This window comes from Paracoccus yeei ATCC BAA-599 (genome assembly GCF_000622145.1).
Lineage (GTDB): Bacteria > Pseudomonadota > Alphaproteobacteria > Rhodobacterales > Rhodobacteraceae > Paracoccus > Paracoccus yeei.
Genome location: NZ_JHWH01000007.1, coordinates 113956 through 167832 on the forward strand (window position 1 = coordinate 113956; position 53877 = coordinate 167832).

The 53877-nt window shown below is 66.4% G+C and carries 64 protein-coding genes and 1 tRNA gene (2 of these 65 cut by a window edge); 9 read left to right on the forward strand and 56 right to left on the reverse strand.

The features are described 5' to 3' along the window. From BU28_RS0104620 to leuB, 50 genes are all read right to left on the reverse strand, one after another. Positions 1-68: the 5' end (the start) of a replication-associated recombination protein A gene (locus BU28_RS0104620; protein WP_028718426.1), read on the reverse strand. The gene continues 1264 nt to the left of window position 1, outside the view; only the first 68 of its 1332 coding nucleotides appear in the window; the start codon lies at positions 66-68; its stop codon lies off the left edge, out of view. 56 nt (positions 69-124) lie between these two features. Beyond that, positions 125-715, reverse strand: coding sequence for an acyl-homoserine-lactone synthase (locus BU28_RS0104625; protein WP_028718427.1), 591 nt, complete (start codon positions 713-715; stop codon positions 125-127). 66 nt (positions 716-781) lie between these two features. Next, entirely contained in the window at positions 782-1393 is a 612-nt protein-coding gene (locus tag BU28_RS0104630) for an autoinducer binding domain-containing protein (RefSeq protein WP_028718428.1), read from the reverse strand. A 347-nt stretch (positions 1394-1740) separates the two neighbouring features. Further along, complete coding sequence (gene rplQ / locus BU28_RS0104635; protein WP_028718429.1) at positions 1741-2163, reverse strand: 50S ribosomal protein L17; 423 nt, start codon at positions 2161-2163, stop codon at positions 1741-1743. Between the two features lie 168 nt (positions 2164-2331). Further along, positions 2332-3348, reverse strand: coding sequence for a DNA-directed RNA polymerase subunit alpha (locus BU28_RS0104640; protein WP_028718430.1), 1017 nt, complete (start codon positions 3346-3348; stop codon positions 2332-2334). Positions 3349-3468: 120 nt separating this feature from the next. Then, the gene (gene rpsK, locus BU28_RS0104645; protein ID WP_028718431.1) at positions 3469-3858 is read right to left on the reverse strand and encodes a 30S ribosomal protein S11; all 390 of its coding nucleotides are present in this window, start codon (positions 3856-3858) and stop codon (positions 3469-3471) included. Positions 3859-3870: 12 nt separating this feature from the next. Next, positions 3871-4239, reverse strand: coding sequence for a 30S ribosomal protein S13 (gene rpsM / locus BU28_RS0104650; RefSeq protein ID WP_028718432.1), 369 nt, complete (start codon positions 4237-4239; stop codon positions 3871-3873). Between the two features lie 154 nt (positions 4240-4393). Continuing rightward, positions 4394-5056, reverse strand: a complete 663-nt coding sequence (locus BU28_RS0104655; RefSeq protein WP_028718433.1) for an adenylate kinase — start codon at positions 5054-5056, stop codon at positions 4394-4396. Between the two features lie 26 nt (positions 5057-5082). Beyond that, complete coding sequence (secY, locus tag BU28_RS0104660; RefSeq protein WP_028718434.1) at positions 5083-6456, reverse strand: preprotein translocase subunit SecY; 1374 nt, start codon at positions 6454-6456, stop codon at positions 5083-5085. Between the two features lie 103 nt (positions 6457-6559). Continuing rightward, on the reverse strand, positions 6560-7057 hold the full coding sequence (gene rplO, locus BU28_RS0104665) for a 50S ribosomal protein L15 (RefSeq protein ID WP_028718435.1): 498 nt from the start codon (positions 7055-7057) through the stop codon (positions 6560-6562). Between the two features lie 136 nt (positions 7058-7193). Continuing rightward, the gene (locus BU28_RS0104670; protein ID WP_051577733.1) at positions 7194-7937 is read right to left on the reverse strand and encodes a hypothetical protein; all 744 of its coding nucleotides are present in this window, start codon (positions 7935-7937) and stop codon (positions 7194-7196) included. A 161-nt stretch (positions 7938-8098) separates the two neighbouring features. After that, entirely contained in the window at positions 8099-8287 is a 189-nt protein-coding gene (rpmD, locus tag BU28_RS0104675) for a 50S ribosomal protein L30 (RefSeq protein ID WP_011747117.1), read from the reverse strand. Between the two features lie 12 nt (positions 8288-8299). Then, a complete protein-coding gene (gene rpsE, locus BU28_RS0104680) occupies positions 8300-8866 on the reverse strand; it encodes a 30S ribosomal protein S5 (RefSeq protein WP_028718437.1) in 567 nt (188 codons plus the stop codon). Between the two features lie 115 nt (positions 8867-8981). Further along, complete coding sequence (rplR, locus tag BU28_RS0104685) at positions 8982-9341, reverse strand: 50S ribosomal protein L18 (protein ID WP_036761961.1); 360 nt, start codon at positions 9339-9341, stop codon at positions 8982-8984. Positions 9342-9353: 12 nt separating this feature from the next. After that, positions 9354-9887, reverse strand: a complete 534-nt coding sequence (gene rplF, locus BU28_RS0104690) for a 50S ribosomal protein L6 (protein ID WP_028718439.1) — start codon at positions 9885-9887, stop codon at positions 9354-9356. An 11-nt stretch (positions 9888-9898) separates the two neighbouring features. Next, the gene (gene rpsH, locus BU28_RS0104695; protein ID WP_028718440.1) at positions 9899-10297 is read right to left on the reverse strand and encodes a 30S ribosomal protein S8; all 399 of its coding nucleotides are present in this window, start codon (positions 10295-10297) and stop codon (positions 9899-9901) included. Between the two features lie 9 nt (positions 10298-10306). Next, positions 10307-10612, reverse strand: coding sequence for a 30S ribosomal protein S14 (gene rpsN / locus BU28_RS0104700; RefSeq protein ID WP_028718441.1), 306 nt, complete (start codon positions 10610-10612; stop codon positions 10307-10309). An 18-nt stretch (positions 10613-10630) separates the two neighbouring features. Beyond that, positions 10631-11191 (reverse strand): 50S ribosomal protein L5, encoded by a 561-nt coding sequence (gene rplE, locus BU28_RS0104705; protein WP_036761963.1) that lies wholly within the window; start codon positions 11189-11191, stop codon positions 10631-10633. Continuing rightward, positions 11191-11496, reverse strand: coding sequence for a 50S ribosomal protein L24 (gene rplX, locus BU28_RS0104710; protein WP_028718443.1), 306 nt, complete (start codon positions 11494-11496; stop codon positions 11191-11193). The genes rplE and rplX overlap by 1 nt, the downstream gene beginning before the upstream one ends. After that, on the reverse strand, positions 11496-11864 hold the full coding sequence (rplN, locus tag BU28_RS0104715; protein WP_010400243.1) for a 50S ribosomal protein L14: 369 nt from the start codon (positions 11862-11864) through the stop codon (positions 11496-11498). Before rplN ends, rplX begins: the two co-directional genes overlap by 1 nt. Before the next feature lie 65 nt (positions 11865-11929). Next, on the reverse strand, positions 11930-12181 hold the full coding sequence (gene rpsQ / locus BU28_RS0104720; RefSeq protein ID WP_028718444.1) for a 30S ribosomal protein S17: 252 nt from the start codon (positions 12179-12181) through the stop codon (positions 11930-11932). Between the two features lie 11 nt (positions 12182-12192). Next, positions 12193-12399 carry a 50S ribosomal protein L29 gene (gene rpmC, locus BU28_RS0104725; RefSeq protein WP_028718445.1) on the reverse strand — a complete coding sequence of 69 codons (207 nt, stop codon included), beginning with the start codon at positions 12397-12399 and terminating at the stop codon, positions 12193-12195. A gap of 191 nt (positions 12400-12590) precedes the next feature. Continuing rightward, positions 12591-13004 (reverse strand): 50S ribosomal protein L16, encoded by a 414-nt coding sequence (gene rplP / locus BU28_RS0104730; protein WP_028718446.1) that lies wholly within the window; start codon positions 13002-13004, stop codon positions 12591-12593. A gap of 12 nt (positions 13005-13016) precedes the next feature. After that, the gene (gene rpsC / locus BU28_RS0104735; RefSeq protein ID WP_028718447.1) at positions 13017-13733 is read right to left on the reverse strand and encodes a 30S ribosomal protein S3; all 717 of its coding nucleotides are present in this window, start codon (positions 13731-13733) and stop codon (positions 13017-13019) included. Beyond that, positions 13733-14128 carry a 50S ribosomal protein L22 gene (rplV, locus tag BU28_RS0104740; RefSeq protein ID WP_036761965.1) on the reverse strand — a complete coding sequence of 132 codons (396 nt, stop codon included), beginning with the start codon at positions 14126-14128 and terminating at the stop codon, positions 13733-13735. Before rplV ends, rpsC begins: the two co-directional genes overlap by 1 nt. Positions 14129-14133: 5 nt before the next feature. Next, positions 14134-14412, reverse strand: coding sequence for a 30S ribosomal protein S19 (gene rpsS / locus BU28_RS0104745; RefSeq protein WP_028713570.1), 279 nt, complete (start codon positions 14410-14412; stop codon positions 14134-14136). A 3-nt stretch (positions 14413-14415) separates the two neighbouring features. Beyond that, positions 14416-15252: a 50S ribosomal protein L2 gene (rplB, locus tag BU28_RS0104750; RefSeq protein WP_028718449.1), complete on the reverse strand. Its 837-nt coding sequence runs from the start codon at positions 15250-15252 to the stop codon at positions 14416-14418. Positions 15253-15347: 95 nt separating this feature from the next. Beyond that, positions 15348-15644, reverse strand: coding sequence for a 50S ribosomal protein L23 (locus BU28_RS0104755; protein ID WP_028718450.1), 297 nt, complete (start codon positions 15642-15644; stop codon positions 15348-15350). Further along, positions 15641-16261 (reverse strand): 50S ribosomal protein L4, encoded by a 621-nt coding sequence (gene rplD, locus BU28_RS0104760; RefSeq protein WP_028718451.1) that lies wholly within the window; start codon positions 16259-16261, stop codon positions 15641-15643. The genes BU28_RS0104755 and rplD overlap by 4 nt, the downstream gene beginning before the upstream one ends. Then, entirely contained in the window at positions 16258-17127 is an 870-nt protein-coding gene (rplC, locus tag BU28_RS0104765; protein WP_036761967.1) for a 50S ribosomal protein L3, read from the reverse strand. The genes rplD and rplC overlap by 4 nt, the downstream gene beginning before the upstream one ends. 10 nt (positions 17128-17137) lie before the next feature. Beyond that, a complete protein-coding gene (rpsJ, locus tag BU28_RS0104770) occupies positions 17138-17446 on the reverse strand; it encodes a 30S ribosomal protein S10 (RefSeq protein WP_010400227.1) in 309 nt (102 codons plus the stop codon). 209 nt (positions 17447-17655) lie between these two features. Beyond that, positions 17656-18507 carry a hypothetical protein gene (locus BU28_RS0104775; RefSeq protein WP_028718453.1) on the reverse strand — a complete coding sequence of 284 codons (852 nt, stop codon included), beginning with the start codon at positions 18505-18507 and terminating at the stop codon, positions 17656-17658. A 189-nt stretch (positions 18508-18696) separates the two neighbouring features. Then, positions 18697-19872, reverse strand: coding sequence for an elongation factor Tu (gene tuf / locus BU28_RS0104780; RefSeq protein WP_028718454.1), 1176 nt, complete (start codon positions 19870-19872; stop codon positions 18697-18699). Between the two features lie 68 nt (positions 19873-19940). Continuing rightward, positions 19941-22064, reverse strand: coding sequence for an elongation factor G (gene fusA, locus BU28_RS0104785; protein ID WP_028718455.1), 2124 nt, complete (start codon positions 22062-22064; stop codon positions 19941-19943). Positions 22065-22081: 17 nt separating this feature from the next. Continuing rightward, positions 22082-22552, reverse strand: a complete 471-nt coding sequence (gene rpsG, locus BU28_RS0104790; protein WP_028718456.1) for a 30S ribosomal protein S7 — start codon at positions 22550-22552, stop codon at positions 22082-22084. 12 nt (positions 22553-22564) lie between these two features. Beyond that, a complete protein-coding gene (gene rpsL, locus BU28_RS0104795) occupies positions 22565-22936 on the reverse strand; it encodes a 30S ribosomal protein S12 (protein WP_022705687.1) in 372 nt (123 codons plus the stop codon). A gap of 246 nt (positions 22937-23182) precedes the next feature. Beyond that, positions 23183-24034 (reverse strand): putative rhamnosyl transferase, encoded by an 852-nt coding sequence (locus tag BU28_RS0104800; RefSeq protein ID WP_036761970.1) that lies wholly within the window; start codon positions 24032-24034, stop codon positions 23183-23185. After that, entirely contained in the window at positions 24031-24975 is a 945-nt protein-coding gene (locus BU28_RS0104805; protein ID WP_028718458.1) for a DMT family transporter, read from the reverse strand. The genes BU28_RS0104800 and BU28_RS0104805 overlap by 4 nt, the downstream gene beginning before the upstream one ends. Positions 24976-25189: 214 nt before the next feature. Beyond that, complete coding sequence (gene rpoC / locus BU28_RS0104810) at positions 25190-29395, reverse strand: DNA-directed RNA polymerase subunit beta' (protein WP_028718459.1); 4206 nt, start codon at positions 29393-29395, stop codon at positions 25190-25192. A gap of 54 nt (positions 29396-29449) precedes the next feature. Further along, positions 29450-33598 (reverse strand): DNA-directed RNA polymerase subunit beta, encoded by a 4149-nt coding sequence (rpoB, locus tag BU28_RS0104815; protein ID WP_028718460.1) that lies wholly within the window; start codon positions 33596-33598, stop codon positions 29450-29452. A 254-nt stretch (positions 33599-33852) separates the two neighbouring features. Continuing rightward, the gene (rplL, locus tag BU28_RS0104820; protein WP_028718461.1) at positions 33853-34230 is read right to left on the reverse strand and encodes a 50S ribosomal protein L7/L12; all 378 of its coding nucleotides are present in this window, start codon (positions 34228-34230) and stop codon (positions 33853-33855) included. A 67-nt stretch (positions 34231-34297) separates the two neighbouring features. Next, on the reverse strand, positions 34298-34813 hold the full coding sequence (gene rplJ / locus BU28_RS0104825) for a 50S ribosomal protein L10 (protein ID WP_028718462.1): 516 nt from the start codon (positions 34811-34813) through the stop codon (positions 34298-34300). Between the two features lie 248 nt (positions 34814-35061). Further along, positions 35062-35760 carry a 50S ribosomal protein L1 gene (gene rplA, locus BU28_RS0104830; RefSeq protein ID WP_028718463.1) on the reverse strand — a complete coding sequence of 233 codons (699 nt, stop codon included), beginning with the start codon at positions 35758-35760 and terminating at the stop codon, positions 35062-35064. Positions 35761-35763: 3 nt separating this feature from the next. Continuing rightward, complete coding sequence (gene rplK / locus BU28_RS0104835) at positions 35764-36216, reverse strand: 50S ribosomal protein L11 (RefSeq protein ID WP_028718464.1); 453 nt, start codon at positions 36214-36216, stop codon at positions 35764-35766. A gap of 89 nt (positions 36217-36305) precedes the next feature. Beyond that, positions 36306-36845 (reverse strand): transcription termination/antitermination protein NusG, encoded by a 540-nt coding sequence (nusG, locus tag BU28_RS0104840; RefSeq protein ID WP_028718465.1) that lies wholly within the window; start codon positions 36843-36845, stop codon positions 36306-36308. Between the two features lie 194 nt (positions 36846-37039). After that, on the reverse strand, positions 37040-37261 hold the full coding sequence (gene secE, locus BU28_RS0104845; RefSeq protein WP_223252385.1) for a preprotein translocase subunit SecE: 222 nt from the start codon (positions 37259-37261) through the stop codon (positions 37040-37042). Positions 37262-37283: 22 nt separating this feature from the next. Beyond that, positions 37284-38189 carry a hypothetical protein gene (locus tag BU28_RS0104850; protein WP_028718467.1) on the reverse strand — a complete coding sequence of 302 codons (906 nt, stop codon included), beginning with the start codon at positions 38187-38189 and terminating at the stop codon, positions 37284-37286. A gap of 59 nt (positions 38190-38248) precedes the next feature. Then, positions 38249-38324, reverse strand: a tRNA-Trp gene (locus tag BU28_RS0104855). Between the two features lie 62 nt (positions 38325-38386). Beyond that, positions 38387-39634: a glycerate kinase type-2 family protein gene (locus tag BU28_RS0104860; protein WP_028718468.1), complete on the reverse strand. Its 1248-nt coding sequence runs from the start codon at positions 39632-39634 to the stop codon at positions 38387-38389. Positions 39635-39722: 88 nt separating this feature from the next. Beyond that, complete coding sequence (gene leuB / locus BU28_RS0104865; RefSeq protein ID WP_028718469.1) at positions 39723-40844, reverse strand: 3-isopropylmalate dehydrogenase; 1122 nt, start codon at positions 40842-40844, stop codon at positions 39723-39725. A gap of 146 nt (positions 40845-40990) precedes the next feature. On the opposite strand from leuB, the gene BU28_RS0104870 reads away from it, so the two are divergent. Beyond that, a complete protein-coding gene (locus tag BU28_RS0104870) occupies positions 40991-41794 on the forward strand; it encodes a uracil-DNA glycosylase (protein ID WP_028718470.1) in 804 nt (267 codons plus the stop codon). Here BU28_RS0104870 and BU28_RS0104875 read toward each other — a convergent pair. Further along, the gene (locus BU28_RS0104875; RefSeq protein ID WP_051577736.1) at positions 41791-42570 is read right to left on the reverse strand and encodes a protein-disulfide reductase DsbD domain-containing protein; all 780 of its coding nucleotides are present in this window, start codon (positions 42568-42570) and stop codon (positions 41791-41793) included. The genes BU28_RS0104870 and BU28_RS0104875 overlap by 4 nt on opposite strands. Before the next feature lie 110 nt (positions 42571-42680). Between BU28_RS0104875 and BU28_RS0104880 the strand changes: the two genes are divergently transcribed. Then, positions 42681-43253 (forward strand): YqgE/AlgH family protein, encoded by a 573-nt coding sequence (locus BU28_RS0104880; protein WP_028718472.1) that lies wholly within the window; start codon positions 42681-42683, stop codon positions 43251-43253. 7 nt (positions 43254-43260) lie between these two features. Here BU28_RS0104880 and BU28_RS0104885 read toward each other — a convergent pair whose 3' ends face one another. Further along, complete coding sequence (locus BU28_RS0104885) at positions 43261-44211, reverse strand: L-threonylcarbamoyladenylate synthase (protein ID WP_028718473.1); 951 nt, start codon at positions 44209-44211, stop codon at positions 43261-43263. A 113-nt stretch (positions 44212-44324) separates the two neighbouring features. Here BU28_RS0104885 and BU28_RS0104890 point away from each other — a divergent pair, with 113 nt between their 5' ends. The 4 genes from BU28_RS0104890 (at position 44325) to BU28_RS0104905 (ending at position 47916) form a co-directional block, all read left to right on the forward strand. Next, positions 44325-46016 (forward strand): acyl-CoA dehydrogenase, encoded by a 1692-nt coding sequence (locus BU28_RS0104890; RefSeq protein WP_028718474.1) that lies wholly within the window; start codon positions 44325-44327, stop codon positions 46014-46016. Further along, the gene (locus BU28_RS0104895; RefSeq protein ID WP_028718475.1) at positions 46013-47038 is read left to right on the forward strand and encodes an MBL fold metallo-hydrolase; all 1026 of its coding nucleotides are present in this window, start codon (positions 46013-46015) and stop codon (positions 47036-47038) included. The genes BU28_RS0104890 and BU28_RS0104895 overlap by 4 nt, the downstream gene beginning before the upstream one ends. A 61-nt stretch (positions 47039-47099) precedes the next feature. Then, positions 47100-47252: an aa3-type cytochrome c oxidase subunit IV gene (locus BU28_RS0104900; RefSeq protein WP_028718476.1), complete on the forward strand. Its 153-nt coding sequence runs from the start codon at positions 47100-47102 to the stop codon at positions 47250-47252. A 16-nt stretch (positions 47253-47268) separates the two neighbouring features. After that, entirely contained in the window at positions 47269-47916 is a 648-nt protein-coding gene (locus tag BU28_RS0104905) for a hypothetical protein (protein WP_028718477.1), read from the forward strand. Between the two features lie 3 nt (positions 47917-47919). Here BU28_RS0104905 and BU28_RS0104910 read toward each other — a convergent pair whose 3' ends face one another. Continuing rightward, positions 47920-48246: an AzlD domain-containing protein gene (locus BU28_RS0104910; protein ID WP_028718478.1), complete on the reverse strand. Its 327-nt coding sequence runs from the start codon at positions 48244-48246 to the stop codon at positions 47920-47922. After that, positions 48243-49022: an AzlC family ABC transporter permease gene (locus BU28_RS0104915; protein ID WP_081791273.1), complete on the reverse strand. Its 780-nt coding sequence runs from the start codon at positions 49020-49022 to the stop codon at positions 48243-48245. Before BU28_RS0104915 ends, BU28_RS0104910 begins: the two co-directional genes overlap by 4 nt. A gap of 78 nt (positions 49023-49100) precedes the next feature. Here BU28_RS0104915 and BU28_RS0104920 point away from each other — a divergent pair, with 78 nt between their 5' ends. Further along, the gene (locus BU28_RS0104920; RefSeq protein WP_028718480.1) at positions 49101-49700 is read left to right on the forward strand and encodes a GNAT family N-acetyltransferase; all 600 of its coding nucleotides are present in this window, start codon (positions 49101-49103) and stop codon (positions 49698-49700) included. Here BU28_RS0104920 and BU28_RS0104925 read toward each other — a convergent pair. Together BU28_RS0104925 and greA are read right to left on the reverse strand one after the other, a co-directional pair. Next, the gene (locus BU28_RS0104925) at positions 49682-50686 is read right to left on the reverse strand and encodes a hypothetical protein (protein ID WP_028718481.1); all 1005 of its coding nucleotides are present in this window, start codon (positions 50684-50686) and stop codon (positions 49682-49684) included. The two genes, BU28_RS0104920 and BU28_RS0104925, sit on opposite strands and share 19 nt — an antisense overlap. Before the next feature lie 24 nt (positions 50687-50710). Then, on the reverse strand, positions 50711-51181 hold the full coding sequence (greA, locus tag BU28_RS0104930; protein ID WP_028718482.1) for a transcription elongation factor GreA: 471 nt from the start codon (positions 51179-51181) through the stop codon (positions 50711-50713). A 272-nt stretch (positions 51182-51453) separates the two neighbouring features. Here greA and BU28_RS0104935 point away from each other — a divergent pair, with 272 nt between their 5' ends. Next, positions 51454-53100, forward strand: coding sequence for an electron transfer flavoprotein-ubiquinone oxidoreductase (locus BU28_RS0104935; RefSeq protein ID WP_028718483.1), 1647 nt, complete (start codon positions 51454-51456; stop codon positions 53098-53100). 92 nt (positions 53101-53192) lie between these two features. Further along, positions 53193-53877, forward strand: partial view of a tetratricopeptide repeat protein gene (locus BU28_RS0104940; protein WP_233145068.1) — the beginning only. It continues 1169 nt past the right edge of the window; only the first 685 of its 1854 coding nucleotides appear in the window; it begins with the start codon at positions 53193-53195; the stop codon falls past the right edge of the window.

The following is a 53877-nucleotide window of genomic DNA, read 5'->3' on the forward strand; positions in this document are numbered from 1 at the left end:
AGCGGGCGGTTCGCCTCGCGCGGGGCGGGGGCGCCCTCGTCGGGCGCGGTGTCGAACAGGTCAGCCATGCGGCCGGCAGTCTACGCCGCCCGCATGACCGGCGAAAGCCCCCCGCATTCGCGACCTAGTGCATCTTGGTCGCAAGATTGATCGACACGCACTGGAAGTAACCGTCGTCGATCCAGACCACCGGGCCCATCGCCTGCGCATCAAGGCCGCAGGGCGAGAGCCAGCGCGGCCAGGTCGAGGCGACCAGGCAGACCAGCCGGGTCGCCCCCAGCGCACGCGCGGAATTGGTCATCTCATGGACCAGGTTCAGGTGGACGCGGCGGCGTTCGCGCTGCGCGATGCTGTGATCGACGAACAGACGGCTGGCTTCCCAGGTGCCGGGATCGACCGGGGCCGGTCCGTCCAGCAGGTTCTGGGGAATCGAGCCGCCCAGCAGGTCAAGCTGCGCGTCGCGGATCATGTAGGAATACATGCCGCATTTCGCCGTGGTGGGCGTCAGACGGACTCCGGCAAGGACCTGGCCGTTCTGGTGGATGGCGACCCACCGGCTCATCGGGGTGTCGTATTGGTCGAACTCCATGTCGTCCGTCTGGGGCAGGTCCCAGCGCTTCTGGACGATGAAGCTTTGTTTCCGCGCGCGGAAGATATTTGCAAAAAGCTCGCCGTGGTTATGCAGGTTGGCGAAGGAAAGCGTGGTGGTCTGCATGGTAGTCTCCTGGGGTTGTGGTGGGTGGTGGCCCCCAGGTGGTACCGCAGTCAGGGCGGACCGTTTTTATAGCAAGCGGTAATCCTTGGCCCTTTGCAGCGCCTCGGCAGTCGTACGCGCCATGAGACGTTCGCGCGCCGATATGAGACGTGCCTTGAATGCGCTTTCCGTGATACCAAGTTTGGCAGCCGCCGCTGCGTGACGATCACCCTCTGCGATGCACCGAAGGGCCTCTTGTTGAGCCTTGGTCAGGCTCTCCGGCGGCTCTGTGATGTCGTGGAGCCGTCGTATCGTTGCCGAGATCACCTCGATCTCGTCATCCGTGAATTCCCGCTTGTCATGCGCAAAGGCCGCGATCGTGCGCGACTTGATCGGACCGTAGGCGACGGCCAGCCCGTATTTCAGGCCGTGGTCGGCGGCGTCCTGCAGGATCGAGAACGGGTCCGGGATCGGCAGCACGCTCCAGCGACAGGCGCCGGTCGTCGAGAAACCCCAGGCGATGGTGGGGTCGCGCAGGGCATAGGCCCGCTCGGCGTACCGATTCGACCATTCCTTGTTGTAGGTCTGGAACTGCATCAGAGGTGCAGCAAAACGGATGTGCAGGCCGACAAAATAGCCGGCCGGCGCCAGCTTCTTGAGCTTGGCTAGGGCTGCATTGATTTCCGCGCGAGACGACATGACTAATGATACAGATTGAGTTTTTCGGTGCTTAGGGCCAAAATGGCATAGCCGTTACTGTATTCAAGCATTGCCTGTCTGGCGAGGGGTGTTTTAACCCTTCTCTACTCTGGGGTGAATTTGGCTGGACCAAGGCCCGGAATCCGGACCTAGGCCCCGCAGGGGGCCGCTGGCGGTGTTTTCCTTGCAAAACCTGGCTCATACCCATCCTTGTCGCGTCCTTTCCCTGGCATTGACCGTCGAATTCCCGCGCGAAGGTACAGCGCACTGTTGCAAAAAAGCCCGCGACCGGGATCGCCGGTCACGGGCATCATAGCTTGGGTAACCCTAAGAAAGGATTAATGATCTTAGGATTCTTCGGCTTCCGATTCGGCCTCGATGCGGGCGCGGTCGGCGGCGCCCTTGGCGGCCGGGTCGCGGTCGACCAGCTCGATGATCGCCATCGGCGCCATGTCGCCATAGCGGAAGCCGGCCTTCAGGATGCGGACATAGCCGCCCTGACGGTCCTTGTAGCGGGCGCCCAGCACCTCGAACAGCTTCGCAACATGCTGATCTTGCTTGAGTTGCGCGTCGGCCTGACGGCGGGCGTGCAGGTCGCCGCGCTTGGCCAGGGTGATCAGCTTCTCGACGATCGGGCGCAGTTCCTTGGCTTTCGGCAGCGTGGTCTTGATCTGCTCGTGCTCGATCAGCGAGCCGGCCATGTTGGCGAACAGCGCCTTGCGGTGTTCGTGGGTACGGTTCAGGCGGCGATATCCGCGGGCGTGACGCATGATGATTCTCCTATGACGTCTTTTGCTTTGTCCGGCGGCCCATGCGTGGCGGGCCACTCTCCTTGGGGCGGAATTGCCCAGTGCCTTGCGGCGTTTCCGGGGGCGTGCCAGGCGTGCACCGTGCGTACACAGGCCGTACACCGGGCGTATGCCGCCCCCGGTCTTCGATCAGAACTGGTCGTCGAAACGCTTGGCCAGATCCTCGATGTTCTCCGGCGGCCAGTCCACGACATCCATGCCGAGGTGCAAGCCCATGCCCGAGAGCACTTCCTTGATCTCGTTCAGCGACTTGCGGCCGAAGTTCGGGGTCCGCAGCATCTCGGCCTCGGTCTTCTGGATCAGGTCGCCGATATAGACGATGTTGTCGTTCTTCAGGCAGTTCGCCGAACGCACCGAAAGCTCCAGCTCGTCGACCTTCTTCAGCAGGCGCGGGTCGAACTCCAGCCCGTCCTCGGCCTCGGAGCGGGTGGCGCTTTCCGGCTCGTCGAAGTTCACGAACACCGAAAGCTGGTCCTGGATGATGCGCGCGGCATAGGCCACGGCGTCCTCAGGCGTCAGCGAGCCGTCGGTCTCGACCTTCATGGTCAGCTTGTCATAATCCAGCACCTGGCCTTCGCGGGTGGGCTGGACTTCATAGCTGACTCGCTTCACCGGCGAGAAGATCGCGTCGATCGGGATCAGGCCGATGGGCGCGTCCTCGGGACGGTTCTTGTCGGCCGCGACATAGCCCTTGCCGTTCGCGACGGTCAGTTCCATGTGCAGCTCGGCGCCGTCGTCCAGGTGGCAGATCACATGGTCGCGGTTCAGGATGGTGATGCCGGCGGTTTCCTGGATGTCGCCGGCCTTGACCTCGCCCGGGCCCTTGGCCGACAGGGCCAGGCGCTTGGGCGCGTCCACGTCCATCTTCAGCGTGACGCCCTTAAGGTTCAGGACGATGTCGGTCACATCCTCGCGCACGCCCGGCACCGAGGAAAACTCGTGCAGCACGTTGTCGATCTGCACCGAGGTGATGGCCGCGCCCTGCAGCGAGGACATCAGCACGCGGCGCAGCGCGTTGCCCAGCGTCAGGCCGAAGCCGCGCTCGAGCGGTTCCGCGATGACGGTCGCGACGCGGGACGAATCGGCCCCCGGCTTGATTTCAAGCTGGGTGGGCTTGATGAGTTCGGCCCAGTTCTTGTGGATCATGCGTTTGCCTCCATACCTGTTCCCAGCCCATGACCGGTGGCCGGAAACGCCCGAGGTGAAATGCGAAAAGCGCGCCCGCACGGGACAGCCCCGCGCGGAACGCGTCAAAATCCCGAAGGATCAGACCCGGCGGCGTTTCGGCGGGCGGCAGCCGTTGTGCGCGATCGGGGTGACGTCGCGGATCGCGGTGATGTTGAAGCCGACGGCGGCCAGCGCGCGCAGCGCCGATTCGCGGCCCGAGCCGGGGCCCTGGACTTCGACTTCCAGCGAGCGGACGCCGTGTTCCTGGGCTTTCTTGCCCGCGTCCTCGGCGGCCATCTGGGCGGCGTAGGGGGTCGACTTGCGCGAGCCCTTGAAGCCCATGGTGCCGGCCGACGACCAGGCGATGGCGTTGCCCTGCACGTCCGAGATCAGGATCTTGGTGTTGTTGAAGGACGAGTTCACATGCGCCACACCGGTGGCGATGTTCTTGCGTTCCTTGCGCTTGATGCGGGTTTTATCGCGTGCCATGTCCGTTCCCCCTTATTTCTTCTTGCCGGCGATGGGCTTCGCCGGGCCCTTGCGGGTGCGGGCATTGGTGTGGGTGCGCTGGCCGCGAACCGGCAGGCCGCGACGGTGGCGCAGGCCGCGATAGGAGCCGAGGTCCATCATGCGCTTGATGTTCATCTGCGTTTCACGGCGCAGGTCGCCTTCGACGGTCAGGTTCGCGTCGATGTATTCGCGGATCTGCAGGACTTCGGCGTCCGACAGGTCGTTCACGCGGCGGGCCGGGTCGATGCCGACGGCCGAGATGATTTCATCGGCGAACTTCGGGCCGATCCCGTGGATATAGGTCAGTGCGATCGGGACGCGTTTCCCGGTCGGAATGTTGACGCCAGCAATACGAGCCACGCGTTCTTCCTTTTCAAAGTTGCGATTCCGTAACGCCGGAACCTTTTTTCACAACCAAAGACCCGAAAGCATCGCCTTCGGGCCTTCAACGGCCACCTGAAGTCAGGTGATTCTCATGCGAGATGCTGCGGATTAAGGGATTCACAGCCTGTCGTCAACCCTTGGCCGGGAGGTCGTCGAGGACCCGGGCCACGTCCGAGGCGACCTCGTCGATTTCGGCAAGGCCGTCGACGACGTGCAGGTTGCCCTTGCACCAGTAGTAGCCGATCAGCGGCGAGGTCTTCTTGTAATATTCCATCAGCCGGGTCTTGAGGCTGTCGGCATTGTCGTCGGCGCGCCGGCGCAGGTCGTGCGAGCCGCAGACGTCGCAGGTGCCCTCGACCTTGGTGGGCTTGGTCACGTCGTGATAGACCTCGCCGCAGTCGTGGCAGGTGAAGCGGCCCGAGATGCGGCTGACCAGCGCCCCGTCGTCCACCCGCATCTCGATCACAGCGTCGATCTGCTGGCCCTCCTCGGCCATCAGGCTTTCCAGCGCGTCGGCCTGCGGCAGGGTGCGCGGGAAGCCGTCGAAGATGAAGCCCTTGCCGCCCTGCCCGATCTTTTCGCGGATCAGCCCGATGACGATGTCGTCGGTCACCAGTTCGCCCCGGTCCATGACCTTGGCGACGCGCTGGCCCATCTCGGTCCCCGAGTTGCGGGCCTCGCGCAGCATGTCGCCGGTCGACAGCTGCACCAGCCCGCGTTCCTCGATCAGCCGGCGGGCCTGGGTGCCCTTGCCGGCACCCGGGGGCCCCAGCAGAATGATGTTGATCGCCATGTCGGTCCCTCTTCCCTTTCAGCGGCTTAGCGGCGGGCTGGCGCCTTGCGGGGCTTGGCTGCCCCGGTCTTTCCACGCTTGCCCCGCAATTGCGACTTTTCGATCAGACCTTCATATTGATGGGCAAGCAAGTGGCTTTGCACCTGGTTGATCGTATCCATCACCACGCTGACCACGATCAGGACCGAGGTGCCGCCGAAATAGAACGGGATCGACAGCTGGTGGCGGATGATCTCGGGCAGCAGGCAGACGGCGGCCAGATAGGCCGAGCCGATGACCAGAACGCGGCTGACGACATAGCTGAGGTAGTCCTCGGTCCGCTTGCCGGGACGGATGCCGGGGATGAAACCGCCCTGGTTCTTGAGGTTCTCGGCCACGTCGTCGGTCTTGAAGCTGACGTTGAACGTGTAGAAATACGCGAAGAACACGATCATCGCGCAGAAGAACACCAGATACAGCGGCTGGCCGGGACCGAAATAGGCCAGGATCGTGGACATGACCGGGCCGGTCTGGTTGCCCGAGAAGGTCGAGATCGTGACCGGCAGCAGCAGAAGCGAGCTGGCGAAGATCGCCGGGATCACGCCGGCCGGGTTCACCTTGATCGGCAGGTGCGACGACTGGCCGTCATAGATCTTCATGCCCACCTGTCGGCGAGGATACTGGATGTGGATCTTGCGCAGCGCGCGTTCCATGAAGACGACGAAGGCGATGACGGCCGCGACCATCACGATCACGCCCAGGATCACCGGGGTCGAGACCGCGCCCGAGCGGCCCTGCGCCAGGAACTGCGCCAGGTGGCCCGGGATTTCCGCGACGATGCCGACGAAGATGATCAGCGAGATGCCGTTGCCGATGCCGCGCGCGGTGATCTGTTCGCCCAGCCACATCAGGAACATGGTGCCGCCGACCAGGGTGATGACCACCGAGGCGCGGAAGAACAGCCCCGGCTCGTGCGCGAGGTTGCCGTGTTCCAGGCTGACCGCCAGGCCCCAGGCCTGGAACAGCGCCAGCGCCACGGTGCCGTAGCGGGTATACTGGTTGATCTTCTTGCGGCCGGCCTCGCCTTCCTTCTTGAGCTGCTCCAGCGAGGGCACCATCGAGGCGAGAAGCTGCACGATGATCGAGGCCGAGATATAGGGCATGATCCCCAGCGCGAAGACGCCCATCCGTCCCAGCGCGCCGCCGGTGAACATCGAGAGGATCCCCCCGATGCCGGCCTGCGCCTGGTCCATGAAGTTGCGCAAGGCCGCGCCGTCGATGCCCGGCACCGGGATATAGGTGCCGAGGCGGTAGATGATGAGAAGTCCGAGGGTGAACCAGATCCTCTGGCGCAGCTCGGTCGCCTTGCCGAGCGCGCCCCAGGACAGGTTCGCGGCCATCTGTTCTGCGGCTGACGCCATATCGTGCCCCTTCGTGGCAGCGCCGCAGGATCGTTTCCCGATCCCGCGGCGCCTTGGAAAACTTGCCAGCTATCTATGCGGCGCGGGCGCGCCCTTCAACAGCTTATTCGGCCGAGGCGGTCTCGGCGGCGTCTTCTTTCGCGGGGCGGGTCAGGGTGATCTTGCCGCCCGCCTTCTCGATCGCCTCGACGGCCGCCTTCGAGGCGCCGGCGACGGTCAGGGTCAGGGCCGCGGTCAGTTCGCCCTTGGCCAGCACCCGGACGCCGTCCAGCTTGCGGCGGGTGACGCCGGCCGCGACCAGCGCGTCCTCGGTCACTTCGGCTTTCGCATCCAGCTTGCCCGCGTCGATGAAGGACTGGATCTGACCCAGGTTCACAACCGCGAAGTCCAGGCGATTCGGCTTGGTGAAGCCGCGCTTGGGCAGGCGGCGGTACAGCGGCATCTGGCCGCCTTCGTAGCCGTTCAGCGCGACGCCCGAACGCGAGGTCTGGCCCTTAATGCCGCGGCCGGCGGTCTTGCCCTTGCCCGAGCCGGGGCCGCGCGCGACGCGTTTCTTCTTGCGGTTGGCGCCTTCGTTGTCGCGCAGTTCATGCAGTTTCATATCGCTTCTCCTGAAGCCGGAAGCGCCCCATGAAGCGAAGGGGGCGGACACGGCGTTTCTTGCTTGGCTTGAGTCGGATGCCCGCAAGGGCACCGGCGGCTTCTAGCGGCTGCGCGCCCCTGGGTCAAGCCAGGGGTCAGAACTCGAACCAGGTGCCGATCTTGATGGCCTGTTCGCCCTGTCCCGACAGGGGGCCGATCACCCCCAGCTCCAGCTTGGCCGGCCCCAGCAGGTCCCCCACCACCGACACCACCAGCTTGGAGGAGAAGCCGGTGTCGTCGCGCTCCTCGAGCCGCAGCTGGTTCACCAGCATCAGCCCGTCGGTCGCGTGCCAGCCCAGCGTCAGTTCGGCCTTGGCGACGGTTTCCGGCGTCAGGTAGCTGAGCAGGCCTGCGCCCTGGGCGGCCAGCGCCTCGATCTCGGCCTGGTCCTTCATCGCGCCGGCGACCTTGACGCGGGCGTCCACCGCCAGCCAGCCGCCGCCGGGAATGCGGCGCAGGCCGGGCACGCTGTCCAGGCCCCTGCCCCAGGCCGCACCGACCTGAGCCTGGGGAATCAGTTCGCCGTCGCGGCGGATGGCGCCCGTCCCGGTCGAAAGGACGATGCGATCCGCCCCCCTGCCACGGTCCAGCGCGCGCTGGAACCAGACCATGGCGCTGGTTTCGCCCGCGTTGCTGTGGCCCAGTTCGAACCCCAGCGTGCTGCGGGGGCTGAGCCCGTATTCGGCATAGAGGCTGGAATAGCTGTTGTCGTCGCGGTCACGTTCGGTCGACAGCGCAACAAAGACCGCATCCTCGGCCCGGGGCCAGGGACCGGCGGCCGCAGCCTGGGCCAGCAGGGCCAGGATAAGCGACAGGCAACAGGCGACTCTGCGCGACACGGCCGACCTCCTATGCGGGGCGCGATCCGGCCAAGCCTAGCGGCGATCCCTTAGCAAAGGGTTAACGGGTCCCGGGGACCTCCCCCCGGTCATGAAAAACGCGCGCCCCGGAGAACCCGAGGCGCGCATTCTGTTCTTCGACAAACCCGAAGGGCGGCGGCTCAGCCGCGCTCTTCGATGATGACCGCCAGATGCGGGATCTTGGCGACCATGCCGCGCACGGCCGGGGTGTCTTCCAGCTCGCGGGTGCGGTTCATCTTGTTCAGGCCCAGGCCTTTCAGCGTCTCGCGCTGGATGGCGGGGCGGCGGATCGGCGAGCCGATCTGCTTGACGACGATGGTTTTGGCCATGTGTCCTCTCCCTTACGCTTCGACGGCGGCTTCAGCCGGCTTGTTGTCCTGCGGCAGGATCTCGGCCACCTTCTTGCCACGACGCTGGGCGACGTTGCGGGGCGAGGCTTCCTTCTTCAGGCCGTCGATGGTGGCGCGGATCATGTTGTAGGGGTTCTGCGAACCCTGCGACTTGGCCACGACGTCCTGGACGCCCAGCATCTCGAACACGGCGCGCATCGGACCGCCGGCGATGATCCCGGTGCCCGGAACGGCGGTGCGCATGATGACCTTGCCGGCGCCGTGGCGGCCTTCGATGTCATGGTGCAGCGTGCGGCCGTCGCGCAGCGGGACGCGGATCAGGCCGCGCTTGGCCTGCTCGGTCGCCTTGCGGATCGCCTCGGGGACCTCTTTGGCCTTGCCCTTGCCGAAGCCGACGCGGCCGCGCTGGTCGCCCACCACGACGAGCGCCGCGAAGCCGAAGCGCTTGCCGCCCTTGACGGTTTTCGAGACGCGGTTGATCGCGACCAGACGGTCCGCGAATTCCGGGGTTTCCTCGCGCTCTTCGCGACGGCCCCGGCGGTTTTCACGTTCTGCCATCAGGCATTCCTTATACGATGGCGCGCGGTCCGCGCCCGTTGAGTCCAATCCTGGTGGGCGCAAGCCCCCGGATCATCGGGGCGGCGCGCCCTTTCGGAACGCGCCGCCCGCAAGATCAGAACTTCAGGCCGCCTTCGCGGGCTGCATCGGCAAGCGCCTTGATCTTGCCGTGGAACAGGAAGCCGCCCCGGTCGAAGATGACTTCCTCGACCCCGGCCTGCTTGGCCCGTTCGGCGATCGCCGCGCCAATCTTTGCGGCGGCCTCGACGTTGTTCTTGCCGACCACGCCCAGGTCCTTTTCAAGGGACGAGGCCGCAGCCAAGGTGATCCCCCGGATGTCGTCGATCAGCTGGACGCTGATGTTCTTGGACGACCGGTGGACCGACAGCCGCGGGCGGCCGTTGGCGATGGCCCGCAGTTTGTTCCGCACGCGCAGGCGGCGCTTCTGGAACAGCTCTTTCTTGTTCAGTGCCATTTCATGCGCCCCTTACTTCTTCTTGCCTTCCTTGCGGAAGACGACCTCGCCCTTGTAGCGGATGCCCTTGCCCTTGTAGGGCTCGGGCTGGCGCCACTCGCGGATGTTCGCGGCGACCTGGCCGACCAGCTGCTGGTCGATGCCTTCCACCACGATCTCGGTCTGCTTCGGCGCCGTGATCGTCACGCCCTCAGGCGTTTCGAAGTTCACGTCGTGCGAATAGCCCAGAGCCAGCTTGAGGGTTTTGCCCTGCATCGAGGCGCGGTAGCCCACGCCCTGGATTTCAAGCTCTTTCTTGAAGCCGGTGCTGACGCCGACGGTCAGGTTCTCGACCATCGAGCGGGTCATGCCCCACTGCTGGCGAGCCCGCTTGGAGGCGCCGCGCGGGGTCACCTTCACCGAACCGTCTTCCAGCGCCAGGGTCACGTCATCGGTCGCGGTGAAGCTGCGGGTGCCTTTCGGCCCCTTCACCTCGATCGTCTGGCCCTTGATCTCTGCGGTCACGCCCTTGGGGAGAGCGACCGGCTTTTTACCAATCCGAGACATCTCTGCCCTCCTTAGAACACGGTGCAGAGCACTTCGCCGCCGACATTGGCGTTGCGTGCTGCTGCGTCCGACATGACGCCCTTGGGCGTCGAGACGATGGAGACGCCGAGGCCGTTGCGGACCTGCGGGATGTCCTTGACCGAAGCGTAGACCCGGCGGCCGGGCTTCGAAACGCGGGCCAGTTCGCGGATGACCGGAGTGCCTTCGTAGTACTTCAGGCTGATTTCCAGTTCCTTGTGACCGGCTTCGGTCGTGGTTTCCTCATAGCCGCGGATGTAGCCTTCGGCTTTCAGCACGTCCAGAACCCAAGCGCGCAGCTTGGACGCAGGCGTGCGGACGGTCGACTTGCCGCGCATCTGAGCGTTGCGGATGCGGGTCAGCATATCGCCGAGCGGATCGTTCATCGACATGTTGCCCCCTTACCAGCTCGATTTGACCATGCCGGGGATCTGACCGAACGAGCCCAGCTCGCGCAGCATGATCCGCGACAGTTTCAGTTTACGGTAATACGCGTGCGGACGACCGGTCAGTTCGCACCGGTTGTGCAGACGCGTGGCCGAGGAGTTGCGCGGCAGTTCAGCCAGTTTCAGGCTGGCCTTGAAGCGCTCTTCCATCGGGCGGGACTGGTCGTGGATCACCTCGTTCAGGGCAGCGCGCTTGGCGGCGTATTTCTGAACCAGACGCTCGCGCTTCTTCTCGCGCTCGACCATGGATTTCTTAGCCATATCTTCTTCCCTCCGCGATCAGTTGCTGAACGGCATGTTGAAATGCTTCAACAGCGACTTCGCTTCCGCGTCGGTCTTCGCGGTGGTGCAGATGATGATGTCCATCCCCAGAACTTCGTCGACCTTGTCGAAGTTGATTTCCGGGAAAACGATGTGCTCCTTCAGGCCCATGGCATAGTTGCCGCGGCCGTCGAAAGCCGTGCCCTTGACGCCGCGGAAGTCGCGGACGCGGGGCAGCGCGATGTTGATCAGGCGGTCCAGGAATTCATACATCCGGTCGCCGCGCAGCGTCACCTTGGCACCCAGCGGCATCTCCTCGCGGACGCGGAAGCCGGCGATGGATTTCTTGGCCTTGGTGATGACGGCCTTCTGGCCGGCGATGAGCGAAAGCTCCTCGGCGCCCTGCTTGACCTTCTTGGTGTCCTTGACGGCCTCGCCGATGCCCATGTTCAGGACGATCTTGTCCAGACGCGGGATCTGCATGTCGTTCTTGTAGCCGAACTCTTCCTTCATCGCAGCGCGAATGGTTTCGCGGAACTGCGCTTTCAGGCGCGGCGTGTAATTGGCTTGGTCCAGCATCAGATCACGTCTCCGGTGGTCTTGGCGAAACGGACCTTGTTGCCGTCTTCCACGCGGAAGCCGACCCGGGTCGCTTTGCCGTTCTTGTCCAGCAGCGCGAGGTTCGACAGGTCGATCGGCATGGCTTTCGCCACGCGGCCACCCTGCGAGGTCTGGCTCTGGCGGGTGTGACGGATGGCGATGTTGATGCCGTCAACGACCGCCTTGTTCTCTTTCGGGAACACTGCGGTAATCTCGCCCTGCTTGCCCTTGTCCTTGCCGGCCAGCACGACGACCTTGTCGCCCTTTTTCAGCTTGGCAGCCATTACAGCACCTCCGGCGCGAGCGAGATGATCTTCATGAAGTTCTTGGCGCGCAGCTCGCGCACGACCGGCCCGAAGATCCGGGTGCCGACCGGCTCGCCCTGGTTGTTCAGGATGACGGCGGCGTTGCGGTCGAAGCGGATCGAGGTGCCGTCCTCGCGCTTCACTTCCTTGGCGGTGCGCACGACGACGGCCTTGCGGACGTCACCTTTCTTCACGCGGCCGCGCGGAATGGCTTCCTTGACGGAAACGACAATGATGTCGCCCACCGACGCATAGCGACGGTGCGAACCACCCAGGACCTTGATGCACTGCACCCGGCGAGCGCCGGAGTTGTCAGCGACATCCAGATTGGTCTGCATCTGGATCATTGGGTTACTCCCGACCTTTGGGGACCGGAAGGACCGGCCCCAGGGTTTCGATTAATCTGGTCAGATCAGGCCTGGGCCGCTTCCGCGGTCTCGGTCAGAACGGTCCAGCGCTTGGTTTTCGAGATCGGCGCGCATTCGACGATGCGAACGGTGTCACCGACCTTGAACTGGTTCTCCGCGTCGTGGGCGCGGTATTTCTTGGACGACCGCACGGTCTTGTGCAGCAGCGGGTGCTTGAAGCGACGCTCGACCAGGACGGTGATGGTCTGTTCGTTCTTGTCGCTGACGACCTTGCCTTGCAGGATGCGTTTGGGCATGGACCGGCTCCTTAGTTCGACGCCGCGGCATCGGCCGCTTTCTGGTTCAGAATGGTTTTCACACGGGCGACGTCACGGCGAACGGCGCGCATGCGGGCGGTCGATTCGAGCTGGCCGGTGGCCTGCTGGAAGCGCAGGTTGAACGCTTCCTTTTTCAGCGACAGCAGCTGTTCCTTCAGCTGATCCGGCGTCTTGTCTTTCAGTTCCTGCGCTTTCATGCGCCTAGTCCTTTCAACATCACCGGAGGGCCCCTGCTGCCAGGGCAACCCTGATTCCGGTGGAGTTTCGTGATGAAGGCTTGCCCATACAGGCCCGGCCCCGTCTTGGCAAGCAGATTCGCGTATTTCCCAAGGAAAACGCCCCGCCGGTTTCCCGGGCGGGGCGCTGATCTGACATGGCCGCGACGGGCTTACCAGTCTTCGCGGGCGACGATGCGGCTCAGCACCGGCAGCTTGTTCGCCCCCAGGCGCAGGGCTTCACGCGCGATCTCTTCGGACACGCCGTCGATCTCGAACATGATGCGGCCGGGATGGACGCGGGCCGCCCAGTAATCGACCGAACCCTTGCCCTTACCCATCCGCACTTCGGTCGGTTTCGAGGAAACCGGCACGTCCGGGAAGATCCGGATCCAGACCCGACCCTGACGCTTCATGTGGCGGGTGATCGCGCGGCGGGCCGCTTCGATCTGGCGGGCGGTGACGCGCTCGGGCTCGGTGGCCTTCAGCGCGAACGAGCCGAAGTTCAGGGCGAAACCGCCCTTGGCCTCGCCGTGGATCCGGCCCTTGTGCTGTTTGCGGAACTTGGTCCGTTTCGGTTGCAGCATTTTGACTACTCCTTAGCGCGCGTCGCGGTCACGACGCGGACCGCGCGGAGCCGGACCGTCCTGCGCCTCGGTGGCGCGGCGGTCGCGGGCCTGCGGGTCATGCTCCATGATCTCGCCTTTGAAGATCCAGACCTTCACACCGATGATCCCATAGGGGGTGGTCGCTTCCGACAGCGCATAGTCGATGTCGGCGCGCAGGGTGTGCAGCGGCACACGGCCTTCGCGATACCATTCGGTGCGCGCGATCTCGGCACCGCCCAGACGGCCGGCGACGTTCACGCGGATGCCCAGGGCGCCCATGCGCATCGCGTTCTGCACGGCGCGCTTCATGGCGCGGCGGAACGACACCCGGCGTTCCAGCTGCTGCGAGATCGACTCGGCGACCAGTTGGGCGTCCAGCTCGGGCTTGCGGACCTCGACGATGTTGAGGTGCAGTTCCGAGGCGGTGAAGTTCGCCAGCTTCTTGCGCAGGGTCTCGATATCGGCGCCTTTCTTGCCGATGATGACACCCGGGCGCGCGGCATAGATCGTGACGCGGCACTTCTTGTGCGGGCGCTCGATGATGACGCGGCTGACGCCGGCCTGCTTGGCTTCTTCATGGATGAAGTCGCGGATCTTCAGGTCTTCCAGCAGCAGATTGCCGTAGTCCTTGTCGTCCGCGTACCAGCGGCTGTCCCAGGTGCGGTTGACCTGAAGACGCATCCCGATGGGGTTGACTTTCTGACCCATTACGCACGCTCCCCGGCTTCGATGGTCTCGACCTGACGCACCTTGATGGTGATTTCCGAAAACGGCTTCATGATCTTGCCGTAACGACCACGGGCGCGCGGACGGCCACGCTTCATGACCAGGTTCTTGCCGACCCAGGCCTCGGCGACGATCAGGTTGTCGACGTCGAGGTTGTGGTTGTTCTCGGCGTTCGCGATGGCCGACTGCAGGCACTTCTTGACGTCGACGGCGATGCGCTTGTGCGAGAAGGTCAGGTCGGCCAGGGCCTTCTCAACCTTCTTGCCGCGGATCAGCGCCGCGACCAGGTTCAGCTTCTGCGGCGAGGTGCGAAGCATCTTGGTCTTGGCGAACGCCTCGTTCTCCGCCACGCGGCGCGGATTTTGTTCCTTACCCATGACGATTACTTCCTTTTCGCTTTCTTGTCGGCGGCGTGACCGTAATAGGTCCGCGTCGGCGAATATTCACCAAACTTCTGGCCGATCATCTCCTCGGTCACGGCGACCGGGATGTGCTTGTGGCCGTTGTAGACGCCGAAGGTCAGGCCGACGAACTGCGGCAGGATGGTCGAGCGACGCGACCAGATCTTGATGACATCCGACTTGCCGGATTCGCGGGCCTTTTCCGCCTTGCGAAGCACATAGGCGTCGACAAAGGGGCCCTTCCAAACTGAACGTGCCATGGATTAACGCCCCTTCTTCGCGTGACGCGACCGCAGGATATATTTGTCGGTCGCCTTGTTCGTGCGGGTCTTGTTGCCCTTGGTGCCCTTGCCCCAGGGGGTGACCGGGTGACGACCGCCCGAGGTCCGGCCCTCACCACCACCATGCGGGTGGTCGATCGGGTTCATCGCGACGCCGCGCACGCTGGGACGGATGCCCTTGTGGCGGTTGCGACCGGCCTTGCCGAGGTTCTGGTTCGAGTGGTCCGAGTTCGACACGGCGCCGATGGTGGCCATGCATTCCTGACGGACCAGGCGCAGTTCGCCCGAGCTGAGGCGGATCTGGGCATAGCCCCCGTCACGGCCGACGAACTGGGCATAGGTGCCCGCCGAACGCGCGATCTGGCCACCCTTGCCGGGCTTCAGCTCGACGTTGTGGACGATCGTGCCGATCGGCATGCCGCTGAAGGGCATCGCGTTGCCGGGCTTCACGTCGACCTTGGAACCGGCGATGACCTTGTCACCGACGGCCAGACGCTGCGGGGCCAGGATATAGGCCTGCTCGCCGTCTTCGTATTTGATCAGCGCGATGAAGGCGGTGCGGTTGGGATCGTATTCGATCCGCTCGACGGTCGCCGAAACATCGAACTTGGTGCGCTTGAAATCGACGATACGATAAAGACGCTTCGCGCCCCCGCCCTTGCGGCGCATCGTGATCCGTCCGGTGTTGTTCCGGCCGCCGTTCTTGGTCAACCCTTCGGTGAGGGATTTGACCGGGCGCCCTTTCCAAAGCTCCGAACGGTCGATCAGAACCAGCCCACGCTGGCCAGGCGTCGTCGGCTTATACGACTTGAGTGCCATGCTCTCTGTCTTCCGTTGCTTTGGACCGTAGCTGGTCCGTTTCAGTCAAAAATTGAACGGCCCCGCTGCCGGGGCCGTCGATTCGCAGGCTTCTATCAGAGGCCGGTCGACACGTCGATGCTGTTGCCAGCCTCCAGCGTCACATAGGCCTTCTTGACGTCCGAGCGGACGCCGGGGCGGCCCTTGAAGCGCTTGGTCTTGCCCTTGGTGATAGTCGTGTTCACGGCCTTCACCTTGACGTTGAACAGGGCTTCGACAGCCTGCTTGATCGCGGGCTTGTTCGAATCCTTGGCCACCTGAAAGACATAGGCGTTGGCGTCGGACACCAGCGTCGCCTTTTCGGTGATCAGCGGCTTGACGATCACGTCGTAATGTTCGGGTTTCACGCTCATTTCAGGCGAGCCTCCAGAGCTTCGACACCGGCGCGCGTCAGCACGAGCGTGTCGCGACGCAGGATGTCATAGACGTTTGCACCGATCGAGGGCAGCACGTCGACGCCCTCGATGTTGCGGGCGGCGCGGGCGAAGTTCTCGTTCACTTCGGCACCGTCGATCACCAGCACGCGCTTCCAGCCGTTTTCCTTGACCGCTTTCGCGACGGCGGCGGTCTTGGCGTCGGCCAGGTTCAGGCTGTCCAGGATGACCAGCTCACCCGCCGAGGCTTTCGCCGACAGCGCGTGCTTCAGACCCAGGGCCCGAACCTTCTTGGGCAGGTCAAAGGCGTGGCTGCGCGGGGTCGGGCCCTTGTAGGTGCCGCCGTGACGGAAGGTCGGCGCCTTGCGGGAACCGTGGCGGGCGCCGCCGGTGCCTTTCTGGCGATAGATCTTCTTGGTCGAGTAGCTGACATCCGACTTGCCCAGCACCGAATGGGTGCCCGCCTGCGCCTTCGCGCGCTGCCAGCGCACGACGCGGTGCAGCAGGTCCGCACGCGGTTCCAGCCCGAAGATGTCATCGCTCAGGTCGATGTCACCGGCCTTGCCGGCATCGAGCGTGATCACATCGAGTTTCATTTCTCATCTCCTTCGGGCGCGGCGTTCGGATCGGCAGCAGCCTTGTCGGCCTCGATCGAAGCCTGGGCTTCGGCCTCGGCAGCGGCCTGGGCCGCGGCTTCCGCCTCGAGCTGGGCCTTGCGGGCGGCTTCTTCCTCGGCGGCGGCGGCAGCGGCGGCTTCTTCGGCCAGACGCGCGGCTTCCTTGGCCTTCGAGCGGGTCGCGGCGGGGAAGATCGTGGTTTCGGCCAGCGGCTTCTTCACGGCGTCCTTGATCGTGACCCAGCCACCTTTCGAACCGGGAACCGAGCCCTTGACCATGATCAGGCCGCGCTCGGCGTCGGTGCGCACGACTTGCAGGTTCTGGGTGGTGACGCGCACGGCACCCAGGTGGCCGGCCATCTTCTTGCCCTTGAACACCTTGCCGGGGTCCTGGCACTGGCCGGTCGAACCGTGCGAGCGGTGGCTGATCGACACGCCGTGCGAGGCGCGCAGACCGCCGAAGTTGTGGCGCTTCATCGCACCGGCAAAGCCCTTACCGATCGAGGTGCCGGCGATGTCGACATACTGGCCCGCGAAATAGTGGTCGGCGATGATCTCTTCGCCCACGTTCACGAGGTTTTCGGCCGCAACGCGGAACTCCGCGATCTTGCGCTTGGGGGCGACGTTCGCCTTGGCGAAGTGGCCGCGCAGCGCGGCGGTCGTGCGCTTGGCTTTCGCCTCGCCCGCGCCAAGCTGCAGCGCGACATAGCCGTCTTTCTCGGCCGTGCGCTGAGCAATGACCTGCACGTTGTCCACGTGCAGGACGGTCACGGGCACCTGACGCCCGTCTTCCAGGAACAGCCGGGTCATGCCCAGCTTCTTGGCAATTACACCAGTCCGCAGCATGTCAGCCTCCTTACACCTTGATCTCGACGTCCACGCCGGCGGCGAGGTCGAGCTTCATCAGGGCGTCCACGGTCTGGGGGGTCGGGTCGACGATGTCCAGCAGACGCTTGTGCGTGCGGATTTCCCACTGATCGCGGGATTTCTTGTCGATGTGCGGGCCGCGCAGAACGGTGAATTTCTCGATCTTGTTGGGCAGCGGAATCGGACCGCGGACCTGGGCGCCGGTGCGCTTGGCGGTGTTCACGATTTCCTGCGTGCTGGCATCCAGGACGCGGTAATCGAAAGCCTTCAGCCGGATGCGGATATTCTGACTTTGCATAGTCATCCCTCTGACGGGGAGTTCCAGTCGAGAGGCTGACAGCGCACCATGCCCCGCCAGCGTCGGACCGTATAAAACGAAGGCAGGCCGCCTTGGTTGGCGGCCCGGCCCAGGATGCCGCCCGATTCTCGAGAAAACGGCGGCGATGCGGTCCTATGCAGGAAAACCGCCGGCGCGTCAAGCGGGGTTCGGCTGGCTGCAAATTGCAACTACGTGGTGCCGCGTAGGCCGCAGCCCGGGGTTGTTTCCAGTTGCTCCAAGATACCTTGCATCAGGTTTTCCAGCGTCTCATCGCCGCTTCGAGACGCCGCTTCAAGGAATCGTCTTACCACCGTGTGAAAATCGTCCCATGTGATGACGACCGTGCGCAACCTCTCCCCGACATCGCGGATTGCCTCCATATGTCGGTCAAGCAGTTCCAGCAGGGTTGATTTGTCGGTATAGGCACGCGGATCCTGCCAAAGGCGTTTCAGCGCATCCTGATCGTCCAAGCCCAGATCCTTTCTTGTGCGCGTGACCGAGGCAGCAGGCACTAGATAGACCAGGCCCAGATGCTCTCTCGGACCGTGCGTTAGTTCTTCCATGGCAACCAGCGTGCAGTACTTCAGATATTGCTCGATCGAAGTGCGCGCCCTCAGCTTCATCTCCATCATGACCACGGCGTTGGCCGCAACATAGAAACCGTCATGCTGGGTGAACTGCCGGGGAACCAGGGCTGCATGCCGTGCCAGCACTTCGCGCCCTATTGTCCTGATCCGGCCATCTGCAGCGAACCCTAGAGGAGCAAAGAACGCTTCGTTCAGAAAAGCGCACGGGGCGATCGCAAACGCAATTTCAAGGATCTGGTTCAGCAACTCCTCTTTGCCGCGAAGTGTGCTTTTCCATTCGATACTGCTTTGCGCCCGACAGTAGAATGCCGCTCCTGGCCGAAGGAGATCGCGTGGCAAGACATAGCCCTGCCCATCCTCTGTAATCTTCCCTTTGACGGGCCGCAGACCCACCTTGTCCAGCGACCAATAGATCTGCTCAAGATTGTCGAAGACCTTGTCATTCCAAGCCATTGGTCACACCCGCTTTGCCGATGCCTGCCGCAATGTCAGGCGAAATCCACCCCGACCCAACGCCTCCTTCCCCCACGCGAAAGCCCGCCCCCTGCGGGACGGGCTCATGCCGCCGCGATATCCCCTTGCGGGGATCACCCGGCGGTGCCTCTGGCGCGCGAGCGGGGCCTTGCGACCCCGCCCCGGCGCTTACTTCAGGATCTTCGACACGACGCCCGCGCCAACCGTGCGGCCGCCTTCGCGGATGGCGAAGCGCAGCTTCTCTTCCATCGCGATCGGGGCGATCAGCTCGACCTCGAACTTCAGGTTGTCGCCCGGCATCACCATCTCGGTGCCCTCGGGCAGCTTCACCGTCCCGGTCACGTCCGTGGTGCGGAAGTAGAACTGCGGGCGGTAGTTCGCGAAGAACGGCGTGTGGCGGCCGCCCTCTTCCTTGGTCAGGATATAGGCTTCGGCCTCGAAGGTCGTGTGCGGCTTGACCGAGCCCGGCTTGCACAGCACCTGGCCGCGCTCGACGCCGTCACGGTCCACGCCGCGCAAGAGCGCGCCGATGTTGTCGCCGGCTTCCCCGCGGTCCAGCAGCTTGCGGAACATCTCGACGCCCGTGCAGGTGGTCTTGCGGGTGTCGCGGATGCCCACGATCTCCAGTTCGTCGCCCACGTTCACCGCGCCGCGCTCGACACGGCCGGTCACCACGGTGCCGCGGCCCGAGATCGAGAACACGTCCTCGATCGGCATCAGGAACGGCTGGTCGATGGCGCGCTCGGGCGTCGGGATGTATTCGTCCACCGCCTTGATCAGCGCGCGGATCGAGTTCTCGCCGATTTCCGGGTCGCGGCCTTCCAGAGCGGCCAGCGCCGAGCCCTTGATGATCGGAATGTCGTCGCCGGGGTAGTCGTAGGAGGACAGAAGCTCGCGCACTTCCATCTCGACCAGCTCCAGCAGCTCCTCGTCATCCACCTGGTCGACCTTGTTGAGGTAGACGACCATGTAGGGGATGCCGACCTGGCGGCCCAGCAGGATGTGTTCGCGCGTCTGCGGCATCGGGCCGTCGGCGGCGTTCACCACCAGGATCGCGCCGTCCATCTGCGCCGCGCCGGTGATCATGTTCTTGACGTAGTCGGCGTGGCCGGGGCAGTCGACATGCGCGTAGTGGCGGTTCTCGGATTCGTATTCCACATGCGCGGTCGAGATCGTGATGCCGCGCGCGCGTTCTTCCGGCGCACCGTCGATCTGGTCATAGGCCTTGAATTCGCCGAAGTATTTCGTGATCGCCGCCGTCAGCGTCGTCTTGCCGTGGTCAACGTGCCCGATCGTCCCGATGTTGACGTGCGGTTTCGTCCGTTCAAACTTTGCCTTTGCCATGAGCAGGGCTCCTTAGGATTCTTGTTGTCTCAACGTGGAGAGGCGGGGCCGGGGCCCCGCCGTTCCGATCAGGCGTATTTCTTCTGGATCTCGTCCGAGATGTTCTGCGGCACGGCCTCGTAATGGTCGAACTGCATGGTGAACACCGCCCGGCCCGAGGACATCGAGCGCAGGTTGTTGATGTAGCCGAACATGTTGGCCAGCGGCACGAAGGCGTCGATGACGTTCGCGTTGCCGCGGGTGTCCTGACCACGAACCATGCCGCGACGGCTGGTCAGGTCGCCGATGATCGAACCCGTGTATTCCTCGGGCGTCACCACCTCGACCTTCATGATAGGCTCCAGCAGCTTGGCGCCGGCCTTCTTCAGACCTTCGCGCATTGCGGCGCGCGAGGCGATCTCGAAGGCTAGGACCGAGGAGTCGACGTCGTGGAACGCACCGTCAAGCAGCGCGACCTTGAAGTCGATCACCGGGAAGCCGGCCAGCGGGCCCGAGTCCATGACGGACTTGATACCCTTTTCCACGCCCGGGATGTATTCCTTGGGCACGGCACCGCCGACGATCTTGCTTTCGAACGAATAGCCCTCGCCCGGCTCGGTCGGGGTGATCTGCAGCTTCACGCGCGCGAACTGGCCGGTGCCGCCGGTCTGTTTCTTGTGCGTGTAGTCGATCTCGGCCGGCTGGCTGATGGTTTCGCGGTAGGCCACCTGCGGCGCACCGATGTTCGCCTCGACCTTGAACTCGCGCTTCATGCGGTCGACCAGGATGTCGAGGTGAAGTTCGCCCATGCCCTTCATGATGGTCTGGCCCGATTCGAGATCGGTTTCGACGCGGAAGGACGGGTCCTCGGCCGACAGGCGCTGAAGGGCGAGGCCCATCTTTTCCTGGTCGGCCTTCGACTTCGGCTCGACGGCGATCTCGATCACCGGCTCGGGGAAGGTCATGGTCTCCAGAACCACCGGCTTGTTCGGGTCGCACAGCGTGTCGCCCGTGGTGGTGTCCTTCAGACCCGCCAGCGCGATGATGTCGCCGGCGAAGGCTTCCTCGATTTCCTCGCGGTTGATCGCATGCATGATCATCATGCGGCCGACGCGCTCGCGCTTGCCCTTGGTCGAGTTCAGCATCTGGTCGCCCTTCTTGAGCGAACCCGAATAGATGCGCGTGAAGGTCAGCGAACCGACGAAGGGGTCGTTCATGATCTTGAACGCCAGGCCCGAGAAGGGCTGGTTGTCATCGGCCGAACGCTCGATGTTGCGGGTCTCGGTCTCGTCGCCCGGAGCAAAGCCCAGGTAGGCGGGAACGTCGGTCGGCGCCGGCAGATAGTCGACCACGGCGTTCAGCAGCGGCTGCACGCCCTTGTTCTTGAAGGACGAGCCGGCGGTGACCGGGAAGAAGGACAGCGACAGCGTGCCCTTGCGGATCAGCGCGCGCAGGGTCGCCTCGTCGGGCTCTTCGCCCTCGAGATAGGCTTCCATGGCGGCGTCGTCCTGCTCGACGGCAAGCTCGATCATCTTGCCGCGCCATTCCTCGGCCAGGTCCTGGAGTTCCTCGCGGATCGGCTGACGGACCCAGCTTGCGCCGAGGTCTTCGCCCTTCCAGACCCACTCTTCCATCTTCACCAGATCGACGATGCCTTCCAGCTTGTCCTCGGCGCCGATCGGCAGGGCGATCGGGCAGGGGGTGCCGCCGGTGCGGTCCTTGATCATGCGCACGCAGTTGAAATAGTCCGCGCCGATCTTGTCCATCTTGTTGACGAAGACGATGCGCGGAACCTTGTAGCGGTCAGCCTGACGCCACACGGTTTCGGTCTGCGGCTCGACGCCGGCGTTGGCGTCCAGAAGGCAGATCGCGCCGTCCAGAACCGCCAGCGAGCGCTCGACCTCGATGGTGAAGTCGACGTGGCCGGGGGTGTCGATGATGTTGAAGCGGCAGCGCTGCGACTGGTCTTCGACATAATCGGTGTCTTCGTGGCGCTGCCAGAATGTCGTGGTCGCGGCCGAGGTGATGGTGATGCCGCGTTCGGCTTCCTGCTCCATCCAGTCCATGGTCGCGGCGCCGTCATGGACTTCGCCGATCTTGTGGGACTTGCCGGTATAGAACAGGATGCGCTCGGTCGTCGTGGTCTTGCCCGCGTCGATGTGGGCCATGATCCCGAAGTTCCGGTAGCGCTCCAGCGGATATTCGCGTGCCATTAAGGGCTTTCCTTCCGTTACCAGCGGTAGTGGCTGAACGCCTTGTTGGCGTCGGCCATCTTGTGGGTGTCTTCCCGCTTCTTCACGGCGGTGCCGCGGCCATTGACGGCATCGGCCAATTCACCGGCCAGACGCTCTTCCATGGTGTGCTCGTTGCGGTTCTTGGCCGCGGTGATCAGCCAGCGGATGGCCAGGGCCTCGCGGCGGGTCGGGCGAACCTCGACCGGAACCTGATAGGTGGCACCGCCGACGCGGCGCGAACGCACCTCGACCGAGGGTTTCACGTTGTCGAGGGCTTCGTGGAAGACCTCGATCGGCTCGCGCTTCAGCTTGCCCTGGACGCGGTCCAGCGCCGAATAGACGATGCGCTCGGCGACCGATTTCTTGCCGTCGACCATCAGGTTGTTCATGAATTTGGTCAGCACGCGATCGCCATACTTGGCGTCGGGCAGGACTTCGCGCTTCTCAGCGGCGTGACGACGTGACATGTCGGACTCTCCTTACTTCGGACGCTTCGCGCCGTATTTCGAACGGCGTTGACGGCGGTCTTTGACGCCCTGGGTGTCCAGCACACCGCGCAGGATGTGGTAACGGACACCCGGAAGGTCTTTCACACGACCGCCACGGATCAGCACGACGCTGTGTTCCTGCAGGTTGTGCTTTTCGCCCGGGATGTAGGAGATGACCTCGAAGCCATTGGTCAGCCGCACCTTGGCGACCTTCCGCATGGCGGAGTTCGGTTTCTTCGGCGTCGTGGTATAGACGCGCGTGCACACGCCGCGCTTCTGCGGGCACCCTTGCAGGTGCTGCGACTTCGAGCGCTGCACTTTCGGCTGCCGCGGCTTGCGGATCAGCTGTTGGATCGTCGGCATTCGGTTCCCCGTCTTGCTTTCGTCAATACTCGCAGCGATTGCTGCGCCACTTCTCGACGACGTTCGCGCCCATCGCGAAACGCCACGACCCATCCTGTTCCCTGGGGAAAGGACGGGTCGAATTTCCAGAGGATCGGGGCAAATCCGGCCCGGATCGTCACCATGATGGTTCTGGGCTACCCGGGCGGAATCCCGCCGGGTGTGGGGCGTATAGGGGGAATCGCGGGACGAGTCAACAGCGCCCGCCTAGCGCCCCCAGTGCGGGCGGGCCGCGCCGGGCAGGCCGAAGTCGCGTGCCGCCCGGTCGAGCGTCGGCAGGTCGATGCGGAACCGTTCGGCCAGCAGCGCCTGCCAGGTATCGGGGTCGCCTTCCCAGGCATAGCCCGCGCCGATGGCGCCGGAATCGTTGTCGTGGTTCAGGAAGCGCACGAACATCACCTTGCCGGGCAGGGTCACGCCGGGCATCGACAGGCCGATCTTCCAATGCGGGAAATGCATGATGCTGCGTTCGGCATCGGGCGGCAGATAGACGGTCAGCCCGGCCACGGCATTGTAGATCATGCGCGGCTCGACCGAGATCCCCTGCCCCGTCGCCTTCAGCACCAGCCCGCGGGAGTAGTCGCAGGACAGGCGCCGCCGCGCCTTCCACAGGGGCCGCATCATGGCGAAATCGCGGCGTGCGTGCTGGATGTAGTCGACCGCCACCGCGTCGTCGTCGTCCTGGCGGAAATGGCCGACGATCTCGGCATCGGGGTCCAGGTGCGGGCGGATCGCCGCCATGCAGGCGTCCAGGTGCCGGTCCATCGGCGGCACCAGGGCCAGCTTGAACTGCGGCATCAGCTCGGTCAGTTCGCGCAGGCGCGACAGATAGGGTTCCGGCAGGTCCGAACCCGTCATCAGCACCAGCGTGAAATCGGGATCGGTCTGCGCCACCAGCCCGGGCAGCGTGACGTTTTCGAACCAGAACCAGCGCCGGGCCAGCCGCTCGGGGTCGTAAAGGAACGCCCGCCGGTCCTCCAGGCTCTCGTGTTCGACCTGAAAGCCGCGCCCGCCCAGGTAGGAAAAGCGGCACAGGCCCAGCATCTGTATCCGTGTCATCCCCTGCCCCTCAATTGCCGCTCGCGCAGGATCGCGTATAGCCCCGCGCCCACCACCAGGGCCGATCCCACCCAGGTCCAGCCGTCCGGCCACTCGCCGAACAGCGCTAGCCCCAGCAGGATCGCCCAGACGAGCGAGGTATAGCGGAAGGGGGCGACAAAGGAAATCTCGCCCACCCGCATCGTGGCGACGGCGGTCAGATACCCCACGGTCAGGAACCCGGCCGAAAGCAGCAGCAGCGCCGCCTCGGGCAGGTCGGGCATCCGCCAGTCCTCGCCCGCGCCCAGAACGAACCCCGACAGCATCACCGCAAGCGCGGCATGAAAGGCGATCGTGCCGCTGCCGACCTGCCGTGAGAAATACCGCGTGGCGATGTCGCGCACGACGATCAGCAGCATGGAGAGCAGCGCCACCGCCGACCATGTGTCGAAGGCCCCGGTTCCCGGCCGCAGGATCAGCAGGACCCCCAGGAAACCGACCCCGATGGCCGACAGCCGCCGCCAGCCCAGCCGTTCGCGAAAGAACAGCGCCGCGGTCAGCGTCACCGCCAGCGGCAGCGCCTGCATGATGGCGGACAGATCGGCCAATGCCATCTGCCGCAGCGCCAGCAGGTAAAGCAGGGTCGAGACGATGTCGGCCGCGGTGCGGATCACCAGCGCCGCCACATCGCCCCGGGGCACGGTCAGCCGCAGCCCGTCGCCCTGCACCAGCGCGGCGGCCACCATCAGCGCCAGCACCGCCATGCCCCGCAACGCGACGGATTCGTACAGCGGCAGGGTCTGGGTCACGGCCTTCATCACCGCGTCGTTGCAGGTGAACGCCGCCATGCTGAGCACCATCAGCATGGTCCCGCGCAGATTGTCGGACGGCCCGGCCCGGACAATGCGCGGCTCGGACGGCGGCCGGGTCTTGCGAAAGGGGGAAAGCAGAGGGGTGCGCATGCTCGTTCCGGCCGTTTCGCCCAGCGATAAGCAAGCCCGCGACAAAACACCAGAACCCACGATGGTGTCCGCGCCGCGATGCGCCCCCGCGCCACCACGCAAGGCCTCGGCAGTTCACCGTTTTCCAAATACCCATGGAACCGCGCCACCCGTGGGCGCGCCATGAAAAAAGGCCCGGGCTGCGCACCCGGGCCTTTCGATCATGTCGGGGCGATCACTCGCCGGCCTGCTCGGCCGAGGACTCCTCGGGCGCGATCAGCGCGGCGGCGGCCTCGGCCTCGGCCCGGCGGGCCTCGATCACCTCGTTGTCGCGCTCGGTCGCGATCCGCTTGATGCGGGCGGTGGCGCCACCGGTCCCGGCCGGGATCAGCCGGCCGACGATGACGTTTTCCTTCAGCCCCACCAGCTTGTCGCGCTTGCCCTGCACGGCGGCCTCGGTCAGCACGCGGGTCGTTTCCTGGAAGGACGCGGCCGAAATGAAGCTGCGGGTCTGCAGGCTCGCCTTGGTGATGCCCAGAAGCACCGGCTCGCCCGCAGCCGGACGGCCGCCCTTGGCTTCGATCTTGGCGTTTTCTTCCTCAAACTCGTCGCGATCGACGTGCTCGCCCTTCAGCAGCGTGGTGTCGCCGCTGTCGAGGATCTCGATCTTCTGCAGCATCTGGCGAACGATCACCTCGATGTGCTTGTCGTTGATCTTCACGCCCTGCAGTCGATAGACGTCCTGCACCTCGTCGATAAGATAGTCGGCCAGGGCCTCGATCCCCATGATGCGCAGGATGTCGTGCGGCGCCGGGTTGCCGTCCATGATGTAGTCACCCTTCTGCACGAAGTCGCCTTCCTGCACCGGGATGTGCTTGCCTTTCGGCACCATGTATTCGACGGCGTCCAGCGTGTCGTCGGCGGGCTCGATGGTGATGCGGCGCTTGTTCTTGTAGTCCTTGCCAAAGCGCACATAGCCATCCAGCTCGGCGATGATCGCATGATCCTTGGGACGACGGGCCTCGAACAGTTCCGCCACGCGGGGCAGACCCCCGGTGATGTCCTTGGTCTTGGCGCCTTCGCGCGGGATCCGCGCCACCACGTCGCCGGCCTTGATCTCCTGCCCGTCCTCGACCGACAGAATCGCGTCGACCGACATCGGATAGGTGACCGGGTTGCCCTGTTCGTTCCGCACCGGCTCGCCATCGGCATCGACGATGATGATCTCGGGCTTCAGCTCGTTGCCCTTGGGGGCCGAGCGCCAGTCCGTGACGATCTTCTGCGTCATGCCGGTGGCATCGTCGGTCTCGTCCCGGACGGAAAGCCCGGTGAACAGGTCGACGTATTTGGCCACGCCCGCCTTCTCGGCGATGATCGGCAGGGTATAGGGGTCCCATTCGAACATCTTCTGACCGCGCGTGACCGCATCGCCGTCGCGCACGAACAGTTTCGAGCCGTAGAACAGCTTGTGGCTGGCCAGGGTGTCGCCGGTCGCCGACTTGATGTGCAGCTGCATGTTGCGGCTCATCACGATCAGCTCGCCATTGGCGTTTTCCAGCGTGCTTTCGTTCTCGAAAGCCACCGTGCCTTCCTGCGCCGCGGCGATGAAGGACTGCTGGCCACCCTGCGCGATGCCGCCGATGTGGAAGGTCCGCATCGTCAACTGGGTGCCCGGCTCGCCGATCGACTGCGCCGCGATGATGCCCACCGCCTCGCCGATATTGACCAGCGTGCCGCGCGCCAGGTCGCGGCCATAGCAGAGCGCGCAGATGCCGTCCTCGGATTCGCAGGTCAGGGCCGAGCGGATGCGCACGTTCTGCACGCCCGCCTGCTCGATCTCGTCGGCCTTGCGCTCGTCGATCAGCTCGTTCTTGCGAACGATCACGACATCCTCGCCGGGAACCAGGACATCCTCGGCCGCGACGCGGCCCAGAATGCGTTCCGACAGCGGGCTGACCACCTCGCCATCGTTGACCGCGGCCGAGGCGGTGATCGCCCGGTCGGTGCCGCAGTCGTGGTCGCGAATGATGCAGTCCTGCGCCACGTCGACCAGGCGGCGGGTCAGGTAGCCCGAGTTCGCCGTCTTCAACGCCGTGTCCGACAGGCCTTTCCGGGCACCGTGAGTCGAGTTGAAGTATTCAAGAACGGTCAGGCCTTCCTTGAAGTTCGAGATGATCGGCGTCTCGATGATCTCGCCGTTCGGCTTGGCCATCAGGCCGCGCATGCCGCCCAGCTGCTTCATCTGGCTGACCGAACCCCGGGCGCCCGAGTGCGCCATCATATAGACCGAGTTCGGCTCGAGCTCCGCCCCGTTCTCGTCCTTCTTGGTGGCCGAGATGGTCTTCATCATGGCGTCGGTCACGCGGTCGTTGCACTTGGACCAGGCGTCGACGACCTTGTTGTACTTTTCGCCCTGGGTGATCAGGCCGTCCAGGTACTGCTGCTCAAAGGACTTCACCTGGTCCTGGGTTTCCTCGACCAGCTCCCATTTCGTCGGCGGCACGACCATGTCGTCCTTGCCGAAGGAAATGCCGGCGCGGAACGCCTCGCGGAAGCCCAGGCCCATGATCTGGTCGCAGAAGATCACCGACTCTTTCTGACCGCAGTAGCGGTAGACGGTGTCGATGACGTTCTGGATGTCCTTCTTGCGCAGCAGGCGGTTCACCAGCTCGAAGGGCGCCTTGGCGTTCTTGGGCAGCAGCGCGCCCAGCCGCAGGCGGCCCGGCGTGGTTTCGAAGCGCTTGATGACCTCGTTGCCGTTCTCGTCGATCTGGGCCAGGCGCGCGGTGATTCGGGCATGCAGGTGCACCGAACCCGAGGCGAGCGCGTGCTCGACTTCCTCGAGGTTGGTGAACACCATGCCCTCGCCCTTCATCCCTTCGCGTTCCATGGTCGTGTAGTACAGACCCAGAACCATGTCCTGCGACGGCACGATGATCGGCGCGCCGTTGGCGGGCGACAGAACGTTGTTCGTCGACATCATCAGGACGCGCGCTTCCAGCTGCGCCTCAAGCGACAGCGGGACGTGCACGGCCATCTGGTCGCCGTCGAAGTCGGCGTTGAAGGCCGAGCAGACCAGTGGGTGCAGCTGGATCGCCTTGCCCTCGATCAGGATCGGTTCGAACGCCTGGATGCCCAGGCGGTGCAGCGTCGGCGCGCGGTTCAGCAGCACCGGATGCTCGCGGATCACCTCGTCCAGGATGTCCCAGACCTCGGGACGTTCCTTTTCGACCAGCTTCTTGGCCTGCTTGACGGTGGACGACAGCCCCTTCGCCTCAAGCCGCGAATAGATGAACGGCTTGAACAACTCGAGCGCCATCTTCTTCGGCAGACCGCACTGATGCAGCTTCAGCTCGGGACCGGTCACGATGACCGAACGGCCCGAGAAGTCGACCCGTTTCCCCAGAAGGTTCTGGCGGAAACGACCCTGCTTGCCCTTCAGCATGTCCGAGAGCGATTTCAGCGGGCGCTTGTTGTTGCCGGTGATGACGCGGCCGCGGCGGCCGTTGTCGAACAGCGCATCGACCGACTCCTGCAGCATCCGCTTTTCGTTGCGCACGATGATGTCGGGCGCGCGCAGTTCGATCAGCCGCTTCAGGCGGTTGTTGCGGTTGATGACGCGGCGATAGAGGTCGTTCAGGTCCGAGGTCGCGAAGCGGCCGCCGTCCAGCGGCACCAGCGGGCGCAGTTCCGGCGGGATGACCGGAATGACGGTCAGCACCATCCACTCGGGCCGGTTGCCCGACTCAAGGAACGACTCGACGATCTTCAGCCGCTTGATGATCTTCTTGGGCTTCAGCTCGCCGGTTGCCTCCTTCAGCTCCTCGCGCAGCTGCTCGGCGGTGGCGGCCAGGTCGATGTTGGCCAGCATCTCGCGGATCGCCTCGGCGCCGATATTGGCGGTGAAGGCGTCGGCGCCATACTGGTCCTGCGCGTCCAGGAACTCTTCCTCGGTCAGCAGCTGACCATAGGACAAGTCCGTCAGACCCGGCTCGATCACGACGTAGTTTTCAAAGTACAGGATGCGTTCCAGATCGCGTAGCGTCATGTCCAGCATCAACCCGATGCGCGAGGGCAGCGACTTCAGGAACCAGATATGCGCGACCGGGGCGGCCAGCTCGATATGGCCCATGCGCTCGCGCCGGACCTTTTGCAGGGTGACCTCGACGCCGCATTTCTCGCAGACCAGGCCGCGATACTTCATGCGCTTGTACTTGCCGCACAGACATTCGTAGTCCTTGATCGGACCGAAGATGCGCGCGCAGAACAGACCGTCACGCTCGGGCTTGAACGTGCGGTAGTTGATGGTCTCGGGCTTCTTCACCTCGCCATAAGACCAGGCGAGGATTTCCTCGGGCGAGGCCAGCGAGATCTTGATTTCGTCGAACTGCCGCGGCGCAGCCAGCGGGTTCAGCGGATTATGGGCAAGTTCCTGGTTCATTTTCTATTCCTGACTAGGGGCGCAAAGGGGGCGAAGTGGGGCGCTGGCGCGCCCTCACTCGTCATCCTCGGCATCCAGGAGTTCCATGTTGAGGCCCAGACCCCGGACCTCCTTGACCAGCACGTTGAACGATTCCGGCACGCCGGCCTCGAAGTTGTCCTCGCCCTTGACGATGCTTTCATAGACCTTGGTCCGGCCGGCCACGTCGTCCGACTTGACCGTCAGCATCTCCTGCAGGGTATAGGCGGCGCCATAGGCTTCCAGCGCCCAGACCTCCATCTCACCCAGACGCTGACCGCCGAACTGCGCCTTGCCGCCCAGCGGCTGCTGGGTCACGAGGCTGTAGGGGCCGGTCGACCGGGCATGCATCTTGTCGTCGACAAGGTGGTGCAGCTTCAGGACGTATTTCATCCCGACGGTGACCGGGCGGGCGAACTGCTCGCCGGTGCGACCGTCAAAGACGATGGACTGGCCCGAGGTGTCGAAGCCCGCCCGGCGCAGCGCGTCGTTCACGTCGCCTTCCTTGGCGCCGTCAAAGACGGGCGTGGCGATCGGAACGCCGCCGCGCACGGCATCGGCATGCTCGATCAGGGTTTCGTCATCCATGTCCGAGAAGGTCTCGGCATAGAACTCGTCGCCATAGCCGATCTTCATCGCCTCGCGCACCGGGGCCATGTCGCCATTGCGGCGATAGTCCTGAAGCGCCTCGTCGATCTTGATGCCAAGGCCGCGCGACGCCCAGCCCATGTGGGTTTCCAGGATCTGCCCGACGTTCATGCGCGACGGCACGCCCAGCGGGTTCAGCACCAGGTCGACCGGGGTGCCATCCGCCAGGAAGGGCATGTCCTCGATCGGGACCACCTTGGACACGACACCCTTGTTGCCGTGACGACCGGCCATCTTGTCGCCCGCCTGCAGCTTGCGCTTCACGGCGACGAAGACCTTGACCATCTTCATCACGCCCGGGGGCAGGTCGTCGCCCTGACGGACCTTTTCGACCTTGTCCTCGAAGCGGTTGTCCAGCGCGCGCTTGAGGCTGTCGAACTGCTGGTTCAGCGCCTCGACCTCCTTGGCGGTTTCCTCCTCGGCGACCGCAAGCTGCCACCACTGGCCGCGCGACAGCTGACCCAGCACATCCTCGTCGACGGTGACGCCGGCGCGGATGCCCTTCGGCCCCTTGACGATCTCCTTGCCCAGGATCAGCGACTTCAGGCGCGCATAGATGTTGCGCTCCAGGATCGCCAATTCGTCGTCGCGGTCGCGCGCCAGGCGCTCGACTTCCTCGCGCTCGATCTGCAGGGCGCGCTCGTCCTTGTCGACGCCGTGGCGGTTGAACACCCGGACCTCGACGATGGTGCCATAGGCACCCGGCGGCAGACGCAGCGAGGTGTCGCGCACGTCGCTGGCCTTTTCACCAAAGATCGCGCGCAGCAGCTTTTCCTCGGGCGTCATCGGGCTTTCGCCCTTGGGCGTGATCTTGCCCACCAGGATGTCGCCCGGACCGACTTCGGCGCCGATATAGACGATGCCGGCCTCGTCGAGGTTGCGCAGCGCTTCCTCGCCGACGTTGGGGATGTCGCGGGTGATCTCCTCCGGGCCCAGCTTCGTGTCGCGGGCCGCCACTTCGTATTCGTCGATATGGATCGAGGTGAACACGTCGTCGCGGTGGATCCGCTCGGAAATCAGGATCGAGTCCTCATAGTTGTAGCCGTTCCAGGGCATGAAGGCCACGACCACGTTGCGGCCGATCGCCAGTTCTCCCTGGTCCGTCGACGGACCGTCGGCCACGACCTGGCCCTTGACCACCTTGTCGCCCACCTTGACCAGCGGGCGCTGGTTGATGGTCGAGGACTGGTTGGACCGCTTGAACTTGCGCAGACGATAGATGTCCACGCCCGCGTCGCCCGCGCCCAGATCCTCGGTCGCGCGGATAACGATCCGCTGCGCGTCGACTTGGTCGATGATGCCGCCCCGGCGCGCCATGATGGCCGCACCCGAGTCGCGCGCCACGGTCGCTTCCATGCCGGTACCGACAAAGGGCGCCTCGGCCCGCAGCAGCGGAACCGCCTGGCGCTGCATGTTCGAGCCCATCAGCGCGCGGTTGGCGTCGTCGTTTTCCAGGAACGGGATCAGCGCCGCGGCGACCGACACCAGCTGCTTGGGCGAGACGTCGATCAGATCGACGGCATCGACCGGGTTCAGCATGAAGTCGCCCGCCTGCCGGGTCGAGATCAGTTCGTCCACGAACCTGCCTTCCTCGTCCAGGGTGGCGTTCGCCTGGGCGATGGTGTGGCGCATCTCCTCGGTCGCGGACATGTAGACCACGTCGTCGGTGACCTTGCCTTCGATGACCTTGCGATAGGGGGTCTCGATGAAGCCGTACTTGTTCACGCGGGCGAAGGTGGCCAGCGAGTTGATCAGGCCGATGTTCTGACCTTCCGGCGTCTCGATCGGGCACATCCGGCCATAGTGGGTCGGGTGAACGTCGCGCACCTCGAAGCCGGCGCGCTCGCGGGTCAGACCGCCCGGGCCAAGCGCCGACAGGCGGCGCTTGTGCGTCACCTCGGACAGCGGGTTGGTCTGGTCCATGAACTGCGACAGCTGCGAGCTGCCGAAGAACTCGCGCACCGCGGCCGCGGCGGGCTTGGCGTTGATCAGGTCCTGCGGCATCACGGTGTCGATCTCGACGCCCGACATGCGCTCGCGGATCGCGCGCTCCATGCGCAGCAAGCCGATGCGGTACTGGTTCTCCATCAACTCGCCGACCGAGCGCACCCGGCGGTTGCCCAGGTGGTCGATGTCGTCGATCTCGCCCTTGCCGTCGCGCAGTTCCACCAGCCCGCGAATACAGGCGATGATGTCTTCGTGACGCAGCGTGCGCTGGGTGTCCGGCGCGTCAAGGTCCAGGCGCATGTTCATCTTTACCCGGCCGACGGCCGAGAGGTCATAGCGCTCGCTGTCGAAGAACAGGCTGTTGAACAGGGTGGAGGCCGCCTCGACGGTCGGCGGCTCGCCCGGGCGCATGACCCGGTAGATGTCCATCAGCGCGCCGTCGCGGTTCATGTTCTTGTCGGCGGCCATGGTGTTGCGGATGTAGGGACCGACGTTGACATGGTCGATGTCCAGCACCGGGACATCCTCGATGCCGTTGTCCAGCAGCACCTTCAGCAGACCGCCCGCCAGTTCGCCGTCGCGGTCGTATTCGGCGGTGATCTCGTCGCCCGCCTCGGCATAGATCAGGCCGGTCTTTTCGTTGATGATGTCTTTCGCGACAAAGCGGCCGACGATCTTGTCGAAGGGCAACAGCAGGTTGATGTCGCCCTGCTCGGCCAGCTGCTTGACCAGGCGCGGCGTCACCTTGTCGCCGGCTTTGGTGATGATCTCGCCGGTCTCGGCGTTCACCAGGTCATAGCTCGGACGGGTGCCGCGCACGCGCTCGGGGAAGAAGCGCGTGATCCAGCCCGCGTCCTGGCCCCGGCCGGCGCGCTGCAGCTTGTAGTCCACAGTGTCGTAGAAGGCATCCATGATGCCCTCCTGGTCCATGCCCAGGGCGTAAAGCAGCGTCGTCACCGGCAGCTTGCGGCGGCGGTCGATGCGCGCGAACACCAGGTCCTTGGCGTCGAATTCGAAGTCCAGCCACGAGCCGCGATAGGGGATGATCCGGCAGGCGAACAGCAGCTTGCCCGAGCTGTGCGTCTTGCCGCGGTCATGGTCGAAGAACACGCCGGGGCTGCGGTGCATCTGGCTGACGACGACCCGCTCGGTCCCGTTCACGATGAACGTCCCGTTCTGCGTCATCAGGGGCATGTCGCCCATGTAGACGTCCTGTTCCTTGATGTCCTTGACCGACTTGGCGCCGGTGGTCTCGTCGACATCGAACACGATCAGGCGCAGCGTGACCTTCAGCGGCGCGGCATAGGTCATGTCGCGCGCCTGGCATTCGTCCACGTCGTATTTCGGGCGCTCGAGTTCGTATTTCACGAACTCCAGCGTCGCCGTCTCGTTGAAGTCCTTGATCGGGAACACCGACTGGAACACGCCCTGAATGCCTTCGCCATCCTGGTGGCCCTCGGCCTCGCCCGACCGCAGGAACAGGTCATAGGACGATTTCTGAACCTCGATGAGGTTCGGCATCTCAAGAACTTCGCGGATATTGCCATAGTAACGCCGGATGCGTTTCTGGCCGACATAAGCTTGCGCCATCAGGGGTCTTACCTTTCGTCTTTCGCTTGCAGCGGCCGTCGGGGCCCGACCGGCGCAAGGCGGCGAATGAGGGGTGGGGTTCCATTCGTGCCGCCCGTCCCACCGCGCGGCTCCCGAACCCCGAACATGCCCTGAAGGAAGGTCTGATGGGCAAACCGTCCTTCAAGACAGGTTCGGCAGGGACCGGGAAAGCCCCGGACCCTGCCTGTTTCGTTCCGAAACTAATCGGACAGCACCATGCGGTGCGGCCCGGATTACTTCAGCTCGACCTTGGCACCAGCCGCTTCGAGCTTCTTCTTCATTTCCTCGGCATCGGCCTTGGACACGCCTTCCTTGACCTTGCCACCGGCTTCGACCAGGTCCTTGGCTTCTTTCAGGCCCAGGCCGGTGATGCCGCGAACTTCCTTGATCACGTTGATCTTGTTCGCGCCGGCGTCGGTCAGGACGACGTCGAACTCGGTCTTTTCCTCGGCGGCTTCAGCAGCGCCACCGGCGGCCGGACCGGCCATCATGACGGCGCCACCGGCGGCCGGCTCGATGCCGTATTCGTCTTTCAGGATGGTTTTCAGTTCCTGGGCTTCCAGCAGGGTCAGGCCCACGATTTGTTCGGCGAGTTGTTTCAGGTCAGCCATTTTTCCGTTCTTTCCATTAAGTGTTCCAACGTCGGGGTTTCAACCCCACGCGGGAATGGGGATTGCCTCAGGCGGCCTCGCGCTCTTCCAGAGTCGAGAGGATGCCCGCGATGTTGGAAGCAGGAGCGCCAATCGCGCCCGCGATGTTGGCAGCAGGGGCACCGATGCAGGACACGATCGAAGCGATAAGCTCCTCGCGCGACGGCATCTGGGCCACGGCTTTCACACCGGCAGGGTCAAGCGCCGTGTCGCCCATCGCACCGCCCAGGATCACGAACTTGTCGTTGCCCTTGGCGTACTTGTCCGCGACCTTGGCCGCAGCCACAGGGTCCTCGGAGAAGGCGAGCACGGTCATGCCCGTCAGATAGTCGGCGATGCTGGCGCAAGGCTTTCCATCCAGGGCGATCTTGGCGAGCCTGTTCTTGGCAACGCGTACGGACCCGCCAGCTTCGCGCATCTGCGCGCGCAGGTCCTGCATCTGGGCAACCGTCATTCCCTCGTAGTGGGCAACCACCACGACGCCAGAGGCTTCGAAGATCTGGCCGAGTTCCTCGACCAACTGCTCTTTCTGCGCTCTATCCACGGTTTCACTCCAAGTATGGGGGTTTCCCCCCGGCTCTCACTTTCCTGTCGCCAGAACAGCGGCAGGAACGGGTCCGTGACAGTCCCAAGATCCCCCGGAGCGAGCCCGGAAAATGGTCTTGATCCCGTCTCGGGAAGGACATTAAGCCGGCCAGATAGCGTATCGGGTCGGCACCCTCCGTCTCGGACAGGACGGGGCATCGCTGCCCCGCCATCCGCCGGGATCGCTCCCGGCGAAATTCTTGCCGCTTACTGCGCGGCGGTCGACGTCAGGTCCAGCGACACGCCCGGACCCATGGTCGAGCTGATCGAGACCTTCTTGACATAGGTACCCTTGGCGCCCGAAGGCTTCGCGCGGTTCACCGCATCGACGAAGGCGCGGATGTTCTCGACCAGCTTGGCGGCGTCGAACGAGGCCTTGCCGACGCCGGCGTGCACGACGCCCGCCTTCTCGGCCTTGAACTGCACTTCACCGCCCTTGGCAGCTTCGACGGCCGCCTTCACGTCCATCGTCACCGTGCCGACCTTGGGGTTCGGCATCAGGTTGCGCGGGCCCAGGATCTTGCCCAGACGGCCGACCAGCGGCATCATGTCCGGGGTGGCGATGCAGCGATCGAATTCGATCTTGCCGGACTGGATGGTTTCCATCAGGTCCTCGGCACCCACGATCTCGGCGCCGGCAGCCTTGGCTTCATCGGCCTTGGCGCCACGGGCAAAGACGGCCACGCGAACGTGCTTGCCGGTGCCGTTGGGCAGGGTCACGACGCCGCGGACCATCTGGTCGGCGTGGCGCGGGTCGACGCCCAGGTTCATCGCGATCTCGACCGTCTCGTCGAACTTGGCCTTGGTGTTGGCCTTGACCAGCGCCACGGCTTCCTCGATGGGCAGGTTCGACTTGCCGGCGAAAGCGGCGCGGGCGGCGGCCTTGTTCTTGGAAATCTTAGCCATGACTTAGCCTTTCACCTCGATGCCGATGGAACGGGCCGAGCCGAGGATGATCTGCATCGCGGCTTCGATGTCGTTCGCGGACAGGTCCTTCATCTTGGCTTCGGCGATCTCGCGCACCTGCTTGGCGGTCACGGTGCCGGCGGTCGTGCGACCGGGCTTGTCCGAACCCTTGGCGCGGTTGCGCTTGCCGACCGGCTTCAGGCCAGCGGCCTTCTTCAGCAGGAACGAGGCCGGGGGCGTCTTCATCTCGAAGGTGAAGGACTTGTCGGCGTAATAGGTGATCACGACCGGAACCGGCGAGCCGGCCTCCATTTCCTGCGAGCGCGCGTTGAACGCCTTGCAGAATTCCATGATGTTGATGCCGCGCTGGCCCAGGGCGGGGCCGATCGGCGGGGACGGGTTCGCCTGACCCGCCTTGACTTGCAGCTTGAGGCTGCCGACAACTTTCTTGGCCATCTGGCCTTCTCCTTATCATCACGCCCGGGTTCGGGCCGACTTAGCGGTTGCGGCCTTGCCCCTTGGGGGACGCAGCCTCCCGCGAACAATCACGCGGTCTTGGCGACCTGCGTGAACTCCAGTTCGACCGGCGTCGGCCGGCCGAAGATCGAGACCGTGACCTTGATGCGGCTCGCCACCTCGTCCACTTCCTCGACCATGCCCGAGAAGCCCTCGAAGGGGCCGTCGGTCACATTCACCTTTTCGCCCACGTCGAACCGGATCAGGTTGCGCGGCGCGACCTCGGCCCCGCCCTCGCCCGAGCGGTGCAGGATGGCGTTCACCTCGTCGTCGCGCATCGGCATCGGCTTGCCCTGGGCGCCCAGGAAGCCGGTGACGCGGTTGATCGAGTTCACCAGGTGATAGGTCCGGTCCGACAGGTCCATGTGCACCAGCACATAGCCCGGCATGAAGCGCCGTTCCGACGTCACCTTCTTGCCGCGACGAATCTCGATCACCTCTTCGGTGGGGACCAGGACCTCGTCGATCTGCTCTTCCAGACCCTTTTCGACGGCCGCCTGCCGAATCGCCTCGGCGACCTTCTTTTCGAAGTTCGACAGGACGCTGACCGAATACCAACGCTTTGCCATGTCTCGATCGACCCCTGTTCTTCCCGTCGGGCTTGCGCCAGACCCTTGAATTTCCACGCTGCCCGGTCCGTCATCCGGATCAGGGCCGATGCTTTCGGCCCAAATTGAAATCGGCGCGCACGACCGAATCGATGCACGCCGCGTTTCGGGCAGGTCGGGCGGACATACCCCCGGATGGCGTTCGATGCAAGCCCCTAGCCGACCAGGTGCAGGATTCCCGACAGGCCGGACTTGATCGCCAGGTCCACCAGGAAGAAGAAGATCGAGGCCAGCGTCGCCATGACAAAGACCATGATCGTGGTCGTGATGACCTCGCGGCGGGTGGGCCAGCTGATCTTGCCGACTTCGGCGCGTACCTGGCTGATGAACTGGACGGGGTTGGCCATGACGATCCCTTCGGTCTTGCAGCGCGTCATCTAGCCCGGGGACGCCCCCATTTCAAGCGTCGTCTTGGTCGCGGCGCGCGGCCGGCTCCAGGAACTCGACCTTCGGCAGGGTGCGCAGGCGCTGGATCTCGGCGGCATAGAACGCCTGCGACCGGGCATGGACCGCCTCGCCAAGCAGCCGCAGCGGCGGATGGCCGGCCGAGCGGGGAAAGCGCCGCCGCGCGCGCTGCACCAGGATGCGCAGGTCGGCGTCGCTGTCGGGCATGGCCTGACGCCGGAACCAGAGATAGCCCGGCTGGGTCAGGCTTTCGTTGGCGGGCGCCGGGTCCGGCACCGCCCGGGCCAGATCCTGAGGCAGCATCCGCGCCAGGATCTGCGGGCGCAGCGAGGCATAATCCTCGTAGCGCCAGACGACCAGCCGCGCGACCTCGGGGATCTCGGCCAGGCGGCGGACCAGCCCGGCCCAGCCCAGCCGCGCCGGGTTGCGGCCGCCCAGATAGTCCGACAGCACGATCTCGTTGCCGAAGGACAGTTGCAGCGCAAAGGCCGAGACCAGAAAGCTGGCCGGGTCGCGCAGGCCCAGGAACAGCGTCGCGGGCCCGCCCCCCGCAAGGGCGATGACCTGGCGCACCCGCCGCACCGCAAAGGGATAGATCAGCCCTCGGGGCGAAAACAGCTTGCCCCGAGCGGTGCCGCCCAGGATGTTTTCCTCGGAGATCAGCAGATGCGGGCAGGCGTCGCGCAACCGCGCCAGCGCCTCGCGGCTGGCCTTGTCGCCCGCGCGCCCCGGCCCTTCGGCCAGGGCCTGCGCCAGGGGAATCGGCCCCTCGTCGCGCAGCATCGAGGGGTCGGCCAGGAACACGCCGCCGGCCTGCAGCGCATCCTGCGCGACTTTCAGCGATTGCTGCAGATGGGTCGAGGCGGTCTTGTGCGCGCCAAGATGGATCGTCAGGGCCATGTCCTGGTTTCGGCTCCGGGTTTCACGGTGCGGGGATCATCCTGCGACGGAAAACCGGCTGGCAGGGGTTGGGGGACTCGAACCCACGACCCTCGGTTTTGGAGACCGATGCTCTACCAACTGAGCTAAACCCCTGTGCCTGCGCTTCCATAGAATTTGCGGCGGATGCCGTCAAGCATGGAAAAACCCCGGCCTCCTTACCCGACCAGGATCGCCCTGAAGTCGTTGACGTTGGTCAGGGTGGGTCCGGTGCTGACCAGATCGCCTATCCGCGCGAACAGGCTGTAGCTGTCGTGCCCGGCCAGCATCGCGCGCGGATCAAGCCCCGCCGCACGGGCCCGGGCCAGCGTGTCGGGGGTGACGATGGCGCCCGCCGCATCCTCGGACCCGTCGATGCCGTCGGTGTCGCCCGACAGCGCGTGGATGCCCGGCTGGCCATCCAGCGCCACGGCCAAGGCCAGCAGGAACTCAGTATTCCGCCCACCCTTGCCGGGCTTGGCCGAACCGATGGTCACGGTCGTCTCGCCCCCCGACAGCAGCACCGCCGGCGCTCCGACCGGCAGCCCGTGCAGGGCGGCCGAACGCGCGATCCCGGCCATGACCTGACCGGCGGCAGACGCCTCGCCCTCGATCGCGTCGCCCAGGATCAGGGGCGTCACGCCCTCGGCCCGCGCCACCGCAGCCGCCGCCTCGAGCGCCATCAGGGGCGTCGCGATCAGCCGGTAATCGGCCTGGAATTCCGGCAGGGGCGCGGGCGCTTGCAGCAGCAGGCGCCGCGCCGCCTCGGGCAAGTCGGGACCAAGCAGCGCCACAACGTCCGACAGATCCGCCCCCGCCTCGGGGTCCCAGACCGTCGGCCCCGAGGCGATGGCCAGCGGATCGTCGCCCGGCACGTCCGAGATCGCCAGCGTCACCATCCTTGCCGGGGCCGCTGCCAGCGCCAGCCGCCCGCCCTTGACCGAGGACAGCCTGCGCCGCACCCGGTTCATGACCGAGATCGGCGCCCCCGAGGCCAGCAGCAGCCGGTTCACCTGCATCTTGTCGTCCAGCGTCAGGCCCGGCGCCGGCGCCGTCATCAGCGCCGAGCCCCCGCCCGAGATCAGCGCCAGAACCAGATCGTCGGGTCCGAGCCCCCGCACCGCCGCCAGGATGCGCTGCGCGGCCTCGGCCCCCGCCTGGTCCGGAACGGGATGGGCGGCCTCGATGACCTCGATGCGGCGTGTCGGCACGGCGTGGCCGTAGCGGGTCACGACCACGCCGGTCACGTCGGGCCATTCCGCCTCGACCGCACGGGCCATGGCGGCGGCGGACTTGCCCGCCCCCACCACGACCACCCGGCCCCGGGGCCGCTCCGGCAGATGCCGCGCCAGAACCCGCGCCGGATCGGCGCTCTCAACTGCCGCGCGGAAAAGGCGGCGAAGGAAACCGTCTGGATCGACCGCCATCACATCCCCCATTCAGATAGCCGCGCCGGACAGGCGCAAATGCAAGGCCGCGTTCCGGCGCCGGCCCGAGGAGCGGCGCCGGGGCGGATCACAGCGCCGCCAGCGCCTCGACGATGCGGTCGCCCATCTGTGCGGTGGACACCGGGGTGCCGCCCTCGGCCCCCATCAGGTCGGCGGTGCGCACGCCGTCGACCAGCACCTTCTCGACCGCGCGCTCCAGCAGGTCGGCCTCGGCCCCCAGATCGAAGGAGTAACGCAGGCACATGGCAAAGCTCAGGATGCAGGCGATCGGGTTGGCCTTGCCCTGACCCGCGATGTCGGGGGCCGAGCCGTGCACGGGTTCATACAACGCCTTGGGCCGGCCGTTCGCCATCGGCGCGCCAAGGCTGGCCGAGGGCAGCATGCCAAGGCTGCCGGTCAGCATCGCCGCCGCGTCGGACAGAATGTCGCCGAACAGGTTGTCGGTCACGATCACGTCGAACTGGCGCGGATTGCGCACCAGCTGCATGGCGCCATTGTCGGCATACATGTGCGACAGTTCGACCTCGGGATATTCGTTGTCGTGCACCCACTGGACTTCCTCGCGCCACAGGATGCCCGATTCCATCACATTGGCCTTTTCCATCGAACAGACCCGGTTGCCGCGCTTTTTGGCCAGTTCGAAGGCGGCGCGGGCGACGCGGCGGATCTCGCCGCTGGTGTAGCGCTGGGTGTTGATGCCGACGCGGCCGCCCTCGTTCTCGGGGTTGTTGTCATCGGCGTGGATGCCGCGCGGCTCGCCGAAATAGACGCCCGAGGTCAGTTCGCGCACGATCAGGATGTCGAGGCCCGCCACCACCTCGCGCTTCAGCGACGAAAAATCGGCCAGCGCGTCAAAGCATTGCGCCGGGCGCAGGTTGGCGTAAAGGTCCATCTCCTTGCGCAGGCGCAGCAGGCCGCGCTCGGGTTTGACGCTGAAATCCAGGTTGTCGTATTTCGGCCCGCCCACGGCGCCCAGCAGGACCGCATCGACGGCCTGGGCCTTTTCCATCGTCTCGTCCGCCAGGGGCTTGCCGTGCTTGTCATAGGCGGCGCCGCCCACCAGATCCTCGCTGACGTCAAAGGCGATGCCCTTGTTCGTCTGGAACCAGCCGATGACCTTGCGCACCTCGGCCATGACTTCGGGACCGATGCCGTCGCCGGGCAGGATCAGCAGGGAATGGGTGGTCATCTCAGGCATCCTCTTGTGCAGCTGGCGTTTCGCAAGATCGCCTATCCGGGGCGTCCCGCTGCGTCAAGTTCAAGCCCCCGGCGCAAAGGCCGGCGCCAAATGCGAGGCGCCTTGCCCGGGACGGCCGCGCGCCCTAGCTTGCGCGCATGACGGCCGATCCGACCTATCGGGGATTCGCGCTCGACGCGGAAACCGCGCTGGCTCTTCTGCAATGGCAGGCCGAGCTGGGCGCGGACGAGCCATGCCTGGACGCCCCCATCGACCGCTACGACATGCCCGACCGCGCCGCGCCCCCTGCGCCGGCGGCGGCCGTTCAGGCCCCCCTGGCCTTGCCCGAGGATCCCGCCCAGGACCACGCCGCCCTGGCCGAGGCGATGGCCGCCGGCGCCCGGACCCTGGCCGAGCTTGCCGCCGCGCAAGAGGCCTTCGACGGCATCGACCTGAAAAAGGGGGCGCGCAACTTCTGCTTCGCCGACGGCAGTCCGGGTGCCCGCGTGATGATCATCGGCGAGGCCCCGGGCGAGGAGGAGGACCGCCAGGGCCGGCCCTTCGTCGGGCGCGCGGGCCAGCTTCTGGACCTGATGTTCGGCGCCATCGGCCTGTCGCGTCAGGCCGTCGATGCCGAGCGCGCGCTTTACATCACCAATGTGCTGCCCTGGCGGCCGCCGGGCAACCGCCGCCCCGAGGCGGCCGAGATGGCGATGATGCTGCCGTTCCTGCGCCGCCATGTGGAGCTGATCCAGCCCGACCTGCTGGTGCTGATGGGCAACACGCCCTGCATGGCCGCGCTGAACCGGCAGGGCATCCTGAAGCTGCGCGGCCAGTGGACCGAAGCCTTCGGCCTGCCCACCCTGCCGATGGCCCATCCCGCCTATCTGCTGCGCACGCCGCTGGCCAAGCGCGAGGCCTGGGCCGACCTTCTATCCATCGCGGCCCGGCTCGAGCCCTAGCCGGGCGTGCAGCCGCGGTATTCGAGCGCCGTGTCCGGGGCGATCAGGGTCAGGCGCAGATCCGCAGGGTCCAGCGCAAAGGGCTTGCCGGTCTCGGCCACGAAATCGGCCTCGGCGGTCAGGATATCGCCCTGCCGCGACAGTTCGGGCTGCGACACCCAGACCGGGGCGCCCCCCGGCTCTCCCTCAAGCTCCATCGCGACCTCGGGGGCCGTCGCGTCGAACCGGGCGGTGACCCGCATCCCGTCGGCGATGGGCTCGATCCGGCAGGGCGGCTGGTCTGGGGCCTGATCCGGCATCCGCTCCAGCGCGGCCTGGATCACCGGGTCGGGGCCGGGACCGGGCGGCGGCGCCCGCAAGGCCACCTCGGCCGGAACGCAGATGTCGTCGCACAGGCCGAAATCGACCCGGGCATGCAGGTCAACCGGCCGTGCCGGATCCTGCGGCGCGACCTCGATCGGCAGGACCAGTTCGTCGTGATAGCCCAAGGTGCGCTCTCCGCCCGATTCAAAGGCTTCGGGGCGCGGCCAGTGCAGATCCACCCGGCCCAGGTTCTGCGACTGTCCCCAGTCGAAGCGCGGCGGCACGCCCGCGTCGCCGGGGCTGCGCCAATAGGTCTTCCATCCCGGCTCCAGCCGCAGGCGCAGGGCGGTCATGCGGTGCCCCTGGGGCGTGACCCAGCCCGCCATCAGCTCGGCCGAGGCAAGGCCGGGGGGCGGGACATCCTGGGCCAGGGCGGAACAGGGCATGAGGAGCAGCAGGGCAAGGGCTTTCATGGCTGCATTCATAGGCGCCCCCGGGGGCGGGGGTGAAGTCACAAATCCGGCAGGGTCTTGCGAAAGCGGTCCTCTGCGCCGATCTTTGTTGCAAGCGTAAAGGAGTTCCCGTGCACCCTTCCAGCAATCTGACCGGCAAGCTGCTGATCGCCATGCCCGGCATGCGCGATCCGCGTTTCGAGCATTCCGTGATCCTGGTCTGCGCCCATTCCGATGAAGGGGCGATGGGGCTGGTGGTAAATCGCGCGATGCCCGACGTGGGGTTTTCGGACCTTCTGGCGCAGCTTGGAATCGACGCCGGCCCCGATGCGATGGACATTCCCGTCCGCTTCGGCGGCCCGGTCGAGCCGGGGCGCGGCTTCGTGCTGCACCGCGTCTCCGAGGGCGCCGAGTTGGGCGAGAACCGGATGCGCATCGGCGCGACGCTGGCCATGTCCACGACCCGCGACATCCTCGAGGATTTCGCCCAGGGGCGCGGCCCGCAGCCGGCGATGCTGGCCCTGGGTTACGCGGGCTGGGGGCCGGGGCAGCTTGACAGCGAGATCCTGGACAATGGCTGGCTGACCTCGGACCAGTACGATGAGATCATCTTCGGCACCGACAATGCCGCCAAGTGGCGCGCGGCGCTGATGGGCATGGGGATCGACCCGCTGGCGCTGTCGCCGAACGCCGGCCACGCCTGAACCCGCCCTAGCGCGGCGCCGCCGCCCGCCGCAGCCGGTCGTTGATCGCGGCGCCGAGGCCCGTGTCGGGCACCGGCGCGACGGCGATGGGCCGACCCTGGGCATCGGCCTGGTGCAGCAGCTCGAACAGCCGCGCCGCCGCCTCGGCCAAGTCGGCCCCCTCGCTCAGGCTCATCTCTCCGGCAACGGGGCCAAAGCCGATCAGCAGCTCGCCCGGGCGCGCCGCAGTGGCGTTCAGCCGCAGGCTGGCGCGCGGGGCGTAATGGCTGGTCAGCTGGCCCGGGGCATTCGGCGCCGCGGGGTCCAGCCGGGGGGTGGCCACCGGCCCACCCAGCGCGGCGGCGATCGCCTCGGCGGGCAGGCCGCCGGGGCGCAGCAGCACGGGTCGGCCGTCCTGCCAGCCGATAATCGTCGATTCCACCCCGACCGGGCAGGCCCCCGCGTCCAGCACGGCCGCGATGCGCCCGCCAAGGCCCGTGAGGGGATCGGCCACATGCGCCGCCGTGGTCGCGCTGATCCGTCCCGAGGGGTTGGCCGAGGGCGCCGCCAGCGGCCCGCCGAAGCGGCGCAGCAGCGCCTGCGCCACAGGATGCGCCGGCACCCGGATCGCCACCGTGTCCAGCCCTGCCGTCACCAGGGGCGCGATGCCCGACCCGGGCCGCAGCGGCAGCACCAGCGTCAGCGCGCCCGGCCAGAAGGCATCGGCCAGGTCGCGCGCGGCATCGTCCAGCACCGCGATGCGTTCGGCCGCCCCCAGGTCGGGCAGGTGCACGATCAGCGGGTTGAAGCTCGGCCGGCCCTTGGCCTCGTAGATGCGGGCGACCGCCCGGCCGTCGCGGGCGTCGCCCGCCAGACCATAGACCGTCTCGGTCGGCATGGCGACCAGTTCGCCCCGCGCCAGCAGCGCGCTGGCCTCGGCCAGGCCCTGATCGTCCGGGACAAGAAGGCGGGTCTGCATCGTTACGTCGGGTTCGGGTTGCTGGCGCAGGGCGCGCCCATAATATGGTTTCGGGGACCAATTACGCGCCCGGGGCCGATTTGCCAAGGCGCCAGAGGGGGAGAAAGCCAGCCATGACCTATCGCGCGCCCGTCGATCAGATCGCCTTCATCCTGAACCGGGTCGTGGCCTTTCCCCAGCTTGCGCAAACCGAGCGTTTCGCCGAGGCCACCCCCGAGACGGTCGAGGCGATCCTGACCGGCGCCGCCCGGCTGGCCACCGACGTGATCGCGCCGATGAACCGGGCGGGCGATCTGCACCCGGCGCGGCTGGAAAACGGCGCGCTCCGCTCCAGCCCCGGGTTCGCCGAGGCGTTCCGTGCGCTGGCCGACGGAGGCTGGATCGGGCTGTCGGCGGACCCCGACCATGGCGGCATGGGCCTGCCGCAGGCACTGAACATGGCGGTGAACGAAATGGTCGCCTCGGGCTGCCTGGCGCTGCAGTTGAACCCGCTGCTGACCCAGGGCCAGATCGAGGCGCTGGAGCATCACGGCAGCGACGAACTGAAGGCCCTGTATCTGCCCAAGCTGACCTCGGGGGAATGGTCGGGCACGATGAACCTGACCGAGCCGCAGGCCGGTTCCGACGTGGGCGCGCTGACCACAAGGGCCGAGCGCGCCGGGGACGGGACCTATCGCATCACCGGGCAGAAGATCTTCATCACCTGGGGCGACAGCGACGTGACGGAAAACGTCTGCCATCTGGTCCTGGCCCGGCTGCCCGACGGCGCACCCGGCACCCGCGGCATCAGCCTGTTCATGGTGCCGAAGTTCATCCCCGACGAAAACGGCAGGCCCGGCGTCCCGAACGACCTGCGCGTCGTCAGCCTGGAACACAAGCTGGGCATCCACGGCTCGCCCACCTGCGTGATGAGCTTCGAGGGCGCCAAGGGCTGGCTGGTCGGCCAGGAACACAAGGGCATGGCGGCGATGTTCACCATGATGAACTGCGCCCGCCTGGGCGTCGGCATCCAGGGCGTGGCGCAGGCCGAGGCGGCCTTGCAGCAGGCCGTCGCCTATGCGGCCGAGCGCAACCAGATGGGCCCGATCATCCGCCACCCGGACGTGCGCCGGATGCTGGCCGAGGCGCGGGCCGAGGTCTTTGCCGCCCGCGCGATCTGCCTGGGCTGCGCCGTCGCCATCGACATGGCGCGGGCGACCGGCAGCGCGGACTGGGCGGCGCGGGCGGCCTTCCTGACCCCCATCGCCAAGGCCTATGGCACCGATGTCGGCATCCGCGTGGCCGACATGGGCGTCCAGGTCCACGGCGGCATGGGCTATATCGAGGAAACCGGCGCCGCCCAATACCTGCGCGACGTGCGCATCACCGCGATCTACGAAGGCACGAACGGCATCCAGGCGATGGACCTGGTCGGCCGCAAGCTGGCCGACGGCGGGGCCGCCGCCACGGCGCTGCTGGACGAGATCCTGGACGGCGCCAAGGCCGCACAGGCCCGGCAGCCCGATCTGGCGCATGAGGTCTGGCAGGCCGCCGAGACCCTGCGCGAGGCGACGCTGGACCTGCTGGAGCTTGCACCCGAGGACCGTTTCGCGGGCGCCGTGCCTTATCTCATGGCCTTCGCCCGGGTGCTGGGCGCGCATTACCACCTGCGCGCGGCGGTGGAGGGGGGGCCAGCCACGCTGGCGCGGGTCCATGTCAACCGCATCCTGCCGCAGTTCTGCGCCGACCTGGCGGCGGTGCGGGCCGGGGGCGCGGATCTCGGGGCCCTTGACGATGCCCTGCTGGCGGGCCAGATGGCCGGGTGATCCGCAGCGAACCCCATATCCCCCCGGCCGAAGGCGAGGCGCGAGAGATCGCGCCGGGCGTCCTGTGGATGCAGATGCCCCTGCCCTTCAAGCCCGACACCGTCAACTGCTATGCCCTGCGCGACGCCGATGGCTGGACGCTGGTCGACACCGGCATCGACACCGCGCGCATCCGCGCACTGTGGCAGGCGCTGATGCAGGGGCCGCTGGCCGGCGCGCCGGTCACGCGGCTGATCGCCACCCATCACCATCTGGACCACATGGGGCTGGCCGGCTGGTTCCGTTCAAGCCACGGGGTCGAGCTGTGGACCTCGCGCACCGCCTGGCTGACGGCGCGCATGTCGATCCTGGACGTGCAGGACCGCCCGACGCCGCAGGCGCTGGCGTTCTGGCGCCAAGCCGGGATGCCGCCCGATATGATCGCCGAGCGGGCCGCGGAACGGCCCTTCAACATGGCGGACCTCTCGGCACCCCTGCCGCCCGGCTATCGCCGCCTGGCCGAGGGGCACGAGATCGCCTTCGGCGAGCGGCGCTGGATCGTCCGCATGGGCGAGGGGCACGCCCCCGAACATGTCACCCTGTGGTCGCAGGACGACGATCTGGTGATCGGCGGCGATCAGCTTCTGGCCTCGATCTCGCCCAATCTCGGCGTGCATCCGAACGAGCCCGAGGGCGACCCGATCGGCGGCTGGCTGACCAGTTGCGCCCGGCTGGCCGAGCACGCCCGGCCCGACCAGCTGATCCTGCCCGGCCACCGGCTGCCCTATCGCGGGCTGCCGACCCGGCTGCGCCAGCTGATCGACAACCAGCGCGCCGCGCTGGAGCGGCTGGCCGCCGGGCTGGCGGGCGCGCCGCGCACCACGGTCGGCTGCTTCGACCTGCTGTATCGCCGGGTGATCGGCAAGCCCGAGTTCGGGCTGGCCCTGGCCGAGGCGGTGGGCCACATCAACCACCTGCGCGCGGCGGGCCGGGTGTGGCCCGTGGGCCAGACCGAGCAGGGCGCCACCCTTTGGGGGGCGTGACAGCCCCCCCGGCTTGGGCTATCCAAGGCGCGACGCAGCGCAGAATCCCGGGGGAGGAACCATGGCCTCGCATCACGAAGTCACCGAACACAAGCACGGCTCGATGGACATCAGCGATCATCAGAAGACGTTCGCCGGTTTCATCAGGGTCTCGACCTGGGTCGTGGGGCTGTCGATCGCGGTGCTGATCTTCCTGGCGCTGGCGAACAGCTGATCCTTCGGAGCATTCGATGCAAAGACGTGCCTTCCTCGCGCTGGCCCTGCCGGCTGCGCTAGCAGCCTGCGGCGCCGACAATGTCTGGGACACAGACGAGGCGATCCGCAAGGCGCGCTATGTTTCGAACGAGCCGCCCTCGATCTCGCTCTTGACGGTGATCGGCATCCCGCGCGGCGAAGGCGGCCATTCCGCGCTGCTCATCAATGGCAGCCAGCGAGTGATCTTCGACCCGGCGGGCAGCTGGAACCATCCGGCGATCCCGGAACGCAACGACGTGCTTTACGGGATCACGCCGAACTTCAAGAACTTCTACATCGACTACCACGCGCGCGAAACCTTCTGGGTGGCCGAGGATACGGTCCAGGTGCCGCTGGCCGTGGCCGATGCCGCGATCCGCGCCGCCGAACAGCACGGTTCGGTCAACAAGAGCTTCTGCGCGGTCGCGACCGGGCAGGTGCTGCGCCAAGTGCCGGGGTTCCAGGGCGCGCCCACCGGCTTTTCGCCGCTGAAGCTGCGGCGCTGGTTCCTGACCCTGCCGGGCGTGACCAGCAAGAAGCACATGGACGGCGATCCGGCCAACAACCACAACGTCCTGCTGCGGCAGAAGAACGGCGTGATCGCGGGCTATGGCCCCGACGGGCAGTTGCACGCCCGGAACTAGGCCCTAGCCCATCAGGGCGAGCATCCCGAACAGCGTGGCCATCCCCGCCAGGATGGCCGCCAGCATGTTGCGCGTCAGAACGCCCACCGCCAGCGTGACGATGGCCGCGGTCAGCCGGGCGGGGTCGGGCCGCCCGCCGGTCGCCGCCGGAAACAGCGCCAGCGGAACCGCGATGGCCGGCAACACCGCCACCGCCGTATAGCGCAGCGCCCGCGCCGCCCAGGACGGAATCGGCCGGCTGCCGATGGCGCCCAGGAACGACCAGCGGATCAGATAGGTGCCGGCCCCCAGGGCCAGGATCACCAGCCAGATCTTGGCGTCGAAGCTCATGCCGCGGCTCCCTTGCGTTCCATCCGCCATTCGACCCAGGCGCCCGTCGCCATCGCCAGGGGCGCCGCGACCAGGATGCCCAGCCCCGAGGGCAGCACGCTGAAGACCAGCGCGCCCAGGATCGACACTCCGGCGGCGGCGATATGGGCGGGGCTGCGCAGCATGGGCGCCACCATCGCCAGGAAGGTGATCGGCACCGCGAAATCCAGCGCCCAGCTTTCCGGGATCGCCCGGCCCAGCGTGAAGCCAAGCGCCGTGGCCAGGAACCAGGGCACGCAGCAGCCGATGGCCGTGCCGGTGAAATAGGCCATCCGCTGGTCCAGCCGCAGGCGGGGATTGGCCTCGTAATGCTGGATCGCCAGGGCATAGGTCTGGTCGATCAGCACATAGGACAGGAACGCCCGCCAGCGGGTCGGCGCCTGGCCCAGCCAAGGCACCAGCGAGGCGGAATACATCGCCAGCCGCAGGTTCACCGCCAGGGCCGACAGGATCACCACGATGGTCGGCGCATGATCGGCGATCAGCTGCACCGCGGTGAATTGCGAGGCGCCCGCCAGCACCAGCACGGAAAAGCCCATGACCTGCGGCAGATCGAACCCCGCCGCGTCCGACACCACGCCGAACAGCAGGCCGAAGGGCACCAGCACCAGCAGAAAGGGCAGCGACTGGATCAGCCCGTGGCGCAGGCATTGCCCCCGGGTGCGGGCCAGGACGCGGCGCGCCTCGGGCGTCAGGACCGGCGCGGGGTCGTCCGGGTCCGGGGAAGCTTTGGTCATTGTCTGGCTGCGTGCACTGCGGGCATAAGGATCGGCGCCAGATTGGACAAAGCGCGTCCCCCGCGCAAGAGAGGGATCATGCCCACCCCGCCCGCCTTTCGCATCCTGACGGGCGTGCCGACGGCCCTGCAGGGCGCGGCGGCGCGGCTTTACTGGCGACAGTTCGGCCACCTGCTGCAACCGCTGCCCACGCGGCCCGCGCGGGGCGTGGCGCTGGTGCGGGCGCTGATGCGGCCGGACCTGGGGCTGGTCGCGCTGGCGCCGTCAGGGCGGCTGGTCGGAATGGCGGGACTGGTGGACGGTCGCGGCGCCTTTCTGGAAGGCCGGGCCGCGGGCTATGCCGATGCCTTCGGGCCCGTGGCGGGGCGGCTGCGCGCGCTGTGCGCCCGTCTGTATCGCGGCGGCCCGGCGACGACGGATCTGGTCATCCAGGGCTGCGCCGTGGCGCCGGGGTGGCGCCGGCGGGGCGTGGCCCGTGCCTTGGCGGCAGCCGCCGAAGCCCATGCCCGGGCGCGCGGCCATCCCGCCCTGCGGGTCGAGGTCGAGGCCGGAAACAAGCCTGGCCTCGCGGCCTGGCAGGCAATGGGCTTTCGCCCCGTCGCCCGCCAACGGCTGGGCTGGCCCTGGAGCCCGCCCGCCCATGTGCTGCGCCGCCCGGTTCAGGAGACGGCGGGCTGATCCCCGCCTGCCTCGGGCGCGGGCCCGGGCGTGCCCAGAACCCCGGTGATCTGGCCCAGCAGGGTAAAGGCCCGGCCCGAACGCGTCTCGGCAAGGACGGCCAGGACGGTGTCGCCGTCGGTTTCGGCGCGTTGGCCCAGCAGGCGGTCGAAATGGCGCATGAAATGCTGCGCCACGTCGCGAAACACCGCATCCGCGCGCATCATCTCGGCAGCGCCGGCCAGGGCCTGGGCATCGTCGACCACGGCCAGCCCCGCCACCGCCTCGCCGCGCGCGCCCTGGACAAAGGCGCGCCACAGCGCGGGGTCGGTTTCGGGCACCTGGATGTCGTCCATATAGATGCCGCGGCTGGCCAGCAGCGTCACCACGTCCTGGGCGGCACGGATCAGCCGGGCAAGCTCGGGGTGCGACAGCGCCAGGCGCAGGCAGCGAATCGCCTCGTGGTCGTCGGGGCCGTCGGGAAAGTTCAGCGCCATGAAGACCTCGGCCGCGGTCAGCTCGGGCGCGGGGGGCGTCTCGGCCGGGCGCGGGGCCTGGGCGGCCAGGGGCTGGGCCGCGGGGCGGCGGGGCGGAACCGCCGCCGGGCGCGGCACGGGGCGCGGCTGGGGCTGAGAGTGGGCCTGAGAGTGGGACTGGGCCAGGGGCTGCGTCCGCATCTCGGGCAGCGGCTCGTCGCCCGGCTCCGAGGTGCGCATCTGCCCAAGCAGCGCGCGCAGCTCCTCGGCCTCCGCGCGCAGCACGGCCAGGCTGCGGGCGGACCAGACGGCGAACCAGATCAGCGCCAGGGGCAGCACCACGCCCAGGGCGCGCAGCAGCCAGCCGCCAAGGGACGGCCCGGCCGCCTCGGCCGTCGCCTCGCCCCCGCCGGCCCAGGCCAGGATCGCGACCAGCGCCAGCCAGACGAGGCTTGCGGCGGCGCCCAGGGTCACCAGCCGGTCGCGGCCCTGTCCGGCGGCAAGCCGGCTCAGCGATTGCAGCCCGTTCATGCGGCCATCCTTGCGCTGCGGGTCTCAGACATAGCGGATCGCGATGATCTCATAGGATTTCCCCCCGCCGGGCGTGACGACCTCGACGCTGTCGCCCTCGTCCTTGCCGATCAGGGCGCGGGCCAGGGGCGAACGGATGTTCAGCAGGCCGCGTTCCAGGTCGGCCTCGGATTCGCCGACGATCTGATAGGTCCGCTCTTCCTCGGTGTCCTCGTCCAGCAGGGTGACGGTGGCGCCGAACTTGACGCTGCCCGACAGGCGCGACGGGTCGATCACCTCGGCGCGCGAAATGATCATCTCGAGTTCCTTGATGCGGCCCTCGACAAAGCTCTGCTTTTCGCGGGCGGCATGGTATTCGGCGTTCTCGGACAGATCGCCATGCTCGCGCGCCTCGGCGATGGCGCGGATCACGGCGGGACGCTCGACCGCGCGCAGTTCGCGCAATTCCTCGTCCAGCTGGTCGTAGCCCGCACGGGTCATCGGTATCTTTTCCATTCCGGTCCTTCCGCCGCCCCCAGGGCAGCCCCAATCTGCGCGATCCTCAAGGTGTGCGGACGCCCCCGACCGTCGGCCGGGGGCGTCCGCTGAAACCGGATGCATCGTGGCGCGATTGGCCCAACGTTTCAAGACCCGCCGTCGCCGCCTTGCCCGGCCCCGCGCGAAAGCGTCGCAACCCGGTCATGGAGCGTCGCGTTTTCATTGCCCAGCCCGGCGTTCCGGGATAGGGATTGCCCCCGAACGCGAGCTAGGAGCAGGGGGACCAAGCCATGTCGGAGATCGTCCGGGAGTCGATGGATTACGACGTCGTGATCGTTGGGGGCGGTCCGGCGGGGCTATCGGCGGCAATCCGGCTGAAGCAGATCAACCCCGAACTCTCTGTGGTGCTCTTGGAGAAGGGCTCCGAGATCGGCGCGCATATCCTGTCGGGCGCGGTTCTGGACACCGTGGGCCTTGACCGGCTGATCCCCGACTGGAAGGCCAAGGGCGCCCCCGTCACCACCGAGGTCACGACCGACAATTTCTTCATCCTGGGCGAACAGGGCCAGGTGCGGGTGCCGAACTGGCCGATGCCGCGGCTGATGTCGAACCACGGCAAGTATATCGTCAGCATGGGCAACGTCTGCCGCTGGCTCGCCGAACAGGCCGAAGCGCTGGAGGTGGAGATCTTCCCCGGCATGGCCTGCTCGCAGCTGGTCTACGAGGGCGAGCGGGTCGTGGGCGTCGTCGCCGGCGAGATGGGGCTCGAGGCCGACGGCACCCCCGGCCCGGCCTATGAGCCCGGCATGGAGCTGCGCGGCAAATACGTCCTGATCGCCGAGGGCGTGCGCGGCAGCCTCGCCAAGGAGCTGATCGGCAAATACGACCTCTCGGCCGGGCACGAACCGCAGAAATACGGCATCGGCATGAAGGAGATCTGGGAGATCGACCCCGAGAAGGCCCGCCCCGGCACCGTCACCCACACCATGGGCTGGCCCCTAGGCAAGAACGCCGGCGGCGGCAGCTTCATCTATCACCTCGAGGGCAACCAGGTGCTGGTCGGTTTCGTCGTTCACCTGAACTATGAAAACCCCTATCTTTACCCCTACATGGAGTTCCAGCGCTTCAAGCACCATCCGCTGGTGGCGGATCTTCTGGAGGGCGGCAAGCGCGTGGCCTATGGCGCGAGGGCGATTTCCGAAGGCGGCTGGCAGTCGATCCCCAAGCTGACCGTTCCGGGGGCGGCGCTTTTGGGCTGCTCGGCCGGCATGGTCAACGTGCCGCGCATCAAGGGCAACCACAACGCCATGCTCTCGGGCATCGCCGCGGCCGAGGCGGCGGCGGCGGCCATCGCCGCGGGGCGGATGGGCGACGAGCTGACCGATTACGAAGCCGAGGTCCGCAGCGGCGCCATCGCCAAGGACCTCAAGCCCGTGCGCAACGTCAAGCCGCTCTGGTCGCGGCTTGGCCTGTCGGCAAGCCTGGCGCTGGGGGGTTTTGACATGTGGGTGGCGGGCCTGACCGGCTGGAACCCGATGGGGACCTGGAAGCACGGCAAGACCGACGCGCAGGCCACCGGCAAGGCCGCCGATTTCAAGCCCATCGACTACCCCAAGCCCGACGGCAAGCTCAGCTTCGACCGGCTGACCAACGTGGCGTTCTCCTTTACCAACCACGAGGAAAGCCAGCCCTGCCACCTGAAGCTGAAGGACCCCTCGATCCCCATCGCGGTGAACCTGCCGCTTTATGCCGAGCCGGCGCAGCGCTATTGCCCGGCCGGGGTCTATGAGGTGCTGGAGGGACCCGAGGGCCCGCGCTTCCAGATCAACTTTCAGAACTGCGTGCATTGCAAGACCTGCGACATCAAGGACCCCAGCCAGAACATCGTCTGGACCACGCCTCAAGGCGGAGACGGGCCGAACTACCCGAATATGTGATCGCAAGGCGCGGGGCATGCCGACCGGCGGCGTTGCCCTGCCCCGCCATCGGGGCTAGGTTCACGCAAATTGCCGGAATGTGGGCCGTTGCCGTGACGAAAAGACTGATCCCCCTGGCGCTGATCGCGCTGACCGCCGCGCCGCTGATGCCGACGGCGGCGCCAGCCGCCCCGGTCCTGGCGCAAGAGGCGCCCTTGCCCCGCCCGGCCCGCGCCACGACCGCCCCGACGCCGCCCACGCCCGAGGTGCGGGGCCTTTCCGGTCCCTATCTGGCGGCGCGGCAGGCAGCCATCGCCAACGACTATCGCAGCGCCGCGAACTATTACCTGCAGGCCTTGGCGCAGGACGACACCGATCCCTTCCTGCAGGACAGCGCCCTGGTCGCGCTGATTTCCGCCGGAGAGATGGAGCGCGCCGCGGCGCTTGCCGTGACCATGGCCGACCAGGGCCGCGCGACCGAACTGGCCGGGCTGATGCAGCGGACCAAGCTGGCGCGCACCGAACGCTGGCAGGATCTCGTCAACGCCATTGACCGCGCCCCGCCCCCCGCGCCCGACGACGGCATGGCCGAGGCGACGCCGGGCGGCGCGGTCCTGCTGGACAAGATGATCCGGGCCTGGGCGCTGCTTGGGGCCGGCAACGCGCGGCAGTCGCTCTCTGCCTTCGAAGAACTGGGCAAGGTGCGCGGCGCCCGGCCCATGGTCAACTATCACCTGGCCCTGGCCAAGGCCAAGGTCGGCGACTACGAAGGCGCCGAGGCGCTGCTGTCCGATCCCC

What these genes read in the sequence shown, in the direction of transcription:
- BU28_RS0104625 (WP_028718427.1), bottom strand. Translation starts at nt 715, where the DNA reads ATGCAGACCACCACGCTTTCCTTCGCCAACCTGCATAACCACGGCGAG.
- BU28_RS0104630 (WP_028718428.1), bottom strand. Translation starts at nt 1,393, where the DNA reads ATGTCGTCTCGCGCGGAAATCAATGCAGCCCTAGCCAAGCTCAAGAAG.
- rplQ (WP_028718429.1), bottom strand. Translation starts at nt 2,163, where the DNA reads ATGCGTCACGCCCGCGGATATCGCCGCCTGAACCGTACCCACGAACAC.
- BU28_RS0104640 (WP_028718430.1), bottom strand. Translation starts at nt 3,348, where the DNA reads ATGATCCACAAGAACTGGGCCGAACTCATCAAGCCCACCCAGCTTGAA.
- rpsK (WP_028718431.1), bottom strand. Translation starts at nt 3,858, where the DNA reads ATGGCACGCGATAAAACCCGCATCAAGCGCAAGGAACGCAAGAACATC.
- BU28_RS0104655 (WP_028718433.1), bottom strand. Translation starts at nt 5,056, where the DNA reads ATGGCGATCAACATCATTCTGCTGGGGCCCCCGGGTGCCGGCAAGGGC.
- secY (WP_028718434.1), bottom strand. Translation starts at nt 6,456, where the DNA reads ATGGCGTCAGCCGCAGAACAGATGGCCGCGAACCTGTCCTGGGGCGCG.
- rplO (WP_028718435.1), bottom strand. Translation starts at nt 7,057, where the DNA reads ATGAAACTGCATGAACTGCGCGACAACGAAGGCGCCAACCGCAAGAAG.
- rpmD (WP_011747117.1), bottom strand. Translation starts at nt 8,287, where the DNA reads ATGGCCAAAACCATCGTCGTCAAGCAGATCGGCTCGCCGATCCGCCGC.
- rpsE (WP_028718437.1), bottom strand. Translation starts at nt 8,866, where the DNA reads ATGGCAGAACGTGAAAACCGCCGGGGCCGTCGCGAAGAGCGCGAGGAA.
- rplR (WP_036761961.1), bottom strand. Translation starts at nt 9,341, where the DNA reads ATGGCACTGAACAAGAAAGAGCTGTTCCAGAAGCGCCGCCTGCGCGTG.
- rplF (WP_028718439.1), bottom strand. Translation starts at nt 9,887, where the DNA reads ATGTCTCGGATTGGTAAAAAGCCGGTCGCTCTCCCCAAGGGCGTGACC.
- rpsH (WP_028718440.1), bottom strand. Translation starts at nt 10,297, where the DNA reads ATGTCGATGAACGATCCGCTCGGCGATATGCTGACCCGCATCCGCAAC.
- rpsN (WP_028718441.1), bottom strand. Translation starts at nt 10,612, where the DNA reads ATGGCTAAGAAATCCATGGTCGAGCGCGAGAAGAAGCGCGAGCGTCTG.
- rplE (WP_036761963.1), bottom strand. Translation starts at nt 11,191, where the DNA reads ATGCTGGACCAAGCCAATTACACGCCGCGCCTGAAAGCGCAGTTCCGC.
- rplX (WP_028718443.1), bottom strand. Translation starts at nt 11,496, where the DNA reads ATGGCTGCCAAGCTGAAAAAGGGCGACAAGGTCGTCGTGCTGGCCGGC.
- rplN (WP_010400243.1), bottom strand. Translation starts at nt 11,864, where the DNA reads ATGATCCAGATGCAGACCAATCTGGATGTCGCTGACAACTCCGGCGCT.
- rpsQ (WP_028718444.1), bottom strand. Translation starts at nt 12,181, where the DNA reads ATGCCCAAACGCATCCTGCAAGGCAAGGTCGTCAGCGACAAGAACGAA.
- rpmC (WP_028718445.1), bottom strand. Translation starts at nt 12,399, where the DNA reads ATGAAAGCGCAGGAACTGAAAGACAAGACGCCGGATCAGCTGAAGGAA.
- rplP (WP_028718446.1), bottom strand. Translation starts at nt 13,004, where the DNA reads ATGCTGCAACCGAAACGGACCAAGTTCCGCAAACAGCACAAGGGCCGG.
- rpsC (WP_028718447.1), bottom strand. Translation starts at nt 13,733, where the DNA reads ATGGGTCAGAAAGTCAACCCCATCGGGATGCGTCTTCAGGTCAACCGC.
- rplV (WP_036761965.1), bottom strand. Translation starts at nt 14,128, where the DNA reads ATGGGTAAGGAACAAAATCCGCGCCGCGTGGCGGAGAACGAGGCGTTC.
- rpsS (WP_028713570.1), bottom strand. Translation starts at nt 14,412, where the DNA reads ATGGCACGTTCAGTTTGGAAGGGCCCCTTTGTCGACGCCTATGTGCTT.
- rplB (WP_028718449.1), bottom strand. Translation starts at nt 15,252, where the DNA reads ATGGCACTCAAGTCGTATAAGCCGACGACGCCTGGCCAGCGTGGGCTG.
- BU28_RS0104755 (WP_028718450.1), bottom strand. Translation starts at nt 15,644, where the DNA reads ATGAGCGTGAAACCCGAACATTACGACGTGATCGTCAAGCCGCTGATC.
- rplD (WP_028718451.1), bottom strand. Translation starts at nt 16,261, where the DNA reads ATGAAACTCGATGTGATCACGCTCGATGCCGGCAAGGCCGGTGACATC.
- rplC (WP_036761967.1), bottom strand. Translation starts at nt 17,127, where the DNA reads ATGCTGCGGACTGGTGTAATTGCCAAGAAGCTGGGCATGACCCGGCTG.
- rpsJ (WP_010400227.1), bottom strand. Translation starts at nt 17,446, where the DNA reads ATGCAAAGTCAGAATATCCGCATCCGGCTGAAGGCTTTCGATTACCGC.
- BU28_RS0104775 (WP_028718453.1), bottom strand. Translation starts at nt 18,507, where the DNA reads ATGGCTTGGAATGACAAGGTCTTCGACAATCTTGAGCAGATCTATTGG.
- tuf (WP_028718454.1), bottom strand. Translation starts at nt 19,872, where the DNA reads ATGGCAAAGGCAAAGTTTGAACGGACGAAACCGCACGTCAACATCGGG.
- fusA (WP_028718455.1), bottom strand. Translation starts at nt 22,064, where the DNA reads ATGGCACGCGAATATCCGCTGGAGCGCTACCGGAACTTCGGGATCATG.
- rpsG (WP_028718456.1), bottom strand. Translation starts at nt 22,552, where the DNA reads ATGTCACGTCGTCACGCCGCTGAGAAGCGCGAAGTCCTGCCCGACGCC.
- rpsL (WP_022705687.1), bottom strand. Translation starts at nt 22,936, where the DNA reads ATGCCGACGATCCAACAGCTGATCCGCAAGCCGCGGCAGCCGAAAGTG.
- BU28_RS0104800 (WP_036761970.1), bottom strand. Translation starts at nt 24,034, where the DNA reads ATGACACGGATACAGATGCTGGGCCTGTGCCGCTTTTCCTACCTGGGC.
- BU28_RS0104805 (WP_028718458.1), bottom strand. Translation starts at nt 24,975, where the DNA reads ATGCGCACCCCTCTGCTTTCCCCCTTTCGCAAGACCCGGCCGCCGTCC.
- rpoC (WP_028718459.1), bottom strand. Translation starts at nt 29,395, where the DNA reads ATGAACCAGGAACTTGCCCATAATCCGCTGAACCCGCTGGCTGCGCCG.
- rpoB (WP_028718460.1), bottom strand. Translation starts at nt 33,598, where the DNA reads ATGGCGCAAGCTTATGTCGGCCAGAAACGCATCCGGCGTTACTATGGC.
- rplL (WP_028718461.1), bottom strand. Translation starts at nt 34,230, where the DNA reads ATGGCTGACCTGAAACAACTCGCCGAACAAATCGTGGGCCTGACCCTG.
- rplA (WP_028718463.1), bottom strand. Translation starts at nt 35,760, where the DNA reads ATGGCTAAGATTTCCAAGAACAAGGCCGCCGCCCGCGCCGCTTTCGCC.
- rplK (WP_028718464.1), bottom strand. Translation starts at nt 36,216, where the DNA reads ATGGCCAAGAAAGTTGTCGGCAGCCTCAAGCTGCAAGTCAAGGCGGGT.
- nusG (WP_028718465.1), bottom strand. Translation starts at nt 36,845, where the DNA reads ATGGCAAAGCGTTGGTATTCGGTCAGCGTCCTGTCGAACTTCGAAAAG.
- secE (WP_223252385.1), bottom strand. Translation starts at nt 37,261, where the DNA reads ATGACGCGCTGCAAGACCGAAGGGATCGTCATGGCCAACCCCGTCCAG.
- BU28_RS0104850 (WP_028718467.1), bottom strand. Translation starts at nt 38,189, where the DNA reads ATGGCCCTGACGATCCATCTTGGCGCGCACAAGACCGCCTCGACCCAT.
- BU28_RS0104860 (WP_028718468.1), bottom strand. Translation starts at nt 39,634, where the DNA reads ATGGCGGTCGATCCAGACGGTTTCCTTCGCCGCCTTTTCCGCGCGGCA.
- leuB (WP_028718469.1), bottom strand. Translation starts at nt 40,844, where the DNA reads ATGACCACCCATTCCCTGCTGATCCTGCCCGGCGACGGCATCGGTCCC.
- BU28_RS0104870 (WP_028718470.1), top strand. Translation starts at nt 40,991, where the DNA reads ATGACGGCCGATCCGACCTATCGGGGATTCGCGCTCGACGCGGAAACC.
- BU28_RS0104875 (WP_051577736.1), bottom strand. Translation starts at nt 42,570, where the DNA reads ATGAAAGCCCTTGCCCTGCTGCTCCTCATGCCCTGTTCCGCCCTGGCC.
- BU28_RS0104885 (WP_028718473.1), bottom strand. Translation starts at nt 44,211, where the DNA reads ATGCAGACCCGCCTTCTTGTCCCGGACGATCAGGGCCTGGCCGAGGCC.
- BU28_RS0104890 (WP_028718474.1), top strand. Translation starts at nt 44,325, where the DNA reads ATGACCTATCGCGCGCCCGTCGATCAGATCGCCTTCATCCTGAACCGG.
- BU28_RS0104900 (WP_028718476.1), top strand. Translation starts at nt 47,100, where the DNA reads ATGGCCTCGCATCACGAAGTCACCGAACACAAGCACGGCTCGATGGAC.
- BU28_RS0104905 (WP_028718477.1), top strand. Translation starts at nt 47,269, where the DNA reads ATGCAAAGACGTGCCTTCCTCGCGCTGGCCCTGCCGGCTGCGCTAGCA.
- BU28_RS0104910 (WP_028718478.1), bottom strand. Translation starts at nt 48,246, where the DNA reads ATGAGCTTCGACGCCAAGATCTGGCTGGTGATCCTGGCCCTGGGGGCC.
- BU28_RS0104915 (WP_081791273.1), bottom strand. Translation starts at nt 49,022, where the DNA reads ATGACCAAAGCTTCCCCGGACCCGGACGACCCCGCGCCGGTCCTGACG.
- BU28_RS0104920 (WP_028718480.1), top strand. Translation starts at nt 49,101, where the DNA reads ATGCCCACCCCGCCCGCCTTTCGCATCCTGACGGGCGTGCCGACGGCC.
- BU28_RS0104925 (WP_028718481.1), bottom strand. Translation starts at nt 50,686, where the DNA reads ATGAACGGGCTGCAATCGCTGAGCCGGCTTGCCGCCGGACAGGGCCGC.
- greA (WP_028718482.1), bottom strand. Translation starts at nt 51,181, where the DNA reads ATGGAAAAGATACCGATGACCCGTGCGGGCTACGACCAGCTGGACGAG.
- BU28_RS0104935 (WP_028718483.1), top strand. Translation starts at nt 51,454, where the DNA reads ATGTCGGAGATCGTCCGGGAGTCGATGGATTACGACGTCGTGATCGTT.